This is a genomic window from Pseudomonas sp. GW822-FHT02E03 (assembly GCF_058802325.1).
Genome location: NZ_JBXAOA010000007.1, coordinates 167,052 through 214,699 on the forward strand (window position 1 = coordinate 167,052; position 47,648 = coordinate 214,699).

General features: G+C 58.5%; 42 protein-coding genes and 1 pseudogene (1 of these 43 only partly in view). 24 read left to right on the forward strand and 19 right to left on the reverse strand.

Going from position 1 to position 47,648, the window contains the following annotated elements:
- Both tesB and AC1RQB_RS08265 read left to right on the forward strand, forming a co-directional pair.
- Window positions 1-533, forward strand: the 3' portion of a protein-coding gene (gene tesB, locus AC1RQB_RS08260; protein WP_063342445.1) for an acyl-CoA thioesterase II. 337 nt of this gene lie to the left of the window's left edge; 533 of the gene's 870 nt are visible here — the last part of the coding sequence; its start codon lies off the left edge, out of view; it ends in the stop codon at window positions 531-533.
- Entirely contained in the window at window positions 530-1,123 is a 594-nt protein-coding gene (locus tag AC1RQB_RS08265) for an HAD family hydrolase (protein WP_008070036.1), read from the forward strand. Before tesB ends, AC1RQB_RS08265 begins: the two co-directional genes overlap by 4 nt.
- A 141-nt stretch (window positions 1,124-1,264) precedes the next feature.
- Here the strand turns inward: AC1RQB_RS08265 and AC1RQB_RS08270 are convergent, their stop codons facing one another.
- Entirely contained in the window at window positions 1,265-2,224 is a 960-nt protein-coding gene (locus AC1RQB_RS08270; RefSeq protein ID WP_063342446.1) for an alpha/beta hydrolase, read from the reverse strand.
- On the reverse strand, window positions 2,224-3,117 hold the full coding sequence (ypfJ, locus tag AC1RQB_RS08275) for a KPN_02809 family neutral zinc metallopeptidase (protein ID WP_063342447.1): 894 nt from the start codon (window positions 3,115-3,117) through the stop codon (window positions 2,224-2,226). The genes AC1RQB_RS08270 and ypfJ overlap by 1 nt, the downstream gene beginning before the upstream one ends.
- A gap of 235 nt (window positions 3,118-3,352) precedes the next feature.
- On the opposite strand from ypfJ, the gene AC1RQB_RS08280 reads away from it, so the two are divergent.
- Window positions 3,353-4,129 carry an IclR family transcriptional regulator gene (locus tag AC1RQB_RS08280; RefSeq protein WP_008070030.1) on the forward strand — a complete coding sequence of 259 codons (777 nt, stop codon included), beginning with the start codon at window positions 3,353-3,355 and terminating at the stop codon, window positions 4,127-4,129.
- 135 nt (window positions 4,130-4,264) lie between these two features.
- A pseudogene (locus AC1RQB_RS08285) lies at window positions 4,265-5,146 on the forward strand (DMT family transporter); the annotation flags it as partial.
- A gap of 49 nt (window positions 5,147-5,195) precedes the next feature.
- Here the strand turns inward: AC1RQB_RS08285 and AC1RQB_RS08290 are convergent.
- Window positions 5,196-6,533: an MFS transporter gene (locus tag AC1RQB_RS08290; RefSeq protein ID WP_063342449.1), complete on the reverse strand. Its 1,338-nt coding sequence runs from the start codon at window positions 6,531-6,533 to the stop codon at window positions 5,196-5,198.
- 487 nt (window positions 6,534-7,020) lie between these two features.
- Here AC1RQB_RS08290 and quiC point away from each other — a divergent pair, with 487 nt between their 5' ends.
- Together quiC and AC1RQB_RS08300 are read left to right on the forward strand one after the other, a co-directional pair.
- Window positions 7,021-8,922: a 3-dehydroshikimate dehydratase QuiC gene (gene quiC / locus AC1RQB_RS08295; protein ID WP_063342450.1), complete on the forward strand. Its 1,902-nt coding sequence runs from the start codon at window positions 7,021-7,023 to the stop codon at window positions 8,920-8,922.
- A 103-nt stretch (window positions 8,923-9,025) separates the two neighbouring features.
- The gene (locus AC1RQB_RS08300; protein WP_007895309.1) at window positions 9,026-9,703 is read left to right on the forward strand and encodes a TetR/AcrR family transcriptional regulator; all 678 of its coding nucleotides are present in this window, start codon (window positions 9,026-9,028) and stop codon (window positions 9,701-9,703) included.
- Window positions 9,704-9,778: 75 nt separating this feature from the next.
- Here AC1RQB_RS08300 and AC1RQB_RS08305 read toward each other — a convergent pair whose 3' ends face one another.
- The 3 genes from AC1RQB_RS08305 to AC1RQB_RS08315 form a co-directional block, all read right to left on the reverse strand.
- Complete coding sequence (locus tag AC1RQB_RS08305) at window positions 9,779-10,633, reverse strand: shikimate dehydrogenase (protein WP_063342451.1); 855 nt, start codon at window positions 10,631-10,633, stop codon at window positions 9,779-9,781.
- 5 nt (window positions 10,634-10,638) lie between these two features.
- Window positions 10,639-11,079, reverse strand: coding sequence for a type II 3-dehydroquinate dehydratase (aroQ, locus tag AC1RQB_RS08310; RefSeq protein ID WP_063342452.1), 441 nt, complete (start codon window positions 11,077-11,079; stop codon window positions 10,639-10,641).
- A 178-nt stretch (window positions 11,080-11,257) separates the two neighbouring features.
- Complete coding sequence (locus AC1RQB_RS08315) at window positions 11,258-12,169, reverse strand: LysR family transcriptional regulator (protein WP_063342453.1); 912 nt, start codon at window positions 12,167-12,169, stop codon at window positions 11,258-11,260.
- A gap of 262 nt (window positions 12,170-12,431) precedes the next feature.
- Between AC1RQB_RS08315 and AC1RQB_RS08320 the strand changes: the two genes are divergently transcribed.
- Complete coding sequence (locus tag AC1RQB_RS08320) at window positions 12,432-12,860, forward strand: hypothetical protein (protein WP_063342454.1); 429 nt, start codon at window positions 12,432-12,434, stop codon at window positions 12,858-12,860.
- On the forward strand, window positions 12,857-13,303 hold the full coding sequence (locus AC1RQB_RS08325) for a DUF2442 domain-containing protein (RefSeq protein WP_063342455.1): 447 nt from the start codon (window positions 12,857-12,859) through the stop codon (window positions 13,301-13,303). Before AC1RQB_RS08320 ends, AC1RQB_RS08325 begins: the two co-directional genes overlap by 4 nt.
- A 54-nt stretch (window positions 13,304-13,357) precedes the next feature.
- Here AC1RQB_RS08325 and trmA read toward each other — a convergent pair whose 3' ends face one another.
- Window positions 13,358-14,437, reverse strand: coding sequence for a tRNA (uridine(54)-C5)-methyltransferase TrmA (trmA, locus tag AC1RQB_RS08330; protein ID WP_063342456.1), 1,080 nt, complete (start codon window positions 14,435-14,437; stop codon window positions 13,358-13,360).
- Complete coding sequence (locus AC1RQB_RS08335; protein ID WP_007895297.1) at window positions 14,434-15,729, reverse strand: NCS2 family permease; 1,296 nt, start codon at window positions 15,727-15,729, stop codon at window positions 14,434-14,436. The genes trmA and AC1RQB_RS08335 overlap by 4 nt, the downstream gene beginning before the upstream one ends.
- A gap of 227 nt (window positions 15,730-15,956) precedes the next feature.
- On the opposite strand from AC1RQB_RS08335, the gene AC1RQB_RS08340 reads away from it, so the two are divergent.
- Together AC1RQB_RS08340 and AC1RQB_RS08345 are read left to right on the forward strand one after the other, a co-directional pair.
- A complete protein-coding gene (locus tag AC1RQB_RS08340) occupies window positions 15,957-16,412 on the forward strand; it encodes a DUF4879 domain-containing protein (RefSeq protein WP_063342457.1) in 456 nt (151 codons plus the stop codon).
- Window positions 16,413-16,479: 67 nt separating this feature from the next.
- Complete coding sequence (locus AC1RQB_RS08345) at window positions 16,480-17,031, forward strand: DJ-1 family glyoxalase III (RefSeq protein ID WP_008070008.1); 552 nt, start codon at window positions 16,480-16,482, stop codon at window positions 17,029-17,031.
- A gap of 6 nt (window positions 17,032-17,037) precedes the next feature.
- Here AC1RQB_RS08345 and AC1RQB_RS08350 read toward each other — a convergent pair whose 3' ends face one another.
- Window positions 17,038-17,325: a HigA family addiction module antitoxin gene (locus tag AC1RQB_RS08350; RefSeq protein ID WP_063342458.1), complete on the reverse strand. Its 288-nt coding sequence runs from the start codon at window positions 17,323-17,325 to the stop codon at window positions 17,038-17,040.
- Between the two features lie 79 nt (window positions 17,326-17,404).
- The gene (locus AC1RQB_RS08355; RefSeq protein ID WP_063342459.1) at window positions 17,405-18,643 is read right to left on the reverse strand and encodes an MFS transporter; all 1,239 of its coding nucleotides are present in this window, start codon (window positions 18,641-18,643) and stop codon (window positions 17,405-17,407) included.
- 505 nt (window positions 18,644-19,148) lie between these two features.
- Between AC1RQB_RS08355 and AC1RQB_RS08360 the strand changes: the two genes are divergently transcribed.
- Genes AC1RQB_RS08360 through AC1RQB_RS08370 form a run of 3 tightly spaced genes read left to right on the forward strand, consistent with a single transcriptional unit; the run spans window position 19,149 to window position 21,821 of the window.
- Entirely contained in the window at window positions 19,149-20,591 is a 1,443-nt protein-coding gene (locus AC1RQB_RS08360; protein WP_063342460.1) for a cytochrome ubiquinol oxidase subunit I, read from the forward strand.
- Between the two features lie 3 nt (window positions 20,592-20,594).
- On the forward strand, window positions 20,595-21,602 hold the full coding sequence (gene cydB / locus AC1RQB_RS08365) for a cytochrome d ubiquinol oxidase subunit II (protein WP_007895284.1): 1,008 nt from the start codon (window positions 20,595-20,597) through the stop codon (window positions 21,600-21,602).
- Window positions 21,603-21,653: 51 nt separating this feature from the next.
- Window positions 21,654-21,821 carry a DUF2474 domain-containing protein gene (locus AC1RQB_RS08370; protein ID WP_162830918.1) on the forward strand — a complete coding sequence of 56 codons (168 nt, stop codon included), beginning with the start codon at window positions 21,654-21,656 and terminating at the stop codon, window positions 21,819-21,821.
- A gap of 71 nt (window positions 21,822-21,892) precedes the next feature.
- Here the strand turns inward: AC1RQB_RS08370 and AC1RQB_RS08375 are convergent, their stop codons facing one another.
- Both AC1RQB_RS08375 and AC1RQB_RS08380 read right to left on the reverse strand, forming a co-directional pair.
- Complete coding sequence (locus AC1RQB_RS08375; RefSeq protein WP_063342461.1) at window positions 21,893-23,017, reverse strand: methyltransferase; 1,125 nt, start codon at window positions 23,015-23,017, stop codon at window positions 21,893-21,895.
- A gap of 191 nt (window positions 23,018-23,208) precedes the next feature.
- The gene (locus tag AC1RQB_RS08380) at window positions 23,209-23,916 is read right to left on the reverse strand and encodes an autoinducer binding domain-containing protein (protein ID WP_008069989.1); all 708 of its coding nucleotides are present in this window, start codon (window positions 23,914-23,916) and stop codon (window positions 23,209-23,211) included.
- 291 nt (window positions 23,917-24,207) lie between these two features.
- On the opposite strand from AC1RQB_RS08380, the gene AC1RQB_RS08385 reads away from it, so the two are divergent.
- Window positions 24,208-24,984 (forward strand): ferredoxin--NADP reductase, encoded by a 777-nt coding sequence (locus AC1RQB_RS08385; protein ID WP_063342462.1) that lies wholly within the window; start codon window positions 24,208-24,210, stop codon window positions 24,982-24,984.
- Window positions 24,985-25,026: 42 nt separating this feature from the next.
- Here the strand turns inward: AC1RQB_RS08385 and mscL are convergent, their stop codons facing one another.
- Window positions 25,027-25,440: a large-conductance mechanosensitive channel protein MscL gene (mscL, locus tag AC1RQB_RS08390; RefSeq protein WP_063342463.1), complete on the reverse strand. Its 414-nt coding sequence runs from the start codon at window positions 25,438-25,440 to the stop codon at window positions 25,027-25,029.
- A gap of 285 nt (window positions 25,441-25,725) precedes the next feature.
- Here mscL and katB point away from each other — a divergent pair, with 285 nt between their 5' ends.
- The 3 genes from katB to radA are packed head-to-tail and all read left to right on the forward strand — an operon-like array spanning window position 25,726 to window position 29,292.
- Window positions 25,726-27,267 (forward strand): catalase KatB, encoded by a 1,542-nt coding sequence (gene katB / locus AC1RQB_RS08395; RefSeq protein ID WP_008069984.1) that lies wholly within the window; start codon window positions 25,726-25,728, stop codon window positions 27,265-27,267.
- 57 nt (window positions 27,268-27,324) lie between these two features.
- A complete protein-coding gene (locus AC1RQB_RS08400) occupies window positions 27,325-27,879 on the forward strand; it encodes an ankyrin repeat domain-containing protein (protein WP_063342464.1) in 555 nt (184 codons plus the stop codon).
- 45 nt (window positions 27,880-27,924) lie between these two features.
- Window positions 27,925-29,292: a DNA repair protein RadA gene (radA, locus tag AC1RQB_RS08405; protein WP_007937264.1), complete on the forward strand. Its 1,368-nt coding sequence runs from the start codon at window positions 27,925-27,927 to the stop codon at window positions 29,290-29,292.
- 130 nt (window positions 29,293-29,422) lie between these two features.
- Here the strand turns inward: radA and AC1RQB_RS08410 are convergent, their stop codons facing one another.
- Window positions 29,423-29,791: a PilZ domain-containing protein gene (locus tag AC1RQB_RS08410; RefSeq protein ID WP_063342465.1), complete on the reverse strand. Its 369-nt coding sequence runs from the start codon at window positions 29,789-29,791 to the stop codon at window positions 29,423-29,425.
- Between the two features lie 158 nt (window positions 29,792-29,949).
- Between AC1RQB_RS08410 and AC1RQB_RS08415 the strand changes: the two genes are divergently transcribed.
- From AC1RQB_RS08415 to lanM, 5 genes are all read left to right on the forward strand, one after another.
- Window positions 29,950-32,016, forward strand: coding sequence for a carbon starvation CstA family protein (locus tag AC1RQB_RS08415; protein WP_063342466.1), 2,067 nt, complete (start codon window positions 29,950-29,952; stop codon window positions 32,014-32,016).
- Between the two features lie 14 nt (window positions 32,017-32,030).
- On the forward strand, window positions 32,031-32,228 hold the full coding sequence (locus tag AC1RQB_RS08420; RefSeq protein WP_007895266.1) for a YbdD/YjiX family protein: 198 nt from the start codon (window positions 32,031-32,033) through the stop codon (window positions 32,226-32,228).
- Window positions 32,229-32,389: 161 nt separating this feature from the next.
- A complete protein-coding gene (gene yjiA, locus AC1RQB_RS08425) occupies window positions 32,390-33,361 on the forward strand; it encodes a GTPase (protein WP_063342467.1) in 972 nt (323 codons plus the stop codon).
- A 305-nt stretch (window positions 33,362-33,666) separates the two neighbouring features.
- Window positions 33,667-33,816 carry a hypothetical protein gene (locus tag AC1RQB_RS08430; RefSeq protein ID WP_198537204.1) on the forward strand — a complete coding sequence of 50 codons (150 nt, stop codon included), beginning with the start codon at window positions 33,667-33,669 and terminating at the stop codon, window positions 33,814-33,816.
- A 58-nt stretch (window positions 33,817-33,874) separates the two neighbouring features.
- Window positions 33,875-37,012, forward strand: coding sequence for a type 2 lanthipeptide synthetase LanM (gene lanM, locus AC1RQB_RS08435; protein WP_063342468.1), 3,138 nt, complete (start codon window positions 33,875-33,877; stop codon window positions 37,010-37,012).
- Here lanM and AC1RQB_RS08440 read toward each other — a convergent pair.
- From AC1RQB_RS08440 to AC1RQB_RS08450, 3 genes are read right to left on the reverse strand one after another with little or no spacing between them, the layout of a single operon-like run.
- Window positions 36,918-37,640, reverse strand: coding sequence for a GntR family transcriptional regulator (locus AC1RQB_RS08440; protein WP_081235271.1), 723 nt, complete (start codon window positions 37,638-37,640; stop codon window positions 36,918-36,920). The genes lanM and AC1RQB_RS08440 overlap by 95 nt on opposite strands.
- Before the next feature lie 26 nt (window positions 37,641-37,666).
- Window positions 37,667-38,371 carry a FadR/GntR family transcriptional regulator gene (locus AC1RQB_RS08445; protein ID WP_008072332.1) on the reverse strand — a complete coding sequence of 235 codons (705 nt, stop codon included), beginning with the start codon at window positions 38,369-38,371 and terminating at the stop codon, window positions 37,667-37,669.
- A gap of 53 nt (window positions 38,372-38,424) precedes the next feature.
- The gene (locus AC1RQB_RS08450) at window positions 38,425-39,738 is read right to left on the reverse strand and encodes a C4-dicarboxylate transporter DctA (protein WP_063342470.1); all 1,314 of its coding nucleotides are present in this window, start codon (window positions 39,736-39,738) and stop codon (window positions 38,425-38,427) included.
- Between AC1RQB_RS08450 and AC1RQB_RS08455 the strand changes: the two genes are divergently transcribed.
- Window positions 39,737-39,988 carry a hypothetical protein gene (locus AC1RQB_RS08455; protein ID WP_063342471.1) on the forward strand — a complete coding sequence of 84 codons (252 nt, stop codon included), beginning with the start codon at window positions 39,737-39,739 and terminating at the stop codon, window positions 39,986-39,988. The genes AC1RQB_RS08450 and AC1RQB_RS08455 overlap by 2 nt on opposite strands.
- Before the next feature lie 133 nt (window positions 39,989-40,121).
- Here the strand turns inward: AC1RQB_RS08455 and glyA are convergent, their stop codons facing one another.
- Both glyA and AC1RQB_RS08465 read right to left on the reverse strand, forming a co-directional pair.
- Window positions 40,122-41,375, reverse strand: a complete 1,254-nt coding sequence (glyA, locus tag AC1RQB_RS08460) for a serine hydroxymethyltransferase (protein WP_007895259.1) — start codon at window positions 41,373-41,375, stop codon at window positions 40,122-40,124.
- 253 nt (window positions 41,376-41,628) lie between these two features.
- Window positions 41,629-45,477 carry a bifunctional diguanylate cyclase/phosphodiesterase gene (locus AC1RQB_RS08465; protein WP_063342472.1) on the reverse strand — a complete coding sequence of 1,283 codons (3,849 nt, stop codon included), beginning with the start codon at window positions 45,475-45,477 and terminating at the stop codon, window positions 41,629-41,631.
- Window positions 45,478-45,759: 282 nt separating this feature from the next.
- On the opposite strand from AC1RQB_RS08465, the gene ettA reads away from it, so the two are divergent.
- Window positions 45,760-47,424, forward strand: coding sequence for an energy-dependent translational throttle protein EttA (gene ettA, locus AC1RQB_RS08470; RefSeq protein ID WP_008072328.1), 1,665 nt, complete (start codon window positions 45,760-45,762; stop codon window positions 47,422-47,424).
- Window positions 47,425-47,648 lie beyond the last annotated feature (224 nt).

The window sequence follows — 47,648 nt, forward strand, 5'->3', positions numbered from 1 at the left end:
AAGGCTTCCAGCACCAGACCGAGATGCCGCAAGTAGTCGGCCCGGAAAACCTGCCGTCGGAGCTGGAACTCACCCAACAGCGCGCGCACCTGATCCCTGAACACATGCGCGAAAAACTGCTGTGCCCGAAACCGATCGAAGTCCGGCCAGTGACCGAAAAAGACCCCTACAACCCGCAGCCCGCCGATCCTGTCAAATACGTCTGGTTCCGCGCCGACGGTGCGTTGGCTGACACCCCGGCGCTGCACAAATACCTGCTGGCCTACGCGTCGGACTTCGGTCTGCTGACCACCTCGATGTTGCCCCACGGCAAATCGGTCTGGCAGAAAGACATGCAGGTCGCCAGCCTCGATCACGCCTTGTGGTTCCATGCCGACCTGCGCGCCGATGACTGGTTGCTGTACGCCATGGACAGTCCGTGGGCCGGCAACTCACGCGGATTCTCCCGTGGCAGCGTGTTCAACCGTGCCGGGCAACTGGTAGCTTCGGTCACTCAGGAAGGCTTGATTCGTCATCGCAAGGATTGGGCGTGAGCCTGGCCGAGGTGCGGCACTGGGTGTTCGACATGGACGGCACCCTGACGGTGGCGGTGCACGACTTCGCGGCGATTCGCGTGGCGTTGGCGATTCCCGCCGAACACGACATCCTGACCCACCTCGCTGCGCTGCCGGCCGATGAAGCCGCGGCCAAACACGCGTGGCTGCTGGAGCACGAGCGGGATCTGGCGCTGGGTTCGAAACCGGCGCCGGGCGCGGTGGAACTGGTGCGTGAGTTGGCCGGGCGCGGTTATCGCCTGGGCATTCTCACGCGCAATGCTCGTGAGCTGGCGCATGTCACGCTAGAGGCTATCGGCCTGGCCGACTGCTTTGCGGAAGAGGATGTACTGGGCCGCGATGAAGCACCGCCCAAGCCGCATCCTGGTGGATTGCTGAAACTGGCCGAAGCCTGGAAGGTGCCGGCGAGCGAAATGGTGATGGTTGGTGATTACCGCTTTGATCTGGATTGCGGCCGGGCGGCGGGAACGCGGACGGTGCTGGTGAATCTGCCGGATAATCCGTGGCCGGAATTGGCGGATTGGCATGCGCGCGATTGCGTCGAGTTGCGGCAATTGCTGTCGGCTTGAGGGATATGTTGTCGGGTTAACCGCTTTCGCGAGCAAGCCCGCTCCCACATTTGATCGGTGTGAACACAGATTTTGTGTACACCAAAATCTACTGTGGGAGCGGGCTTGCTCGCGAAGGGGCACTGGCCGGCACCACAACCCTCACTGCCCGAACAACACCTTCTGCCCCTCAGGCGAGGTAAACATCCCATCCCCATTGTGCCCGACCCCAGGCACTTCAATGAGCTGCTGACTCAATCCTTGAGAATGGCGCCGTTTCAGATAATTGAAATAGTGGCGTCCACGAATCAATCGAGAAGCACCCTGGGCTTTGGCCTCGCAACTTTTATCCAGCGCCGGATGATTCGGGTCGATGTCCTGCTGCCCGAGTAAATAAACGATGTCACGTTTGACGTAGTTTTCTTCGAGTTGCGCAGGTGTCTGCCCATCGGCATAGGCGGGCAGATCCGCCAGCCCGTATTTCCAGCGATTGAAATTCGGACATTTCGCGTGACTGAACGCCACTGGCCGTTGCTCATTGAAGTAGGCATACGACGAAGGATTGGCGATCACATAGCGCACTTTCACGCCCTCCGCGTCGAGGGCTGGCTGAGGGTGGCTCAGCAAGGCATAACGTTGAACCACCTGAGCGCCGCCGGAGTGACCGGCGATGACGATTTGCTTCACGTCTGGAAACTGTCGCCGATCACCCAGGCGCGCGATGATTTCGTCGAGCGCCGCATAGGCGCTCAGCGTAAACGGCGCGGTGGATAAACCGCCGGCCATCCAGTCATTGCCTTGCCAGCGTAAAACACTGTCAGGCACCGGATGGCTCGCGACGTCGGTTTCGTTGAGAAACTGCGGGGCGAGTACCAAGGTGTTCGCGCTTTGCCCGGCCTGCTCGGTAGCGCGTTCGGCGCTTTGGCGATAGGTTTCAGCATCGCGTAATCGACCATGGACGATGATCACCACACGTTCGATTTTTTCCGGTGTCGGGCCCATGCTCACCGCGATTTCCCCGGCGCTCAACAGCAAGCGCCCGGAACTGATCGCCTTGACCCCTTGCTCGGCAGCCTGGGTGCTTGCGCAGGTGATTAACAGAACCAGCAGCCACTTACGCATCACAGATTCTTCGCGGCAAAGGTGTCGCACTGGCTCACCTGGCCCTGTGCGAATCCGGCCTTGAACCAGCGCACTCGCTGGGCCGAAGTGCCGTGGGTGAAGGAATCCGGCACCACGCGGCCCTGACCTTGCTGTTGCAAGCGGTCGTCGCCGATGGCGTTGGCGGCGTTCAAGGCTTCTTCGATGTCACCGGGTTCCAGCCAGTTCAGACGTTTTTGCGCATTGTTGGCCCAGACGCCGGCCAGACAATCGGCCTGCAGTTCCTGGCGCACCAGCAAACCATTGTCGCCTTCCATCTGCCGGCCCTGTTGGCGAGCGGTCTGGATTTTCGCTGAAACGCCGAGCAGGGTCTGCACGTGGTGTCCGATTTCGTGAGCGATTACGTAGGCCTGGGCGAAGTCGCCAGCGGCGGAAAAGCGCTGGGACATCTCCTGAAAGAAACTCATGTCCAAGTAGACCTTCTGGTCAGCCGGGCAATAGAAGGGACCGGTTGCTGAAGTCGCCAGGCCGCAGGCCGAGTTGACGCGGTTGCTGAACAGCACCAGGGTCGGGTCTTTATATTGCCGATCGGCCTGCTGGAAAATCTGGCGCCAGGTGTCTTCGGTATCGCCGAGGATCGAGCGCACGAATTCGGCCCCTTCATCATTGGCCGGTGGCGCCTTGCGTGTTTGGGTGGGGGCCGGGGCTGACTGCTCACTCATTTGCCCGGTCAGTTGGCCGAGGATCTGCAGCGGGTCCTGGCCGGTGATCCAGCCGATCCCGACGATCAACAGGATCGCCGTCAGGCTCAGGCCCTTGCCTCCACCAAAACGCATTCCACCGCCCCCACCACCGACATCATCGCCACGGGCATCGACCACGTTGTCGCTGCGTCGGCCTTTTTTCCAAAGCATGGGGGATCCTCTTTTTTGCCTGATGAAGGCGCATGGTGATGAGTGTTGCCGGTGAGTAGGTATGGCGCCAGTCCGGTCGTCTGACAGCCCTCGACGTCAGGGGTTCTCCTAAGTGGCGACATTAGCGGTTTCATGGACGGACGGGTGCTGCAGGTTCGGCTGCCGGACAGGTTCCAGATTTTGCTTCCTTCGAGTTGTCTTTTAGAATCAGTCAAATTTCGTTTTGGAATCCCCCATGGCAGGCAGTCAGATCGAACGTGTTTTCAGCGTGCTGGAAAGCCTTACCGGTGAACCTCAAGGTTTACCGATGCAGACCCTGGCCGAGCAACTGGACATTCCCAAGAGCGCGACCCACCGTCTGCTCGCCGAGCTGATTCGTCTGGGGTATGTGCGGCAGAATCCGCAAAACCTGCGTTATCACTTATCGACCAAACTGGTCGCCATGGGCTTTCGTTACTTGTCCGGCAGTGGTGCGGACATTGTCCAGCCAGTGCTGGATCGGCTGGCCCGGGAGACCGGCGAGCTGGTGCGTCTGGGGGTGATCGAAGGCGAGCGCCAGACCTGGATCGCCAAATCCCAGGGCGCCCGTTCCGGCCTGCGTTACGACCCGGACATGGGGCGCGATGCGCCGCTGTTCTATACCGCTTCCGGGCATGCGTGGCTGGCCAGCATGAGCGATGCCGAAGCGTTGTCGCTGGTTGAGCGCCAGGCCATCGAGAAGCCCGAGGGCCTTGGGCCCAATGCGCCACGCTCCAACATCGAACTGCTGGAGCGGCTGCGCCTGGCGCGGGAGCAGGGCTATGCCTGGGTCGAGGAAAGTTCGGCGGTAGGCACGTCGGCGATTGCTGCGGTTATCCGTCATCCACTGCAGGGGCGAGTGATCGGCGTGCTCAGCATTGCCGGGCCGAGCGCGCGGATGCCGGGAGCGCGACTGCATGAATTGGCACCGACGTTGTTGGCGTTCGCCCAAGAACTGTCGGCAGCGAGTCAGGCGTCGGAGCTCTTTAGCTGATAGCGCTTGCCCCCATCGATCCGGAAGTCGATAAAAAACCGTGCGCTGTTCGCACACTTTCAGACGCTGCAACTATAAGAATCTGGAACCGGGTTCTAAATTGTTGGAATTATCCCGCCAGAAGAGAACCTCGCCTTGACGTCGTCTATCAGCACCCCGCTCTGCGGCGTCAATCATCCTTTCAAAGGCATCCTGCTGGTGGTGGTCGCCACCTTTCTGTTTTCCAGCCATGACGCCTTGTCGAAATACCTCTGCGGGTTTTATCCGGTCGTTATGGTGGTCTGGGCTCGCTACGTGATTCACACCTTGTTGATGGCCGGGATTTTTCTCCCGCAATCCGGGTTGCGTGTCCTGCGCACCAAGCGGCCATTACTGCAGTTGATGCGGGCGTTGTGCTTATTGGGAACCAGCCTGCTGTTTACCGGTGCGCTGTTGTTCATCCCGTTGGCCGAAGCCACGGCGGTCAATTTTCTCGCACCGGTATTGGTCACGGCGCTGTCGGTGCCACTGCTCGGTGAACAGGTGACGCGCGGGCAATGGCTGGCGGTGATTTGCGGGTTCATCGGGGTGTTGATCATCGTCCATCCCGGCGGCGAACTGTTCACGCCTGCGGTGTTGCTGCCGTTCTGCTCAGCGCTGTTTTTCTGCTTCTATCAATTGCTCACCCGCAAGCTCAGCGAAATCGATAGCCCGACCACCAGCAATTTTTTCGCCGGGCTCTGCAATACGTTGGTGATGAGTGCGCTGGTGCCGTTCTTCTGGCAAGTCCCAAGCGTGGGTCATGGAGTTTTGATGGTGGCGCTGGGGGCGTGCGGAATGACGGCGCATCTGTTGTTGACCCAGGCCTTCCGTTACGCCGCGCCCGCGTTGTTGGCGCCGTTCGGCTATTGCCAGATTGTCTTTGCAGGTTTGCTGGGCTGGTGGCTGTTTTCCCACACGCCGACCCTGACTACGGTGATCGGGATCGTGGTGATTTGCTGCAGCGGGTTGGCGGCAGCCTGGCAACAGCGTCGTCGACAAGAGGATAGAGGCAGGCCTGGAATCAGGCCTGCCGGGGGAAGGGAGTTTACGCGGTGACGGTAGGAATCTTGCGCGGTGCCATGAAGTACATCCAGATCAGTGCGATGAAGTACATCGCCGGAATTATGGTGAACAGTACGGTGTAGTTGTTGTTGGTGACCGTCAGAATGTGGCCGACCAATTGGGTCATGAACATCCCGCCGATTGCCGCGCACATCCCGCCGAAGCCGAACACCGTGCTCATCATGTGCTTGGGCGTGTAGTCCATCACCAGGCTCCAGATGTTCGCGGTCCAGGCCTGGTGCGCACCGATGGCCAGGGAGATGGCGAACACCGCGAGCCACAGGTTGCTCGAGCCGGCAGCCATGACCACGCCGATGATGCAGCAGGCGAACAGGAACATGGACATCAATCGCGCCTTGATCGGGTTGATCCCGCGACCGATCAGGAACGAGGACAGGATCCCGCCGCCGACACTGCCGAAGTCAGCCGTGAGGTAGATGATGATCAGCGGAATACCCATCTGGGTCACGTTGATCCCCAGGTTGTATTGCTGATTGAGGAACGGCGGCAGCCAGTACAGGTAGAACCAGAACACCGGCGCGGTGATCGAGTAGGCGAGGGCGAAGGCCCAGGTGCCACGCATGCGCAGGATTCGCGAGAACGGTACGCGGGATTGTTCCGGCTCGACTTCCTTCTGGATGTAGTCCAGTTCCGATTGTTTGACGCTCGGGTGATCTTCCGGGTTGAAGTACTTCAGACCCCAGAACAGCAACCAGATGCCGCCCAGTGCCGCCATGCACAGAAACGCGGCTTGCCAGCCCCAGGCGTGGAGGATCAGCGGCAGCAGCATCGGCGTGAACATCGCACCGACGTTGGTCCCGGCGTTGAAGATGCCGGTGGCCACGGCGCGCTCGCCGGCAGGGAACCACAACCGGGTGGTTTTCACGCAGGCCGGGTAGTTGGCGGCTTCGGTCAGGCCGAGAATGAACCGGCAGACCATAAAGCCCACCGCCGAAGTGGCCAGGCCGTGAGCGCCGGTGGCCAGGCTCCAGAGCAGCACCGCGCAGAAGAACACGCGTTTCACGCCGACCCGGTCGATCAGCCGGCCCTGCAGCACGAAGCCGATGGCGTAGCCGACCTGAAACCAGAAGTTGATGTTGGCGTAGTCCATCGCCGTCCAGCTCATTTCCTTGGCCAGGATCGGTTGCATCACGCCCAGGGCGGCGCGGTCGATGTAGTTCAGGGTGGTGGCGAAAAACACCAGCGCCAGCATTCCCCAACGGGTTTTGCCGACGGCCATGGCGCCGCGGATTTTGTCGCCGATGCCGCCAGTGGCGACGCTTTGGGCCGAAGCCACGCGAGAGCTTTGAGAAGGAAACATGTATGCCATCCGTTCAATGACTGACAAGCGAGGCTTGTCGGGACTTCAAGGGCGCGTGATCAATCGATGGCGACGGGCGCGGGTGAGATTGATCGGCTGAGGTGTTCTCGTCAGGTGACGACAACGTTTTATTCAGCGAGCGGCACGGTTCGGCCGAGGGGGCGCAAGCTTCGGATGGATGCCAGGCGAGGTGCGAGGGCGGTGGAGCAAGCAAACAAGGCGTTGAATGAGCGCATGAGCGTGTACCCGTTTTTTGAAATTTTTATGTGGTGTTCAGGGTCTTTGGTAACCGAGTCCATGGGTCGTGACCGGACTCAATGTGTAGTCGATGTTGCGCAGTGGACGAAAAATCGTCAATTCGCCAACCGCCATTGTGTTCGATAATCGCCCGCAAAACTAACTGGGTAGTACACTTTGAATTGCTGTGTGGATTCGTCAAGACAATAATTTACCCAACAAGAATGTCCCCACCACCGGGAGTCGACACATGCAGCGTTCCATTGCCACCGTTTCCTTGAGCGGTACCCTGCCGGAAAAACTCGAAGCCATCGCCGCCGCCGGTTTTGACGGGGTGGAAATTTTCGAAAACGACCTTCTCTACTACGACGGCAGCCCTCGGGAAATCAGGCAGATGTGCGCCGATCTCGGAATCGCCATCACACTGTTTCAACCCTTCCGGGATTTCGAAGGTTGCCGCCGCGATCGCCTGCCGCGCAATCTGGAACGGGCCGAGCGCAAGTTCGATTTGATGCAGGAACTGGGCACCGACCTGGTGCTGGTGTGCAGCAACGCCTCGGCCGACTCCATCGGTGATGAGCAGATCCTGGTCGATGACTTGCGCCTGCTCGCCGAACGGGCCGGCGCTCGTGGTTTGCGGATCGGCTACGAAGCGCTGGCGTGGGGTCGACACGTGAACACGTATCAGCAGGTGTGGAACATCGTGCGCCAGGCCGATCATCCGAGCCTCGGCGTATTGCTGGACAGTTTTCATACGTTGTCGCTCAAGGGCGATCCGAGCGCCATCGCCGAGATTCCCGGTGACAAAATCTTCTTCGTGCAAATGGCCGACGCCCCGATCCTGGCCATGGACGTGCTGGAGTGGAGCCGACATTTCCGTTGCTTCCCGGGCCAGGGCGAATTCGATCTGCCGGGCTTTCTCGCGCCCATCATCAAGAGTGGCTACACCGGGCCGCTGTCGCTGGAGATCTTCAACGACGGCTTCCGTGCCGCACCGCCACGGGCCAACGCCGCCGACGGTTTGCGTTCGCTGCTGTATCTGGAAGAGAAAACCCGCCAACGTCTGGAACAGGAAGCCACGCCAGCGGCCAATCGCGACATTCTGTTCGACACCCCAGGCGCCAGCGAATACAACGGCATCGAGTTTCTTGAATTCGCAGTGGATGAAAGCCTTGGCGCCAAGCTGTCCCATTGGCTGGAGCGGCTGGGTTTCGTCAAGGCCGGGCAGCACCGTTCCAAGAGTGTCAGCCTGTTGCGTCAGGGCGATATCAACCTGATCCTCAACTCCGAGCCTTATTCTTTCGCTCACAGTTTTTTCGAGTCCCACGGCCCATCGCTGTGCGCCACCGCCGTGCGGGTCAAGGACAGCGCCAGTGCGCTGGCCCGTGCCGTGGCTTACAAAGGCCAGCCCTATCGCGGACTCGTTGGCCCCAATGAGCTTGAACTGGCAGCGGTGCGTGCGCCGGATGGCAGTCTGATTTACCTGGTGGATCAGAACGCCGACGTCTATGGCACCGACTTCAATCTGCAACCGACGGCCGTGGCCAGCGGTGGCCTCAAGCGTATCGATCACATGGCGATGGCGCTGCCCGCCGACAGCCTCGACAGTTGGGTGCTGTTCTATAAAAGCCTGCTGGATTTCGAAGCCGACGATGAAGTGGTGCTGCCTGATCCGTATGGTTTGGTGAAGAGCCGCGCATTGCGCAGCCGTTGCAGTTCGATCCGCCTGCCGCTGAACATTTCCGAGAACCGCAACACCGCCATCTCACACGCGCTGTCGAGTTATCGCGGTTCCGGCGTGCATCACATCGCTTTCGATTGCGACGACATCTTTGCCGAAGTCAGCCGCGCCAAGGAGGCGGGCGTGCCGCTGCTGGATATCCCGCTCAACTACTACGATGACCTCGCCGCGCGGTTCGATTTCAACGATGAGTTCCTCAGCGAACTGGCCTATTTCAACGTGCTTTACGACCGCGATGCTCAGGGCGGCGAGCTGTTTCATGTGTACACCGAGCCATTCGAAGGGCGCTTCTTCTTTGAAATCATCCAGCGCAAAAACGGCTACGCGGGTTACGGCGCGGCCAACGTCGCGGTGCGACTGGCGGCCATGGCCAAATCGCGAAGTGGTGGCGTACGTCAGGCAAAGTTGTAGGAAAATCGTAAACACGGGTACATAACTGCTGCCTCGCGGCTTCCTTCACTGTGCGCGGCAGCCCATAATCGCCAGCTTGTGCAGTGATGGCCGTGAGCCCGCAATGACAATAATTACAGAACTCTCCGTAGCGCCCGAAAAGCCAATTGCCGAGCCTCGCAAGAGTCGCAAGAACAACCCGGAAAAGACCCGCGAGAACATTCTTCAAGAGGCCATTGTCGAGTTCGTTCAGCAGGGACTTTCCGGTGCGCGCGTCGATGCAATTGCCGAACGCATCCACACCTCAAAACGCATGATCTATTACTACTTCGGCAGTAAGGAACAGCTCTACGTCGAGGTGCTGGAGAAACTCTACGGGGATATCCGCAGCACCGAGAACCGTCTGCACCTGGCCGAACTGGCGCCGGTGGAAGCGATTCGACGGTTGGTGGAATTCACCTTCGATCACCATGATCGCAACGTCGATTTCGTGCGTATCGTCTGCATCGAGAACATTCACAACGCCGAGTACGTGAAGCGTTCCGATGCGATCAAGGCGATGAACAACACCATCCTCGATTCACTGGGCGAGATTTTGCGTCGCGGCTGCGAAGAAGGTGTATTCCGCACCGACCTCGATCCATTGGATGTGCATCTGCTGATCAGCTCGTTTTGCTTCTATCGGGTGTCGAACCGCCATACCTTCGGTGAGATCTTTCAGATCGACTTGCCGGACGAAAGCATCAAGCAGCGTCATCGGGAGATGATTTGCGAGTCGGTTTTGCGATATCTGCAGGCCTGACGTCTTCGCGGGCAAGCCTCGCTCCTACAGGGCCAGCGGTTATCCCGTAGGAGCGAGGCTTGCCCGCGAAGCTTTTCAACCATTCATGCTCTGAAAATGCGCCAGCATCCGCTGAGCATCCGGCACCACGCCGCTGAACAGTTCAAACGCCTTCACCGCCTGAAACACCGCCATGTTGCCGCCATCCAGAGTTCGGCAACCCAGCGCGCGAGCGTTGCGCAGCAGTTCGGTTTCCAGTGGGAAGTAGACGATCTCCGCAACCCACAACTGCGCCCGAAGCAGCTCTAGCGGCACTGGCATGCCCGGCAGCTTTTTCATGCCCATTGGCGTGGTATTCACCAGCCCGTCTGCCTGGCCCAACGTGCCTGGCAAATCATGTCCGGCCACGGCGCGACCGAAACCGAAATGCTGATTGAGGTTGTTCGCCAGCGACTGAGCGCGACTTTGATCCACATCGAAAATGCTCAGCAGCTGTACGCCTTCGCTCAATAGCGCGTGGGCCACTGCCGCGCCTGCGCCACCAGCGCCCATTTGTACGACACGCTCGAGAGCAACGCCTTGCAAGCCACGGCGAAAGCCTTCGGCAAAACCCAGGCAATCGGTGTTGTGGCCGATGCGTTTACCGTCCTTTAGGACCACCGTGTTCACCGCGCCAATACCGCGGGCTTCCGGCGACAATTCGTCCAGCAACGGGATGATCGTCTGCTTGCACGGGAAGGTGATGTTCAGCCCGGTGAAATTCATCCGTTCGGCGGCCATCAGCAGGTCGGGCAGGGCACTGCTGTCGAGCTTCAATTGATCCAGATCGATCAACCGATAGAGGTAACGCAAGCCCTGCGCATCGCCTTCATGCTCGTGCAGCGCGGGAGTGCGGGAAGCCTGAATGCCGGCACCGATCAGCCCGGCCAATACCACGGTGTTCTGTGTCATGACGCTTAACCTTCCAAACGATGGCTGAAATGCTCCAGCGCCAAACGATAGCCGTGGCTGCCGAAACCGCACATGACCGCAGCGGCGATGGACGAAACAAAGGAGTGATGCCGGAAGGGTTCACGGGCATGGACGTTGGACAGATGCACTTCGATCACCGGCAGTTCGCTGGCGACCAGGGCGTCACGAATGGCGACCGAGGTGTGAGTCCAGGCGGCCGGGTTGATGACGATCCCGGCGCAGCGGCCACGGGCGGCGTGAATCCAGTCGAGCAGTTCGCCTTCATGGTTGGTCTGGCGAAACTCCACCGTCAGGCCGAACTCTTCGGCAGCGCGACCGCACAGCGCTGAAATGTCCGCCAGGGTTTCATGGCCGTAAGTCGCCGGTTCACGGGTGCCCAGCAGGTTCAGGTTCGGGCCGTTGAGCACCAGAACGATAGGGGACATCGGGTCTCTCCACATATTATTTTTGGCATTGGCCGAGGGTTTCAGCCTGTGGGGAGAAATTGTACTAACTGGTTAATAAGGTCAATTGAAGAGGACGTCGGATCTGGATTATTTGTGCGGTGATCGGACATGCGCAAAAAGATCGCAGCCTTCGGCAGCTCCTACAGGTGCGATCTTTTCAGCGAGGCAGATGCTCAACCAGAAAATCGATAAACGCTCTTAGCCGCAACGGCACATGGCGGCTTTGCGGATACAGCAGAGTGAAAGGGCGGGAGCGTCCGCCATAGGGCTTGAGCACTTCCACCAGCGAACCGTCCGCCAGTTCCTTTTCGACGATGAAGCGATAGGTTTGAAAGATTCCGGCACCGCTTTTTGCCAGCGTCACGCCGCCCAATACGTCATCGGAACAGCAGTAGTTGCCCTCGGCAAGAATCTCCAGCGACACATCGTTGTCGTTGAACAGCCAGGCAATCCGCCGCCCACTGCTGGGCAGTTCGTACTGGATGCATTCGTGCTGAGCCAAGTCATCCAGGGTCTGCGGGGTGCCGGCGCGCTTCAGGTAATCAGGGCTGGCAATCATCACCAGCGCGGCGTCCTCCAACGGCCGTGCAATCAACCCGGAGTCGGGAATGGCCCGCACACGGATTGCCATGTCATAGCCTTCGCCGACGAAATCGATGTTGCGATTGCTGATGTGTGCCTCGACTTTCACGGCGGGAAAGCGCGCCCGAAACGCAGGCAGTAAGGGCAGGATTCGATGATGGGCATAGGTCGTGGGAATGCTGATGCGCAACGTGCCAGAAGGTTCTTGCTGCTGCCCCATCACCTCGCGCTGGGCCTCGACCAGTTGTGCGAGAGCCTCACGACACTCCTCGAAATAACGCCGGCCACTGTCGGTCAGCTTGACGCTGCGGGTGGTACGCGCAAACAGCCGCACACCCAAACGTTCTTCCATGCGCGACACCGAGCGGCTGACGGCGGCCGGGGTCACGCCTGCCACCTGGGCTGCGGCGGTAAAGCTGCCGGCTTCGGCGGCCAGGCAAAACAGTTCGATGCTGCCTAATTGAAGATCGTCGAAATGTCGCTGCATGATTGATTACACCGGGAATCAAATGAAGTGTTTGAAGGCTGTGTTTATCAAATGAGGGCACATAAATACAGTGCCGGGGTCAGCACCGGCCAGGTTGGCGATGAAAGGATTGCTTACTCTTTTTTGCCTTGATTGGCGGAGTCCGATCGACTTGGAACGCTAGGCTCAAACGTGGCCGGTTGACCAATCGATCAGTGCCAGTTATCGGATTCTTCAAGGAATGGCGAATCTTCGAACTCTATAACCTAACGGATGGGTTAGCATGAATGTATGCCGCTACAAAGGGTTTTCACTGGTGGTCATGTTGCGTGATGAGCATTGCCCGCCACACGTTCACGTCGACGCAGGCACATGGAGCGCGCGCTTCAGGTTCAGCTTCTGGCACAACGGCGTCGAGCTCTGGGATGTCGTCCCTCATTCGCATCGACCTCCTCTGGCTGTGCTGGAGGGATTGCGTCAGGCGCTGAGGCAACCTGCCCATTTACGGCGAGCCCGCAGCATCTGGTGGAGCAAATTGCAGACGGCCTGCCTCGACAATCAGTTATGGGATTGGCAGGGCAATGAAGTGGTCGTGATGAAGTGGATTGGCAGCACGACTTACATAATTGGTTCGGCTCGCTATGAGCCGGAGAGCAACAAGACCCTGCTGAGCCTGATGGGAGCACCAGAAGGCGTGGAGATCGAATTATGAAAACGATAAGCGCAAACATGCAGGTCGATCACCCCGTGACCGAAGGCGCTCTGGACGAAGCGATCGAGCGTGGTGGGGCACGCCGTCGTGCCGGATTGAGTGCAACCACGGTGATCTTTCTTGATCCATGTCTCGCCGTCGGCTTTGAGGATGGCAGCGGTGTGTTGTTGCCAGTAAAAAACTATCCGGAGTTCGATGGTTTTGAGACCGAGGATTTCGCCGGTCTGAAAGTCGGTTTCGCCGGAGCCGCACTTTGTCATGAAGACAAGGATCTGCAGGTGTCCATCGCCGGCTTGATCTCGGCGAGCAAACCGCTGATGGATATGGCCGCCTCGGTGATCGCATCGCGCAATGGTCGTCAGAGCAGCGCAGCCAAGGCCGAGGCTGCGCGGGCCAATGGCAAGAAGGGTGGTCGCCCGCGCAAGACCGATGCGGCGCTTTGATCGCCCACAAAAAAGCCGTCCAGTGGACGGCTGATTTGTGGGTGGAGGCTGCGATCAACGACGGGTCAACAACACCCCGGATTCCATGTGATGGGTCCACGGAAACTGGTCGAACATCGCGCATTGGGTAATGCGGTGCGTGTCGTGCAGTTGGGCGATGTTTGCCGCAAGGGTTTCCGGGTTGCAGGAAATGTAGAGGATGTTGTCGAAGCGTCGGGTCAGTTCGCAAGTGTCCGGGTCCATGCCGGCGCGGGGCGGGTCGACGAACACGCTACCGAACTCGTAGCTCTTGAGGTCGATGCCGTGCAGGCGGCGGAACGGGCGAACTTCGTTCAGGGCTTCGGTCAGTTCTTCGGCAGACAAACGCACCAGCGTGACGTTATCCACTGCGTTTTCGCTCAGGTTGCTGAGCGCCGCATTGACCGAGGTCTTGCTGATTTCGGTGGCCAGCACTTTGCGCACGCGGGTCGCAAGCGGCAGGGTGAAGTTGCCGTTGCCGCAATACAGCTCCAGCAAATCGTCGGAGCGATCGCCGAGGGCGTCATACGCCCAGTTGAGCATCTTCTGGTTCACCGTGCCGTTGGGTTGGGTGAACGCGCCTTCCGGCTGGCGATAGCTGAAGGTGCGGCCGCCTACTTCGAGTTTCTCGACCACGTAATCGTGACCGATCACTTCGCGTTTGCCTTTCGAGCGACCGATGATGCTGACATTCAGGTCGGCGGCCAGTTTCGACGCGGCCGCGTGCCAGTGCTCGTCCAGCGGGCGGTGATAGCACAGGGTAATCATCGCATCGCCAGCCAGGGTGGTGAGGAACTCCACCTGAAACAGCTTGTGGCTCAGGGCCGCACTCGCTTGCCACGCCGCCTTGAGTTGCGGCATCAACTGGTTGATGCGCAGGCTTGCGATCGGGAATTCTTCGATCAGGATCGGCGTGCGTTTGTCTTCCAGGGAAAACATTGCGTAGTGGCGCTCGCCGGCTTCACGCCACAGGCGGAATTCGGCACGCAGGCGAAAGTTTTTCAGCGGCGAATCGAACACTGCAGGTTCGGGTGCATCGAACGGGGCCAGCAGGTCACGCAGGCGCGTGACCTTTTCTTCGAGCTGAACGGCGTAAGCCTGGGAGTCAAAAGTCATGCGTTGAACCAACCCAATTTGATCACGAACAGAATCGACAGAATCACTAGCGCCGAATTCAATTCACGGCCGCGACCGGACAACAACTTGATGGCCGTCCAGGAGATGAAACCGAAGGCGATGCCGTTGGCGATGGAATAAGTGAATGGCATGGCCAGGGCGGTGACCACGACCGGTGCGGCGACGGTGATGTCGTCCCAGTCTATTTCCGCCAGGCCGGATGTCATCAGTACGGCGACGAACAGCAACGCAGGCGCGGTGGCGAAGGCTGGAACGCTGGCTGCCAATGGCGAGAAGAACAGCGCCAGCAGGAACAGAATAGCGACCACGATGGCGGTCAGGCCGGTGCGGCCACCGGCACTCACGCCGGCTGCGGATTCGATGTAACTGGTGGTGGTCGACGTACCCAGCAAGGAGCCGGCCATGGCCGCGGTGCTGTCGGCGATCAGGGCGCGGCCCATTTTCGGCATGTGGCCGTCCTTGCCCATCAGGCCGGCGCGCTTGGCGACGCCGATCAGGGTGCCGGAGTTGTCGAACAGGTCGACGAACAGGAAGGCGAAGATCACGCTGACCAGACCGATGTCCAGTGCGCCTTTGATGTCCAGTTGCAGGAAAGTCGGTGCCAGCGACGGCGGCATCGACATCACGCCACCGAACGGGGTGAAGCCCAACAGGATGGAGACAATGGTCACCGACAGAATGCCGATCAGCACAGCACCGCGCACTTTCAGGGCTTCGAGGGCAACGATCAGGGCAAAACCAAGGGTCGCGAGAATCGGTGCCGGTTGCTTCAGATCGCCGAGGCCGACCATGGTCGCCGGGTTACTGACCACGATGCCGGCGTTGTGCAGGGCGATCAGGGCCAGGAACAGGCCGATACCGGCGGCAATCGCCGAGCGTAGCGCCAGCGGGATGCTGTTGATGATCCATTCACGGATGCGGAAGATCGACAGCAGGAAAAACATCACCGCCGAGATGAACACCGCGCCCAACGCCACTTGCCAGGTGTGGCCCATGTGCAGGACCACGGTGTAGGTGAAGAAGGCATTCAGGCCCATGCCCGGCGCGAGGGCGATCGGGTAGTTGGCGATCAGGCCCATTGTTGCCGAGCCGATGGCCGCTGCCAGACAGGTGGCGACAAACACCGCACCTTTGTCCATGCCAGTCTCGCCGAGGATGCTCGGGTTGACGAACAGAATGTAGGCCATGGCCAAAAAAGTCGTAACGCCCGCCAGAATCTCGGTCCGCACGTTGGTGTTGTGTGCCTTGAGTTGAAACAGCCTTTCCAGCATGTCTGCTCCCCGTGGCGCGCCCGGCGCCGTGAATGTATCGACCTCAACAGCAAAGCACAGGCCGCAGCAGGCGCCTGGGAATTTTCTGTGGGGTCGGAAAAAGCCGCGCATCATACCAGCAGCGTGGGGCTATGGCTGCTTATGGCTGTGATCGTCGTCGATGTTTTGCATAAAAGGGAACTGCGCCATACTGCGCGCTGTTTTTTTGGGGGAGGGAGGGGGTAGATATGTATTGCATTAATAAGCGTGTGATTGCGGTATTGGGATTGCTGCTCAGCTGTTTCATCGGCGCGCAAACAGCCTCTGCGGCCATGGCTCAACCGTTGAGCCAGGTGAAGGTGCTCAAGGTCGAATCGCCAGGCTGTGGCTTTGAAAATATCGCGGACGGCCAGGCGCAAACCCGTTGCGACCACAAAGGGCCAAACATCAAGGTGTATGTGCTGGAGGTCGGCTACGGCCGTGCAGCCCATGTCGCACTGGACGGTTTCGAGGTGAACGGCACCCGCACCCCTGTCTGTGCTTTTGATACCGGCAACCTGACCGAGTGCTCCGCCGGGAAAAAAACCGTCGGCTATCTGTACATCTTCAACCTGGCGGGCAAGCAGGACGGCACCTTCACGTTCAGCAATACCTCGATCAACGCCCCCGGCAACACGCTGTCGACGCAGCTTTACATCAAGTAACGGCTGGCCTCGAACAAGGGGCGGGAAAGCTGACTACGCTTTAAAGATCATCCTGTGGACCGCGCCCATGACCTTTAGAGCCCTGATTACCCTCGCCGAGGGCATCGACGATCTGCAAACCGTGACCCTGATCGATGTGCTGCGCCGCGCCAAGGTTGAAGTGGTGGTGGCCAGCATCGAGGCACGGCGTATGCTCACCTGCGCTCGCGGCACCCGCTTGACCGCCGATGCGATGTTGGTGGATTTACTGGCCCAACCCTTCGACCTGATCGTGCTGCCTGGCGGTGCCGTAGGGGCGCAGCATTTGGCGGCCCACCAACCCTTGCAACAATTGATCAAGGACCAGGCCGCCGCCGGGCGCCTGTTCGCCGGTATTGCCGAATCTCCGGCTCTGGCGCTGCAAACCTTTGGCGTTTTGCGCCAGCGGCGCATGACTTGCCTGCCCACGGTCAGCAATCAACTGTCGGGTTGCAACTTCATCGATCAACCGGTGGTGGTCGATGGCAACTGCATCACCGCTCAGGGTTCGGGCGCCGCGTTGGAGTTTGCGCTGACACTGGTGGAGCAACTCTGCGGCAAAGCCACGCGGTCGACGGTGGCGGGAGAGTTGGTGGTTTAGTGAATGTCAGGCGTGGATAGCAATCGGTTCGATGAAGGGTTGCTCACGCTGCTCCGCTTGCCAGAGATCATAGTCGGTCTGAACCCCTAACCACATCCGGGCCTTACCGATTCCAGCCCGCTCCAGACGTACCGCCAGGTCCGGACTGATGGGCGCATGGCCGTGCAGCACTCGCGAAAGATGCGGGCGGGCGAATCCAAGGTGCCTGGCCAGTTCGGTGACGCTGACACCAAGCTCGGGCAATACATCCATCAAGAGTGTTTCGCCAGGGTGTGGCGGGTTGTGCATGGGCATTGGTCCTGCCTCCTGTCAGTGGTAATCCAGATAGTCGACCAGTTCGATATCCGAACCAACTTCCGTATCCTGAGCTACATCAGACCCTGACCTCTTCCACCGGCACATGCATTCGGTCGCGGTTGGCCAGGGTCGGGAACAGTTTGATCCAGGCCCCGGTCACCATCAGCGTGCCGATGCCGCCCATGACCACTGCTGGCACGGTGCCGAACCAGTGGGCTGTCAGGCCTGATTCGAACTCGCCGAGCTGATTCGAAGCGCCGATGAACAAGCCATTCACAGCGCTGACCCGGCCGCGCATCTCGTCCGGGGTTTCCAGTTGCACGAATGAGGCGCGGATCACCATGCTGATCATGTCCGCTGCGCCCAATACCACCAGCACGGCGAGAGAGAACCAGAAGGAAGTCGACAGGCCGAAAGCGATGGTCGCCACGCCGAATACACCCACGGCCGTGAACATCACCCGCCCGACGTTTCGCTCTACGGCAAATCGCGCCAGAAACAGCGACATCAGCAGCGCACCGACTGCAGGGGCCGAACGCAGCAGGCCCAGACCCCACGGGCCGGTCAGCAGAATATCTTTGGCGAACACCGGAAGCAGCGCGGTTGCGCCACCCAGCAGAACGGCAAACAGGTCCAGGGAAATCGCCCCGAGAATGTCCGGGCGACTGCGAATGAAGCGGATGCCCGCCAGCAGCGAATCCAGGGTGGCCTTGCCCTTGTTCAGCGGTGTCTGCCGGGCCGGAAGGTTGAGCATCAGCGCACAGGCGATGAGGTAAAGGATCACCGTCGGGCCATACACCCAGACGCTGCCGAAGGCGTAGAGCAAACCGCCCAGCGCCGGGGCGACAATGGTTGCCGATTGTTGTGCCGATTGCGCGGCGGCAACGGCACGGGGAAATAACGCGCTGGGCACGATGCTCGGCAGCAAGGCCTGGGTCGTCGGCATTTCAAAGGAGCGGGCGGCGCCGAGCAGGAACGCGAGGATGAAGATCATCTCTCGGGTGACATGGTCGGTCGCGCTGCCGATGGCCAGTGACAGGGCGATCAGCGCTTGCAGTGACTGACAGATCGCCGCGACCTTGCGCCGGTCATAGCGGTCCGCGACATGCCCGGTGTGCAGCATGAACAACACTCGAGGGGCAAATTCCACCAGCCCCACCAGGCCCAGATCGAGCACATTGCCCGTCAGTTGATACAGATTCCAGCCAATGGCCACGGTCAACATCTGAAAACCGCTGGTGGTGAACACCCGAGCCAGCCAGAACGCGATAAACGGGCGGTGATGACGTAACAGCAGGGGCGCTTGGCTGGGCATCTGAAGGCAGGTCTGGGCGGGGGAAGGGCGAGATTATCACCAACCTGTAACCAGAAGTTGCAGGGCTGAGAAATTTAGTTAGCTAGACACCGATCTACAGAGCATACGAAATCCCTGTGGCGAGGGGGCTTGCCCCCGTTGGGCCGCGAAGCGACCCCAGACCTTTACGACTGCTGCGCAGCCGAACGGGGGCAAGCCCCCTCGCCACAGTTAGTTCACCCATCTAAAAATGTATTGCAACGCATGACAAACCCCCATGAGGCAACCTGTCACGCGGCAATAGACCACACCGTCCATCGGCAAAAATGCGACTACTCTTTCAACGTTGCTTGATCCAGATCAAGACCCTTCGTGGAATTGATCCGGCGGCCAGATGGCCAGACTCCCTACGTTTGTGATGATGGTACAAAAAGAACGAATTCGAATTCGCCACACTCCATATCCGTGGGGGCAGTGGGTGTAGGCCGCAAGCCTTCAGCCGGTATTACCTGACAGAGGAAGACTTATGTTCGGTTTGGAGGCACTTGATCTCGCCCGGATTCAGTTCGCATTCACCATTTCGTTTCACATCCTGTTCCCGGCCATCACCATTGGCCTGGCGAGTTACCTGGCGGTGCTCGAAGGCTTGTGGCTGAAAACGCACAACGACACTTACCGCGATCTGTATCATTTCTGGTCGAAGATCTTTGCCGTCAACTTCGGCATGGGCGTGGTGTCCGGTTTGGTCATGGCCTATCAGTTCGGCACCAACTGGAGCCGTTTTTCGGACTTCGCCGGTTCGGTGACCGGGCCGTTGCTGACCTATGAAGTGCTCACCGCCTTCTTCCTCGAAGCCGGTTTCCTCGGCGTTATGCTGTTCGGCTGGAACAAGGTCGGGCGCAAGCTGCACTTCTTCGCTACCGTCATGGTGGCCATCGGCACCCTTATTTCTACTTTCTGGATTCTGGCCTCCAACAGCTGGATGCAGACCCCGCAAGGCTACGAGATCGTCAACGGCCAGGTCATTCCAGTGGACTGGCTGGCGATTATCTTCAACCCGTCGTTCCCCTACCGCCTGATGCACATGGCCACGGCGGCATTCGTTGCGACCGCGTTCTTCGTAGGCTCGTCGGCGGCCTGGCACTTGCTACGTGGCAAGGACAACCCGGCCATCCGCACCATGCTCTCGATGGCGATGTGGATGGCGCTGATCGTTGCCCCGATTCAGGCGGTTATCGGCGACTTTCATGGCCTCAATACCCTCAAGCATCAGCCGGCGAAAATCGCTGCGATAGAAGGCCACTGGGAAAATCACGGCGACGAACCGACGCCGCTGATTCTGTTCGGCTGGCCGGACATGAAAGCTGAGAAGACCAAATTCGCGGTAGAAATTCCGTACCTCGGCAGCCTGATCCTGACCCACACCCTGGACAAACAGGTCCCTGCGCTCAAGGAATTCCCGCCTGAAGACCGGCCGAATTCGACCATCGTGTTCTGGTCGTTCCGGATCATGGTCGGTCTGGGCATGCTGATGATCTTCACCGGTTTGTGGAGCCTGTGGCTGCGCAAGCGCGACAAGCTGTATACCTCGCGGCCGTTCTTGTACCTGGCGCTGTGGATGGGGCCGTCTGGCCTGATCGCGATCCTCGCCGGCTGGTTCACCACTGAAATCGGCCGTCAGCCGTGGGTGGTTTATGGGCTGATGCGCACGGCGGATGCGTCCTCCGGGCACAGCTTCGTGCAGATGAGCATCACCTTGATCATGTTCGTTGTGGTGTATTTCGCGCTGTTCGGTGCCGGTCTTGGTTACATGATGCGTCTGGTGCGCAAAGGGCCGAAAATCGACGAAGGCAAGGAAACCAACGAAGGTGGCCCTGGCCAGAAGCGCACACCGGCCCGTCCGCTGTCTGCAGCCGATGGCGATGGCACCGAAGCTGATAACAGCCCCAGCCTGACCAAGGAGATTTGAATCATGGGTATTGATCTTCCGCTGATCTGGGCCGTGATCATCATCTTCGGCATCATGATGTACGTGGTCATGGACGGCTTTGATCTTGGAATCGGCATTCTCTTCCCGTTCATCAAGGGCAAGAGTGATCGTGACGTCATGATGAACACCGTCGCCCCGGTCTGGGACGGCAACGAAACCTGGCTAGTATTGGGCGGCGCGGCATTGTTCGGCGCTTTCCCGCTGGCCTATTCGGTGGTGCTCTCGGCGCTGTACCTGCCGCTGATTTTCATGCTGATCGGGCTGATTTTTCGCGGTGTGGCCTTCGAGTTTCGCTTCAAGGCCAAGGACGACAAGCGCCACCTCTGGGACAAGGCATTCATCGGTGGCTCGATCGCCGCAACCTTCTTCCAGGGCGTGGCATTGGGTGCGTTCATCGATGGGCTGCCGGTGGTCAACCGTCAGTTCGCCGGCGGTTCACTCGACTGGCTGACACCGTTCACGATGTTCTGCGGTGCGGCGCTGGTGGTGGCTTACGCGCTGCTCGGTTGCACCTGGCTGATCATGAAAACCGAAGGCAAGTTGCAGGAACAGATGCATGACCTGGCGCGCCCGTTGGCCTTCGTGTTGCTGGCGGTGATTGGCATTGTCAGCATCTGGACGCCATTGGCCCATGCCGAGATCGCCGCGCGCTGGTTCACCCTGCCGAACCTGTTCTGGTTCTTGCCGGTGCCAATTCTGGTGCTGGTGACCCTGTACGGTCTGATTCGCGCGGTGGCCCGCAATGCGCATTACACGCCATTCCTGCTGACCCTGGTGCTGATCTTCCTCGGCTACAGCGGTCTGGGTATCAGCCTGTGGCCGAACATCGTGCCGCCGTCGATCTCGATCTGGGACGCCGCCGCACCGCCGCAAAGCCAGGGCTTCATGCTGGTGGGCACGCTGTTCATCATCCCGTTCATCCTGGGCTACACCTTCTGGAGCTACTACGTGTTCCGCGGCAAGGTCACCCACGAAGATGGTTACCACTAGTGACTACGGCGCAGAATTGAATCCTGCGCCGTTGCAGAGGAGAAAACGATGATGGCTGGCAAACCTGATTTGCAGGAAATCGAAGCCGCCGAGAAAAAGCCGCTTTGGCAGCGACTCGGCTGGCTGGCGATGATCTGGGCCGGCAGCGTCGTGGCACTGTTCATCGTGGCCACGCTAATGCGGATGTTCATGAATGCCGCGGGCCTGAGTACCCACTGAACTTCCCATCCCGTTGCCTTGCGGCACGGATTTATAACCCTCCTTCGATGGAGGGTTTTTTTTGTCCGTGATTATTTGCGTGCTTTGAGAATGACGAACTTGGGGGTGGCCGCGACTTGCTCGACGCCGCGGAACAACCGCGCCAGCTTGCTGTGATAACCCAAGTGACGATTGCCGACGATATACAGCGCGCCGCCCACTACCAACGATTCACGCGCCTGCTGGAACATCCGCCAAGCCAGGAAATCGCCGACCACCTGCTGTTGGTGAAACGGCGGATTGCACAGCACCACGTCCAGGGATTGAGGTTCCTGCTCAGCCAAACCATCGCCGGCCCGCACGATCACGTCGCGATCGCCCAGCGCCGCGCGCCAGTTTTCAGCGGCCGATTGCACCGCCATGAACGATTCGTCCACCAGCGTGTAGTGCGCCTCAGGGTTTTGCAGGGCACTGGCAATCGCCAACACACCGTTGCCACACCCCAGATCGGCAACCCGTGCTGCGCCGAGGTTCTTCGGCAAGTGCGGCAAAAAGGCCCGCGTGCCGATATCCAGCCCTTCGCGGCAGAACACATTGGCGTGATTGAGCAGTTCGATCGCAGGGTCGTCGAGTCGATAGCGGGTCGGGTAGGGGGAGGTCGCGGGCGCTTTGTCTTGGGGCGTGGCGATCAGCAGTCGAGCCTTCTTGACGGCAAGCGAGGCTTGCACCGGGCCGATGTAACGCTCCAGCAGATCGCCCGCAGCGCGTGGCAAATGCTTCACCATCGCGGCCGCAATCACTTGAGCGCCGGGAGCCAATTGCCCTTGTAGCCGGATCAGTTGCTCTTCCAGCAGGGCCAGGGTTTTTGGTACCCGGATCAATACCCGGTCGAACGGCCCGATGAACGCTTCGCTGGCAGGCACCTTCGGCACTGCATCAAACGTCTGGCCATTGCGTATCAGGTTCTTTTCCAGTCCCTGAAATGCCAGAAACGAATCGCCGCTGCTGGTCACCCGAACCTTGCCCGCCAGGCTGGCGGCCAAAGCACCGAAGCTGTCGTTGAGCACCAGCACGCGGGTATCGGCTGCCGATTGTTGCCCGGCCAGATGATTGAGCAGGTATTCGTCTGCGGCATCAAAGGCTTGCAATGGTTCGTTCTGCTGTTCTGGCTGGCGGATCAGATCGAGTTGAGCGAAGGGGGTTTCGAGCAGAGGCATGAGACGAGGGGCTCTGGGTAATCAACGGAGGATAATCAACGAGTGGCCCGCCGCGCAGAGGCTTATAACGGGCGAGCCATTCCGAGTGGACTACGTCGTGGAATTTCACACGGCATCACTCAGGACTGGATCGCAGATGGTACGGTTTTTTCGCTTGGATTACTCGCGGGGATTAGAGGATTCAAACAGATTCAGATGACGCCCACTCTCGCGGCTCTGATCACTGCCGCAATTTTGTTGTTTACGCCAAATTTTCGGATGGCGCCGCGTATATGGAACTGTACCGTGCTTGGACTCAGGTTGAGGATGATCGCGACCTCGTCTGCCGTCTTGCCATCGGCTGAGTATTTCAACACCTCGATTTCCCGGGATGATAAATGCACTGTGCCTGGTTTTGAGGGCACAGGCAGTTCTTTCGCCACAAGCCCATGCAAGTGACGGCTAATGAACATCGCGTAGCCCAGATTTTTATACAGATCATGCGTCGTAATCGGACAGTGGCTTCTGGCCAGGCTCAGCATGCTGCAAAGCCCGTTCTCATCATGAACGGATTGGGACCAGCCATAGCGCAACCCTTGCTGTTTTTGTGCTTGCCGCAGTGTTGGTGTCTTGCAGAAGATTTCTTCCTGCCAAAGAATCGGTAATTCGGAATGATTGCAATGGGCTAGTATCGGGTCGACTTCACTGAAGTGCTCTTGTTCATATTTTGTGTTCCATTCGGTGGGATAATTATTCAGATTGATCGTATGGCGGCGTATCCCCCTTACTTGGGATGTTATTGAAAACGCACAGAAATTAAAGCCAAGATTTTTAACGAGATTGAGAGAAATCTCGTACGCGGTCTCTATTTTCTGAGCGTAAGAAAGCTGCGTTAACTGTGATTCCTTCCACACTTTCATTGGGTAACTCCATTGCGGACTTACTGTCGTTGGTGCTGATTGGATCCGATATCCGGCACGCCACGATTGTAGGAGAATTCTTACATACGTGGTGGATTTTTTTGTTCTTAAAAAAAAATTGCAATTGTATAAACCAGTTCTTAGCCTGCTAACGAAGCAACAGTCGTCAACTGCATATCATATTTGTGTTTCTACTGTTTGGTGAGGTAAGGCAAAAGCCATTACAAATCACCGGTGTTTATGCCCTCTGCTTTGCGGGACACTGGCATTATCTGTTGAATGGAGCGACCCATGACTGCCAGTGCAGAGAAATTCACACGTCAGACACTGCTCGACGTCCAACCGTTGACTCCAAACCTGTTTACCCTGCGAACCACACGGGATTCGGGCTTTCGTTTTCGCGCAGGGCAATTCGCCCGGCTGGGCGTGACCAAGGCCGACGGCAGTACAGTGTGGCGGGCTTATTCCATGGTCTCGTCCCCCTATGACGAGTTCCTGGAGTTCTTCTCCATTGTTGTGCCGGGGGGGGAGTTCACCAGTGAACTGAGCCGGCTGGAAGTCGGCGATACGCTGCTCGTCGACCGGCAGGCCTTTGGTTATCTGACGCTGGATCGCTTCGTCGATGGCCGTGACCTCTGGTTGTTATCCACAGGCACCGGGTTGGCGCCGTTTCTGTCGATCCTGCAGGACTTCGAGGTGTGGGAGAAATTCGAACGAATCCTCCTGGTCTACAGCGTGCGCGAAGCGCGGGAACTGGCGTATCAGGAGCTGATTGCAGGGCTGGCCCAGCGCGATTATCTGGCTGAGTACGCGCACAAGCTGCAGTTCATTGCCACCGTCACCCGCGAGCAGCATCCTGGGGCCCTGAATGGACGGATCACGACACTGATGGAAAGTGGCGAGCTAGAGCGCACCGCAGGTGTAGCGCTGACAGCCGAGCATTCGCGGGTGATGCTCTGCGGTAATCCACAGATGATCGATGACACGCGCAAGTTGCTCAAACAACGGGACATGCACCTGAGCCTCAGTCGACGACCCGGCCAGGTGGCAGTGGAAAACTACTGGTAAACAAACGGCGCCCAAAGGCGCCGTTTCTTGGGCAATCAGTCATCAGGGCTGATTGTTCTGAGCCTTGAGCAGATCGCGAATCTCTTCCAGCAGCTCTTCTTCCTTAGTCGGAACCGGCGGCAGGGTTGGCGCCACGGCCTCTTCGCGTTTCAGACGGTTGATGGCCTTGACGCCCATGAAGATCGCGAAGGCGACGATGATGAAGTCGATCAGGCTCTGGATGAACTTACCGTAGGCCAGCACTACCGCTGGCACGTCACCGTTGGCAGCCTTGAGCGTAACGGCCAGATCACTGAAGTCCACCCCACCGATCAGCAAACCTATGGGTGGCATCACCACGTCGCCGACAAACGACGAAACGATTTTGCCGAAGGCGGCGCCGATGATGATACCCACGGCCATGTCGACCACATTACCTTTGACCGCGAAGGCCTTGAACTCACTTATCACGCCCATAGGTTATTTCCTTGTTACAGATGAGGTTGGTGAGCGCAGTGTAAATCAGCAAAACGGCTCCTGCTCGAAACGCCGCCTCACAATGCTCGCTCTTATCGACACATCTTCCGGCAATTAGTTTACAAAGTGCCACCATTCGCGCGCGACTAACCGCTCTAGACCGGGTATTCCAGAACCTTTTCGCTATCGGTTCGGTGCGGGATTTCTATTTATGTTTTGGCCTTTGGGTCACTAGCCTCTGTGGGGCGCACCTGGATGCGCCTTATAAAATCAGAGGAAACTTCCATGACAACTCCCCTTGGCCTCGGGGCTTTTCCCTTCCCTCGTACCCTTGGCGTTCTGACCGCCAGCCTGCTGTCCTTCTCCGTCAATGCCGCGACCTTGACCCGCGATAACGGTGCCGCCGTCGGCGACAACCAGAACTCGCAAACCGCCGGCGCGACCGGGCCGGTGCTGCTGCAAGACGTGCAACTGATCCAGAAACTCCAGCGTTTTGACCGTGAACGCATTCCCGAACGCGTGGTGCATGCCCGTGGCACTGGCGCCCATGGCACGTTCACCGTAACCGACGACCTCAGTGACCTGACCAAGGCCAAGGTATTCGCCGGCGGCCAGAGCACGCCGGTATTTGTGCGTTTCTCCGCTGTGGTCCATGGCAACCATTCGCCGGAAACCTTGCGTGATCCGCGGGGGTTCGCCACCAAGTTCTACACCGCAGACGGCAACTGGGACCTGGTCGGCAACAATTTTCCGACCTTCTTCATCCGTGACGCGATCAAGTTTCCAGACATGGTCCACGCCTTCAAGCCGGATCCGCGCACCAACCTTGACGACGATTCCCGTCGTTTCGACTTTTTCTCCCATGTTCCAGAAGCCACTCGTACCCTGACCGAGTTGTATTCCAACTCCGGTACGCCGGCCAGTTATCGGGAGATGGACGGTAACGGTGTACATGCCTACAAGTTAGTGAACGCCAAAGGCGATGTGCACTATGTAAAATTCCACTGGAAAAGTTTGCAGGGGTTAAAGAATCTCGACCCTAAAGAAGTGACAGGTGTTCAAGGTCAAGACTACAGTCATATGACTAACGACTTGGTCGCCAATATTAACAAGGGCAACTTTCCTAAATGGGACTTGTACATCCAGGTTCTAAATCCGCAAGACTTGTCCAAGTTTGATTTCGATCCATTGGACGCGACCAAGATCTGGCCTGGTGTGCCGGAACGAAAAGTTGGACAAATGGTGTTGAACCGTAATCCAGCGAATGTTTTCCAGGAAACTGAACAAGTGGCCATGGCCCCGGCCAATTTAGTTCCGGGTATCGAACCTTCGGAAGATCGCTTATTGCAAGGGCGAGTGTTCTCGTATGCCGATACTCAACTGTATCGCCTGGGGGCCAACGCTCTGCAGTTGCCGATCAATGCACCCAAAGTCGCCGTGAACAACGGTAATCAGGATGGCGCAATGAACATCGGCGCCAGCAGCACCGGCGTAAATTACCAGCCAAGTCGCCTGCTGTCTCGTGAAGAGCCGCCAACCGCGCGTTACAGCCAGTCGGTTCTGTCGGGCAGCACGCAACAGGTGAAGATTCAGCGCGAACAGAACTTCAAGCAGGCCGGCGATCTGTATCGCTCGTTCAACCAGAAGGAACGTCAGGACCTGATCGACAGCTTCGGTGGCTCACTGGCCACTACCGATGACGAGAGCAAGCACATCATCCTGTCCTTCCTGTACAAGGCCGACCCGGAATACGGGACCGGGGTGGCCAAAGTAGCCAAGGGTGATCTGGCTCGGGTCAAGGCGCTGGCGGCCAAACTGGTCGACTGATCCATCTGCCTGAAGCGGGGCCTCATGCGAGGTCCCGTCTGATCAAGGAGCGTTGCCATGCGTTTTTATCTGTCGGTGTTTCTGGTGTGCGTGTCGTTCGGTGTGCTCGCCGGGCCCGAGACGCAAGTCTCGAAGAGCCCCGAGGCGCTGAAAGCCCAATTACAGGATTACTATTTCGATGCCGCTCGACGGGGGGATCTGCCCAAGCTGGATACTTTCATCGAAGCCGGCTATTCCCTCGATACCCGCGACAGCAAAGGGTACACGGCACTGATTCTGGCCGCGTATCACGGCCAGAGTGCTGCGGTGGAACGTTTGCTCGCTGCCGGGGCGGACGCCTGCGCCCAGGATCAACGCGGTAACACGGCGTTGATGGGCGCGATTTTCAAAGGCGAAGTGCAGATCGCTCGAACCCTGCTGGCTGCCAATTGCAACCCCGACCAACGCAACGGCGCGGGACAGACTGCCGCGATGTACGCCGGGTTGTTCAAGCGCGTCGAGTTGCTGGACGCCCTCAAGGCCAAAGGGGCGGACATGAACGCCGAAGATCCGCTGGGCAACAGCGCCGCGCGTCTGGCCAGCGGTGAAATCCGTACGGCGGCGCCGCGCTGATCCGCGTGAGCTGAGCTATCATCGCGGTTTTTGCCGGGAGTTCAGATGGCCAAGGCCAAGCGCATGTACGGCTGCACCGAGTGTGGCTCAACCTTCCCCAAGTGGGCCGGCCAGTGCGGCGAATGCGGGGCCTGGAACACGCTGACCGAAACCATGGTCGAGAGTGGTGGCGCCGCAGCCCCCAGCGGGCGCACCGGTTGGACCGGCCAGCAGGCGCAGATCAAAACCCTGGCCGAAGTCAGCGTCGAAGAGATTCCGCGTTTCTCCACGGCGTCCAGCGAGCTGGATCGCGTTTTGGGCGGCGGCCTGGTGGATGGCTCGGTGGTGTTGATCGGTGGTGATCCGGGTATCGGCAAGTCGACCATTTTGTTGCAAACCTTGTGCAACCTCGCCAAGAGCATGCCGGCACTGTATGTCACCGGCGAAGAGTCCCAGCAACAAGTGGCCATGCGCGCCAGGCGACTGGGCTTGCCTCAGGATCAGCTGCGGGTGATGACCGAAACCTGCATCGAAACCATCATCGCCACGGCCCGGCAGGAAAAGCCCAAGGTGATGGTGATCGACTCGATCCAGACGATTTTCACCGAGCAACTGCAATCGGCGCCGGGGGGCGTTTCCCAGGTGCGCGAAAGTGCGGCGTTGCTGGTGCGTTACGCCAAACAAAGCGGCACGGCGATTTTCCTCGTGGGCCATGTCACCAAAGAAGGCGCGCTGGCCGGTCCCCGAGTGCTGGAGCACATGGTCGACACCGTTCTGTATTTCGAAGGCGAATCCGATGGGCGCTTGCGTCTGCTGCGGGCGGTGAAAAACCGTTTCGGCGCGGTCAACGAATTGGGCGTGTTCGGCATGACCGACAAAGGCCTGAAGGAAGTCTCCAACCCCTCGGCGATTTTTCTGACCCGGGCCCAGGAAGAAGTCCCGGGTAGCGTGGTCATGGCAACGTGGGAAGGCACCCGGCCGATGCTGGTGGAAGTCCAGGCGTTGGTGGACGACAGCCATCTGGCCAACCCCCGTCGGGTGACGCTCGGTCTGGATCAGAATCGCTTGGCCATGTTGTTGGCGGTTTTGCACCGCCACGGCGGCATCCCGACTCACGATCAGGACGTGTTCCTCAACGTGGTCGGCGGGGTGAAGGTGCTGGAAACAGCATCTGACTTGGCCCTGATGGCAGCGGTCATGTCCAGTTTGCGCAACCGGCCGCTACCCCATGATCTGCTGGTGTTCGGCGAAGTCGGGTTGTCGGGTGAAGTGCGCCCGGTGCCAAGTGGTCAGGAACGCTTGAAAGAGGCCGCCAAGCACGGCTTCAAGCGCGCCATCGTGCCCAAGGGCAACGCGCCGAAAGAGGCGCCGCCGGGATTGCAGATTATTGCCGTGACGCGCCTGGAGCAGGCCCTCGACGCGTTGTTCGAGTAACTTTCAGATCGATACAAAACCTGTGGGAGCGGGCTTGCTCGCGAAGAGGCCATCACAGCCAACATCAATGTTGGCTGTTACACCGCCTTCGCGAGCAAGCCCGCTCCCACATTGGATCAGCGTCGGGCCGTCAAACTTCGATCAGAGCGCCCAGCTCACGCTCAAGCTCTTGCGGATCTCCCAGATTGAACTCAATCAACCGCCGCAGTCGTTCAATCGATTCCAGGCTGATGTGTTTGCAGACGAAGCCGAGCTGACCATGGTCATCGTGGGTCAACATCAAATCCATCTTGATCTCTACGTCTTCGTTAAGATGAATATCAACCAGGAAATGCCAGTCTGGATTCCCCAGCCAAGGCTCGGGTTTCTCGATCAATAACCCCTTGAGCGACAGGTCGATCAACTTCACCGGCCAGATGAATTCCCCTTGGCTCAGCTCGGTTCGGGCATCGAACGCAAAACGTTTGAAGCGGCGGCGATCAGCAGGGTGGTCACTCATGGCGCAATCCTCTGAATGTCCGCTGACTATAGACCCGCATTGTTAAAGCCTGCCAGCAAAGACAGGCTCTGGATCAATGTCGGGGTATGGCCTTTGCCGTCAGTAGCGCTAAACTCCGGATGGCTGTCTTTCTTGTCCACTCTGGCTGGAATCATAAAATGAAAAATAATAATAGCCTGCTACGCCACTTACCCTGGCTGCTGCTGGCAATCCTGGGAGCGTGCGCCCTGGGCGTAGTGGCATTGCGCCGAGGCGAGGCGATCAACGCCTTGTGGATTGTGGTCGCCGCCGTGGCCATTTATCTGGTCGCGTACCGCTACTACAGCCTGTTCATCGCTAACAATGTGATGCAACTCGATCCGCGTCGGGCTACACCTGCCGTGCTCAACAATGACGGTCTGGACTATGTGCCGACCAACAAACACATCCTTTTCGGTCACCACTTTGCAGCCATCGCTGGCGCAGGGCCGCTGGTCGGTCCGGTCTTGGCGGCGCAGATGGGCTACCTGCCCGGTACGCTGTGGCTGATTGCCGGCGTGGTGCTGGCGGGTGCGGTTCAGGACTTCATGGTCTTGTTCATGTCCACCCGCCGCAACGGCCGTTCCCTGGGCGACATGGTCCGTGAAGAAATGGGCCGCATCCCCGGGACCATCGCGCTGTTTGGCTGCTTCCTGATCATGATCATCATCCTAGCGGTGCTGGCGCTGATCGTGGTCAAGGCCCTGGCCGAAAGCCCATGGGGTATTTTCACCGTGATGGCGACCATCCCGATCGCGATGTTCATGGGCATTTACATGCGCTACATCCGCCCGGGTCGCATCGGTGAAATCTCGGTGATCGGCGTGGCGTTGCTGTTGGGTTCGATCTGGCTGGGCGGGCAGATTGCCGCTGACCCGGTCTGGGCCAAGGCATTCAGCTTTACCGGAGTCCAGATCACCTGGATGCTGATCGGTTATGGTTTTGTGGCGGCAGTGTTGCCGGTATGGCTGATCCTGGCGCCGCGTGACTACCTGTCGACCTTCCTCAAAATCGGCACCATCGTCGCGTTGGCGATCGGCATTCTGATCACCATGCCCGAGCTGAAAATGCCGGCATTGACCCAGTTCATCGACGGCACCGGGCCGGTGTGGAAGGGCGGTCTGTTCCCGTTCCTGTTCATCACCATTGCCTGTGGCGCGGTGTCCGGTTTCCACGCGTTGATCTCCTCCGGCACCACGCCGAAACTGCTGGATAATGAGGTTAACGCCCGTTACATCGGTTACGGCGGCATGCTGATGGAGTCCTTCGTGGCCATCATGGCGATGGTGGCCGCTTCGGTGATCGAGCCAGGCGTGTACTTCGCGATGAACAGCCCAGCGGCCGTGGTCGGCGGTGATGTGGTGGCGGTGGCGCAAGCGGTCAGCAACTGGGGCTTTGCGATCACTCCGGAAGCCCTGCAAGCGGTGGCCAAGGACATCGGTGAAACCACTATCCTGGCGCGTGCCGGTGGTGCGCCGACCCTGGCGGTCGGTATCGCGCAGATCCTGCACAGTGTACTGCCCGGTGAAAACACCATGGCGTTCTGGTACCACTTCGCGATCCTGTTCGAAGCGTTGTTCATCCTGACTGCGGTGGATGCCGGCACTCGTGCCGGGCGCTTCATGTTGCAGGATTTGCTCGGCTCCTTCGTGCCTGCGCTCAAACGCACCGAGTCCTGGACTGCCAACCTGATCGCAACCGCCGGTTGCGTGGCGATGTGGGGTTACCTGCTGTATCAAGGCGTGATCGACCCGCTGGGCGGGATCAACACCTTGTGGCCACTGTTCGGCATCTCCAACCAGATGCTGGCGGGTATCGCGCTGATGCTGGCGACCGTTGTGCTGATCAAAATGAAGCGCCAACGCTACATCTGGGTCACCATGTTGCCCGCCGTGTGGTTGCTGATCTGCACCACCACCGCAGGCTTCATCAAGCTGTTCGACGCCAACCCGGCAATCGGCTTCCTGGCGTTGGCGAAAAAATACAGCGATGCGTTGGCTAACGGCCAGATTCTGGCCCCGGCCAAGAGCATCGAGCAGATGCAGCATGTAATCTATAACGCCTATACCAACGCAACGCTGACCGTGCTGTTTTTGCTCGTGGTGTTCAGCATCCTGTTCTTTGCACTCAAGGTCGGCATTGCTGCCTGGGGTAAAAAAGAACGTTCGGATAAAGAATCACCGTTCCAGGCTCAGCCGGACGCGTAATCGAGGATTGCACCATGTTCAATGACCTGAGTCGCCTCGGTAAATACCTCGGTCAGGCTGCGCGCCTGATGGTCGGCATGCCCGACTACGACAACTACGTCGAGCATATGCAAACCAAACACCCGGACAAACCGGTGATGAGCTACGAGATGTTCTTTCGCGAACGTCAGGAAGCCCGTTACGGTGGCAAGGGTGGGCCGAAGTGCTGTTGATGCAACAGCCTGGCTGATGCAATCCCTGTGGGAGCGGGCTTGCTCGCGAACGCGGTGTGTCATTCAACATTAATGTCGACTGACACGACCTCTTCGCGAGCAAGCCCGCTCCCACATTTGTTTTGTGTTGTTTCTTAACTTTGTGAAACAGGAGAACCCGTTTGTCCTCTCCCATTCCAGTAACAATCCTCAGTGGCTTTCTCGGCGCGGGAAAAACCACGCTCTTGCGCCATCTGCTCAAAGCCGAGCACGGCCTGAAAATCGCCGTGATCGAAAACGAATTCAGTGACGCCGGTATCGACACCCAACTGTTGGGAGACGAGCCGGTGCAAGTGATGACGCTGTCCAACGGCTGCGTCTGCTGCACCATCCACACCGATTTGACCAAAGCGCTGTACCTGCTGCTCGAACGCCTGGACAGCGGCGAAATCGCCTTCGATCGTCTGGTAATCGAATGCACCGGTCTGGCCGACCCAGCCCCGGTGGCGCAAACCTTCTTCATTGACGAAGAACTGCGTGAGCGCTACATCCTCGACGGCATCATAACCCTGGTGGACGCGGCCCACGCCGACCTGCACCTGACCCAGACCATTGCCCAGGCACAGATCGGCTTTGCCGACCGCTTGCTGGTGAGCAAACGGGATCTGGTGGACGAGCCGACCTTCACCGCCCTCAGCGAGCGTCTGACCCGCATCAACCGTCGCGCGCCAATCCGCGTGGTCGACCACGGCAAGATTGATCTGGCCGAACTGCTCGACGTGCGCGGCTTCAACCTCAATGCCGATCTCGGCGGTGGAATGAGTCTGCGTCCAGTGAGCAAGGCGCCCTCCATCGATCGCATTTCCAGCCTGGTGCTGCGCACCGACAAGCCGCTGGATATCGACAAACTCAGTGAGTTCATGAACGAACTGCTGGAAGACCACGGCAAGCAATTGCTGCGCTACAAAGGTGTTTTGAACATTCTTGGCGAACCGCGGCGCATGGTGTTTCAGGGTGTCTTGAAGCTGTACGGATTCGACTGGGATACGGAATGGGCCGAGGACGAAACACGCGAAAGCGTGATCGTATTCATTGCCGATGATTTGCCGGAAGAGAAAATCCGTGAGGGTTTTGCGCGGGTGGCGGCGGAATAAAAGTTAAGTGCCCATTGCATTGGGCACTCTTTTGCGTCGTCGCAATGACGACTAAAGATTTCTTGTTAAAACTCAGAATTAATGTTTTTGCGTGTCCTGCGGGATAAGTACTGCTGTGTTGGGTTTATTGTTTGCTGTGTGTGTTAAAGCATCGGATGGTTGTTTGTGATTTGGTTTTTAGTGGCGGGGTTGGAAGAGGGTGAAAGTTACATTTGGTTGGATTTCTAATCTTTCCTTGTTTCATTTTGGTGATACAGTTTTTAGGCGCCAATACTGGCGTTAACTTGTTGAGAATGGAGCGTTAAATGAAAGAGCAAATCATGGATCTGTCGGGTGAGTTCGATGCAGAATTTGAAGCCTACGTAAAAGCAGGCGACAACCAGATCGCGGGCGCAGAGGTCATGGCGACCACTGTATCGTGCGGCACCTTGGGCTGCACCGTTCTGGACTGCTAAGCAGGCAGTCACCTATGGCGAGTCGATGGCTCGCCATATCCGTTATAGGTGTCATCAAATGTTGGCTGACGTACTGACGTTTCAAGAACGTGAAATAACGGGCGCAGGTGTGTCGATAGATGTTGCCCTGTTGCATAAGACCATTGCGCAACTGCATGCAAATGATAACGCTCTTCTACATTATTTTGGTCTGGGTCGGCAGCAATTGATTCAGCGAATTGAAAGTAGTAACAGGTCTGTCGAGCGTGGCCAAGAGTCGCCGGTGCTCGTGTCTTTGAAACACGAAATTGATATTATAGAGTCGCTGGTACTGGACGAGCACGTAGGCGATGCTGGTCAAGAATGTTTTTACTGGTTTTATTATGGTTTTTACTGCTACTTCAAGAGATGCTTCGAAAAAGATTCGCGATTTATTGAGTTGTGTAACTTTGCGGATGTTGAAAGTTTGCTGGCGAGTGTCAAGTCTTACGTCATCGCAGGCGTCAAACGATTATCGGAAAAGTCTCTTGTCCATGCGCTGAATACGCGGATATTCGAAAATGCCGATCTGGACCTTCAGACCTTCAATCAGCGATTGAAAACCGGGTTAACAGGCGCGGTTTTGAAATCGTACCCGGTTCTGACACGTCTCTTGATCGAGCAGATCAACAGCACGGTGGCGTACCTGTACAAGGTCGTTTTTCATTTTGCCGACGACGCTGACCTACTCCAACGTACATTCAGCCTGCCTGGCAAACGGATAGACGCAATCAACCTCGGGTTGGGCGATCCGCATGCGGACGGAGAAACGGTCTGCTCTGTACAGGTCGGCAGTCAATCGCTGGTGTACAAGCCGCGGAGCAATCATGAGGCGTCGTTCTACAATGCACTGCTAAAGCGCCTTCATGAGCTGACCGGCGATGACGGCTTTGCCATCTATGCACCGATAACGGTAGCCAGAGAGGGACGCTGCTGGATCGAAAAAATCGAGAATCTGGCGTGCGCGACAGAGACCGACCTGTCGTTATTCTACCGGCGGATGGGGGCACAGATTGCGGTCGTTCACGCCTTGAACGGCATCGACTTCCACTACGAAAACATCATTGCCTGCGGCAGCAGCCCGGTTATGATCGACCTGGAGTGTCTGTTCACGGCGGCCATGGTTGATCTGAAGATCAACCTTCCACACACCCGTGCATTATTCAAAACCCTCAAACGCAACAGTCAGTCCGTCTTCTCGAGCGGTTTTGTCGCTTATTCGCCAGACGCCGACAATGACACCGGCGGGCTGACTCGGCAGAGAACGTTCATTTCGAAAAAGAAGCAGCTGATTCGTGAGCAAGGTTTCTATCGTTTGAAAACGGTCAAGGTCGACAAGGTTCCTGTGATCAGACACCTGCCGATTTTCAAGGGTGAGCCGCGTTCTGTGGATGATTACCAGCACGTGTTCTTCCAAGGGTTTGAAGATGCCTACGACCACGTCATGAACCATATCGACGCGGTACAGGACCTGATCACCGTGCGCATCAGTAAGCTGAAAACCCGTGTCCTGATAAAAAATACGCAGCGTTACGCCGACTTCATCGAACTGTCCCTTCATCCGCGCTTCATGCAATGCATGATTCAGCGTGAGGTGCTGCTGGCAACGTTGTGGGCAGAGTTGAACGAGACGCTCACTGGACATCATCTTCCACGGTACGAGTTGAACGATTTGCAGAAGGCCAACATCCCTTGTTTCACCATGTCTATCGGTTCAAGCCGGATAGTCGGTGCTGCAGGTGTGGAGTTGACGCAACTTGCGATCGAAACCCCTTTTGACAGTTGCCGACGCAAGTTGAGATCACTCTCGCCAAGCGATAAAGCCTTCCAGAAGTACATCCTTCTGGAGTGTCTGTTTCCCGTTTCCAACGACGCCTTGCCCCTGAACCGTAAACATCGATATCACGGAACGCCGGGGATGAGCTCGCCGCAGTACCTTGAAGGTGCCATGAGCATCGCCGGGGCAATCGAGCGCTTACGTATCAAGGGGGAGGAGGGAGATGTCGGGTGGACGTTCTTGAATACTCATCCTCGAACGCGGCGCAAATACATTTCTGCAATGGGCAATAGTTTGTACAACGGCATGGGCGGGCTTGCGATCTTTTACATGAGTCTATTCAGAGTCAGCGGCCAGGAACATTACTGGGACAAGGCTGATGAGATCCTGCATTCGATGGCAAAGTCCCATGGCCATTTTGACAGTGACATGACGGTCAGCGCCTATTTCGGATTGGCATCCTATGTGTACGTGCTGGTCAATTACCAACGTGTGACAGGGCAGCAGAGTCACCAGCAAACCATTGACGGGTTACTGCTCAAGCTCGCCGACTTTCCTCGCCCGGATGACGAGTACGACTTCCTCAATGGCTGGTGCGGCACGGTGACAATGTTGGCGAATCTCTACCTGTTGGAGAAGCGTGCGATGTTACTGCCCCTCATAAAAACGTTTACCGAAGCGATCAAGTCCCGACTGAGCTACGAAGACGGCAAATTTGTGCTCGATGACACTCGGGTGCCGCTGCTGACGGGGTTCTCTCATGGGATGTCCGGCATCCTCCATGCGCTGGCCAAGGTGTACGAGGTCACTCGGGATTCATCGCTCGTGCCGTTGATTACGCAGTTGCTGGAGGCCGAAAATCGTCTCACCGTCCAGGGCTTCTGGCTCGATCTGCGTGATTGCTCCAGACAAAGCTATATGAACAAATGGTGTCATGGCGGCGCGGGTATTTTGATCTCCCGGTTGCAACTGAGCAGAGCGCTGGCAAATGTCTTGAGCCTCGACGCAAGGACGGCAGTCGAAGCGGATATCAAAACCTGTGAAAACAATCTCTGGGGGCATGGCCTGGGAAGCGGTTACAGCCTTTGTCACGGTGATTTCGGGAATCTTGTGTGCTTGCTGGATCTGTACCGTCGGGACGCAAACGACCGGGGCGTCGCCCGCGTGTTGCAGGCGTTTTCCGAGGCTGTGCACAACTTTTTCAATGAAGACTTTATCGGTAAAGACAGCATTCCCGATCTGGGGATGATGCTGGGCATTGCCGGGGTCGGGCAAGCCTTGCTGCATGCCCTGGATGCGCAGTTACCTAATGTTCTATCGCTCGAGTTTCAGGGCGCGGCATCAGTAGCGCCTGTTCAAGATGATCCAGTTGCCGGGTCATCAGTCGAACCGCTGCTGTGACGTCTGCGCGCTCCAGAGCCTGCACCAGCAGTGTGCTTTCATGCCATTCGCTATAACCGGGCGTGGGTACTTCATGTCGAGCAATGGCCAGCAATGTCACGGGGACCAGGCTGCCGAGGAAATGCGCCAGCGGTGCATTGCCGGCCATCTCGGCCAGTTGTAGATGGAATTCTCCAGACAGTCGAATTGCCGGGCCGCGCTCACCGCGCTCCATGCATCGGCGCTGCTGTGCGATCAGCTCACGCAGGCGTTTCAGATCTTCTGCTTGAGGCCGCTGACAGGCCAGTTGCACCAGCGTGATCTCGGTCAGGCGCCGGGCATGAAGGGTTTGGCGGGTTTGCTCGATGTCTGGCGCGGCTACCCGGGGCCGATGATTGGGGCGCAGGACAATGACCTGCTGCTGAGACAACTTCGCCAGCACTTGGCGAATGATGCTGCGGCTCACACCCAGCATTTGCCCCAGGCTTTCTTCGGTGAAGCGGCTGGCCGGGACGATGCGCTGCTCAAGAATGGCATCGAAGACTCGCGGGTAGACGTCATCCACCGAGGGCTTCTCGCAACGGGAGCGGGCGAAGGGCAGGGCCGTGAGTGTCTCGCGGTTGTGCGGCGGTGAGGCGAAGCTGTTCATGGCCTGTCTCCAGTTCGAAGAGGGGGTCAACTGCCGAGGTGGTCATCCGGAATGTTCAATTCGATGCCCATCCGCTGGCCTTCGCGCAGGATGTGCCGACGCATCTCGGCGCTGGCTTGGGCGCTGTTTTTGCTGCGAATGGCCCGCACCACGGCTTCGTTTTCTTCAAGGCGTTCAGCCAGATGCTCTGGCGAATTGCGTAGCACCTCGGCGCTTTGCTTGAGGGCGTTGCTGGTCTGCTGCACAACGCTCTGGAAGATCGGGTTCGAGGTCAGGGTGAACAGTTCTTCGTGGAACGCGATGTAGGCGCTGACCCCGGCTTCGCTGTCGTTGGCCTCCAGGGCTTCGCGCATGTCCATCAGGGTCAGGCGCAGTTGGCCGACTTCCTTGCTGCTGATGGATTGTGCAACCAGGCCGACGATGAAGGGTTCGAGGGTGTAGCGCAGTTGCAGCACGTCTTCCAGGCTGGCCCCGGCCACCGCGCTGTCGTGGCTTTGGCTGTCGCTGAGATTGGCTTCCAGCACCACCACGCCTTTGCCCGGCATGGAGCGCACCAGCCCGAGGGTTTCCAGCACGATGACCGCTTCGCGCAGGCTCGGGCGGCTAATGCCCAGTTGTTCGGCCAGTTCACGCTGGCCCGGCAGCATCTCGCCGGAGCGCCACTGACCGCGGGCCAGGGCGGCCCGAAGTTTTTCTACCACCGAATTTACAACGGTTGACGAGGTAATCACTGTTCGCTCCAAGTCGTGATAAATGTGCCTGACCTTGGGCAGGCACACGTAGTTTAAAATTCCTGCTGATGCGCCGGGACCACCGGTTTCCTGGGCTGGAAGGTATAACCCACCTGACCGGAAAGCACTTTGTTCGCTCGCTGGATATCGATGTCCTTTTCCCAACGGGCGATGGCCACCGTGGCGACGCAGTTGCCGATCAGGTTGGTCAGCGCCCGGCCGATGCCCATGAACCAGTCCACTGCCAATACCAGCACTAGCCCGACCACTGGAATCGCCGGAATGGCCGTCAGTGTCGCGGCGAGAATCACCAGCGCCGAGCCGGGAATCCCGTGGGCACCTTTGGAGGTGATCAGCGACACCAGCAGAATCGTCAGCAGGTCAGTCATGGCCAGCGGCGTGCCGGTGGCATTGGCGATGAACACAATGGCCAGGGTCAGGTAGATCGAAAAACCATCCAGGTTGAACGAGTACCCGGTCGGAATCACCAGCCCGACCGTGGAGCTGCCGATGCCCAGATGCTCAAGCTTGCGCATGATTTGTGGCAGCACGGCGTCGGAAGAAGCGGTGCCCATGACGATCAGCAATTCTTCACGCAGGTATTTGAGCAACGGCCACATCTTCAGGCCCGAAAGGCGCATCACCAGGCCGAGAATCAATGCCACGAACGCTACACAGGTCATGTAGAAAAGACCGACCAGGCTGCCCAGGTGCTGCAGCGAATCCAGGCCATATTTACTGGTGGTGAAAGCGATGGCGCCGAACACGCCGATCGGCGCCAGACGCACGATCATGCCCATGATGCGGAAGATCACGTGGCTCAGCTCATTAATCAGCCGGGAAATACCCGACGCTGCTTCGCCCACCAGGTTCAGCGCGCTGCCGAACAGCACCGAAAACAGCAGGACTTGCAGAATGTTGTTTTCCGCGAAGGCGCCGATTACCGAGGTCGGGATCAGGTTCATCAGGAACTGGGAGGTGGTTTGCATGTGCTGACCGCGCTGGGCGATGTCGCCCATGTCGGCGGCGGAGAGTTGCTCCAGATGAATGTTCGCACCGCTACCGATGCCAGTCGTGAAGGCGAACACCAGGCCGATCACCAAGGCGATGGTGGTCAGTATTTCGAAGTAGATCACCGATTTGAGGCCGATGCGTCCGACCTTCTTCAGGTCACCGGCACCGCTGATGCCGCTGACCACCACGCAGAACACGATCAGACCAATGAGCATCTTGATCAGTTTGATGAAACCGTCGCCGAGAGGTTTGAGTTGGGCGGAGTATTCGGGAAGGGTCAGCCCGCAGACGATGCCGAGCACCAGTCCGAGAACCACTTGAAGGAAGATTGAGCGCGAGCACCATCTGAGCATGAGAGGAATCCTGGTCGGTGTCCTGGCTGCCGTGCGCGATGCGCATCAGATTCAGGACTTAATTATTGTGGTCTTACCGGTATGTCCAGTGCAGGCGCAGTCTACGCTGGATTTTTTCAGGATTACAAGTGGGAATCGAAAAATTGGCATGACCGGTCTGACCAGTGGCCAAAGCCGCGTAGGAGATGCCGATCAAGATCAAAAGATCGCAGCCTTCGGCAGCTCCTACCAAAACCGCGTACACCCATGATTTCACGAATGTACACAACCTCTGTAGGAGCTGCCGAAGGCTGCGATCCTTTGATCTTTTGATCTTTATGGCAGACGAAAAAAAACCGGCCATCACTGGCCGGTTTTTTCATTGCTGCAGTTCAGCGGGGCAATTAAGCGCCGTACACCGGCAGCTTTTTGCAGATAGCCTTGACCTTCTCACGAACGGCGTCGATCACCGCTTCGTTGGAAAGATCTGCCAGGATGTCGCAGATCCAGCCGGCCAGCTCTTTGCACTCTGCTTCCTTGAAGCCGCGAGTGGTCACTGCCGGTGTACCGAAACGCAGACCGGAGGTGACGAACGGGGAGCGTGGATCGTTCGGTACCGAGTTCTTGTTCACGGTGATGAACGCTTTGCCCAGTGCGGCGTCGGCGTCTTTACCGGAGATTTCCTGCTTGATCAGCGACAGCAGGAACAGGTGGTTCTGAGTACCGCCCGACACCACGTCGAAACCGCGCTCGATGAACACGCCGGCCATGGCCTGGGCGTTTTTCACCACTTGTTGCTGGTAGGCCTTGAACTCAGGTTGCAGCGCTTCCTTGAAGCAGATCGCCTTGGCAGCGATCACGTGCTCCAGCGGGCCACCCTGGGCGCCCGGGAATACGGCGGAGTTCAGTTTCTTCTCGATGTCGGCGTTGGCGCGAGCCAGGATCAGGCCGCCACGTGGACCGCGCAGGGTCTTGTGGGTGGTGGTGGTCACGACGTCAGCGAATGGAACCGGGTTCGGGTAGACGCCAGCGGCGACCAGACCGGCCACGTGAGCCATGTCGACGAACAGGTAGGCACCGACCTTGTCAGCGATTTCGCGGAAGCGCGGGAAGTCGAGGATCTGCGAGTAGGCAGAGAAACCGGCCACGATCATTTTTGGCTTGTGCTCAACCGCCAGACGCTCGACTTCGTCGTAGTCGATCAGGCCGTTGGCATCGATACCGTACTGAACAGCGTTGTACAGTTTGCCGGAGGACGAAACGCTGGCACCGTGGGTCAGGTGACCGCCGTGGGCCAGGCTCATGCCCAGGATGGTGTCGCCCGCTTGCAGCAGGGCCAGGTAAACGGCGCTGTTGGCTTGGGAACCGGCGTGTGGCTGAACGTTGGCGTAATCGGCGCCGAACAGTTCTTTGGCGCGGTCGATGGCCAGTTGCTCAACGACGTCGACGAACTCGCAACCACCGTAGTAGCGCTTGCCCGGATAACCTTCGGCGTACTTGTTGGTCAGTACCGAGCCTTGAGCTTCCATCACCGCAGGGCTGGTGTAGTTTTCCGAAGCGATCAGCTCGATGTGTTCTTCCTGGCGCTGAGCTTCTTGCTCCATGGCGGCAAAAAGGTCGGCGTCGTACTTGGCAATAGTCAAATCACGGCTGAACATGGCGGTCCTCAAGGATCGGGGCAGAAAAGGGGGGCATTCTAACCCAACCGCTTTTAGATGGCATATGAAAGGACATCATGTCGCAGACAAGTGGTGTTCATGCGCAGGATTTGCGGTGTCTGGGCTGGCCAGAGTCAGGTGATCGTTCCCACGCTCTGCGTGGGAATGCCTCATTGGACGCTCTGCGTCCGCTTCGGCATGTGACGCGGAGCGTCACGGGCTGCATTCCCACGCTGAGCGTGGGAACGATCAGTCAGTCAAACATGAACAACGCATCGTTACTGAACTGCGCCTCAAACCGACTCGCCGGCATCGGCCGCCCAAACAGATACCCCTGAACCTCATCGCAACCATGCTCACGCAGGAAGTCGAGCTGCTCGTGGGTTTCCACGCCTTCGGCGATCACCGCCAGATTGAGGCTGTGGGCCATGGCGATGATCGCCCGGGCAATTTGCGCGTCCTGTTCACCCGAGGGCAGGCCATCGACGAAGGTGCGGTCGATTTTCAGCACGTCGATCGGGAATTGCTTGAGGTAGTTGAGCGATGAATAACCGGTGCCGAAGTCGTCGACTGCAATGCTCAGGCCAAGGTTTTTCAACCCGGCGAGGATGTGCATCGCTTCGCTGACTTCGCGCATCAGAATACTTTCAGTCAACTCCAGCTCCAGGCACGCCGGCGGCAGGCCGGTTTCCTTGAGGATGGTGGCGATCCGGGTGCCGAGCTGCCCGTCGGAGAACTGCCGGGCCGAAATGTTCACCGAAACCTTCGGCACCCGCACCTTGGTTTGATGCCAGGTCTTGAGTTGACGGCAGGCTTCGCTGATCACCCAGTCGCCGACGTCCACCACCAGCCCGAGCTCTTCGAGCACCGGAATGAAATCCCCCGGCGGTACCAGGCCACGTCGTGGGTGACGCCAGCGCAGCAGGGCTTCGGCACCGGTCAGGCGTTTGCCGTCGCCGCTGAATTGCGGCTGGTAGTACAGCACGAATTCATTTTGCTCCAGGGCATGGCGCAAGTCGCTTTCCAGCTCCAGACGCTCCAGGGCGCTGGCGTTCATGTCGGCCTGATAGAACTGGAAGTTGTTCTTGCCGCGCTCCTTGGCGTGGTACATCGCCGTGTCGGCGTTCTTCATCAACTGACTGAGTTCGCTGCCGTCCTGAGGGCTCAGGGCGATGCCGATACTGGCGGTGACAAAGAACTCGCGGCCTTCCAGCACGAACGGTTTCACCAGGCTGGCGAGGATCTGTTCGGCCACGTGAATCGCCCGGTTCAGCGCGATCTCCCGGTTCACCCGGGGTTGCAGCAGCAAAGTGAACTCATCACCACCCATGCGTGCCACGGTGTCGTCATCGTCGACGCAACCAAGCAGGCGCGTGGCCATTTCCTTGAGCATACGGTCGCCGGCGGCGTGGCCGAGGGAGTCGTTGATCGGCTTGAAACGGTCCAGGTCGAGGAACATCAGCACTACCCAGGACTTCTGCCGTTCAGCCGATTGCAGCGCGGTGTGCAGGCGATCCTGGAACAGCGTGCGGTTGGGCAGGTGAGTCAGGGCGTCGTAATAAGCGAGGCGGTGAATCCGTTGTTCACTGGCTTTGCGCTCGCTGATGTCGCTGAAGAAACACACGTAGCTGGCCAGATCGCCTTCATCGTCGAGTACCGCGGTAATCCCGACCCAGGCTGGGTAATGCTCGCCATTGCGTCGTTTGAGCCAGACTTCGCCTTCCCAGGTGCTGTGCTGATGCAATTGCTTGAGCACATAGCGCAGATGGGCTTCCTGCTGCTCATCGACGGTGAGCATATTCGGCAACTGGTCGAGGACCTGGGCCACCGCATAGCCGCTGACGCGACTGAAAGCCTCGTTGGCCTGGACGATGTAGCCCGCCGGGTCGGTGATCAAAATCGCCGAGGTCGAGTGCTCGAATACCGTGGCCGCCATGCGCAGGTCCTTCTCGGCCCGACGTTGCTGGCTGATGTCGCGGCCGACCCCGAGCACACCTTCAAAGGCGCCATGTTCGTCCCAGACCAGCACCAGACGCAGCTCGATGGGAATCTTGCGTCCGTCGGCCCGCAGGCAGTCGAACAGAAACAGCTGGGTCTGTACCTGACTGCGCAGCAGCGCCAATTGTTCGGGCTTATCCAGCGCTTTGCTGACCCGGTCCATCAGGCTGTAGATGCCGGTCAGTTGTTGCGGGTTGGCGATGGTCGATTGCCAGCCGTTCTGGAATATCCAGTCGGCGTCGAAGCCCAGCACGGCTTGCACCGAGGGGCTGACGTAATTGAGCGCCATCTTGCTGTCGGTGGAGAAAATCACGTCGCTGATGCTTTCGGCGAGCATCCGGTAACGCTGCTCGCTGTCGCGCAGGGACTCACTGGCTTCGATCTGCTCGGTGATGTCCTTGGCCACGCCGATGATGCGCGTGACCTGATTGTGTTTGTCCCGCGCCAGGGCCTGTTCGCGAATGTCGAAACGCCGCCATTTGCCATCGCGATGGCGGAAACGCAGCTGGCATTGCATCAGTTGGGTGTAACCCGCGTGACGTTGGGACTGGCGTGATCGGTGGTAGTAATCGGCATCTTCGGGGTGCAACAGGATTTCCCAGAAGTACTCGCCCATCTGGTGCAGTTCGGTGCGGTTGTAACCCAGCGTTTGCCCCAGGTGATGGTTGCTGAAGATCATCCGCTGGCTGATTACATCCTGTACATACAGATGATCCGGCACGGTGCGCACCACGTCGGACCAGAACCCTTCACGCTCCAGCAGCGACAATTCGATGAGCTTGCGACTGGTGATGTCGCTGATGCTCAGGATCACCGCTTTGTAGTCGGCCTGATCTTCCGGCAGACGCAGTACCAGCCACAAATGCTGGTCGCGGCCATTGGCGTCCTGAAGTTTGATTTCCAGTTCAAGCTGTTTCTGCTGCTGGAGCACCGCTTCGAGCACTTGATTGCCGATGGCCGTGCAGTCCAATGGGCAGCCGTTGATCAGCAGTTTCCAGGCTTGATCGCAGGAATTGACGTTGAGCAATTGCAGGGCAACCTGGTTGACCTCGGTGATGCGCAGTTCCTGCAGCAGTTGCTGGCGTTGCTCCGGTGTCTGGAGCCAGGCCTTCAACTGTTCGCTGCTGTTGAGTTGAGCCCTGTCGAAGATACTTTTGAGCCCGGACAGGTCGAGCACGCACAGCGCAACGCCGGTACCTTCGAAAATGTCCTGATAGCGTCGGCGGCCTTCATGCAACAGGCGTTGACGGCGACGAATGCTCAGCAGAGCGATGAACGGTAACAGCGAAAAGGCCAGGCCCAGCAGGCATTTGCCGATGAACGCCGGCAGCAGTTGTTCGAGCACCCGTTGGCGGTCGAACAGCCCGCGCAATTGCCAGTCGCTGCTGCTCAGAGGGACTGTCAACACGCTGTTGGCCAGTTCGTCGGCTGTCAGCACGGCCGGCTTGGCCGAGGGTTGGGTGTCATCGCGGCTGATGATCTGATGATTGATACGGTTTTCCACCAGCCACAGGGGGCGGATGCCGGCGTCGCCCTGTTTGGTCAATGAGGAGAAAAACGTCGGTGTCAGACGCAGGGCCCAATAACCGCGGCTGCTGCCGCTGGCCTGATGCAGGAGCAGATGCACCACTGAGCCGTCGTCGGCATTACTGAAATAGTGGGCCTGGGCGCGGCTGCGTTGAACCAGTTCGCTCAGGTAATGGGCGTCCGGGCTGTCGGCGGCACTGTCGCTGAGGATTTTGCCGGAGGGACTGAGCAGAGCCAGGCTGCGCAGGTCGGGCAGCGATTTCTGCAGTTTGCGCAGCAATGCCTGCTGTTCGTCGGGACTTTGTGGTTGTTCGATGATCGGTAGCAGGTTGAGGGCGATCTGGGCATTGAGCGCCATGTTGAGGCTGACTTGCGCAGCCAGATCGGCGGAGTAGTCGATGGTGTATTGGCGCTGGTTTTTCTGGGTTTCACGAAGCTGATCCAGCAGCTGCCAGAACAGCAGTGCGAGCAGCAACAGCACGAGGGTTGCCAGCGCGCCCTTCAAGGTTCCGCGCAGGGGCGAGCCGGTCGCAGGATTGAGTGCGCTCACGGACGATGGCGGAGAGACATTAGACAAACTGTAATCCTGCGGTTTGGCTGGACTGGCGCGACGTGCACTATAAGCCGGACGCCCGAAGGGCGGCTAGCATGCCTTGAGTTGTGGCGAAGTGCCAGCCCCCGCTCGGCTGGACTGCCTTCTATCAATAAGGTAGCTTTGCCGGTTACGCGGGAGCGTTCCAGCTCCTAGAGGTTTTTTCAGCGCGCACGCTTTGATACCCATCAAACGAACGACGCGCATGGCCTGGCCGGGCATCGCCTGCGCTCCAATCATTCATCAGTCACTGACCCAAGGTTCTCCATGGCTCAATACGTCTTCACCATGCATCGGCTGGGCAAAGTTGTTCCGCCGAAGCGGGAAATCCTGAAAAACATTTCGCTGTCGTTCTTCCCTGGCGCCAAGATCGGCGTACTCGGTCTCAACGGTTCGGGTAAGTCCACGCTGCTGAAAATCATGGCGGGCGTCGATAAAGAGTTCGACGGTGAAGCCCGTCCGATGCCGGACCTGAATATTGGCTACCTGCCGCAAGAACCGATTCTGGACCCGACCAAAACCGTGCGTGAAGTGGTCGAGGAAGCGGTCAGCGTGATCAAGGACGCTCAGGCGCGCCTGGACGAGGTTTACGCGGCCTACGCTGAACCGGATGCAGATTTCGACAAACTGGCGGCAGAACAGGCCAAGCTTGAAGCCATCCTGCAAGCCAGCGACGGTCACAACCTGGATCGCCAACTGGAAGTCGCCGCCGATGCGCTGCGTCTGCCGGCGTGGGATGCCAAGGTCGAAGTCCTGTCCGGTGGTGAAAAGCGTCGTGTGGCCCTGTGCCGCCTGCTGCTGTCCGCCCCCGACATGCTGCTGCTCGATGAACCGACCAACCACCTGGACGCCGATTCCGTCGCCTGGCTGGAGCACTTCCTGCACGATTTCCCGGGCACCGTGGTTGCGATCACGCACGACCGTTACTTCCTGGACAACGTCGCCGGCTGGATCCTCGAGCTCGACCGCGGCGCCGGTATCCCGTACGAGGGCAACTATTCGGGTTGGCTCGAAGCCAAGTCCGATCGTCTGGCGGCCGAATCCAAGCAGCAATCGGCTCACGAAAAGGCCATGAAGGAAGAACTGGAGTGGGTGCGCAAAGGCGCCAAGGCCCGCCAGTCCAAATCCAAGGCTCGTCTGCAACGCTTCGAAGAAATGCAATCGCAGGAATTCCAGAAGCGCAGCGAAACCAACGAGATCTACATTCCGGCCGGTCCGCGCCTGGGCGACAAGGTTATCGAGTTCAAGAACGTCAGCAAGGGCTACGGCGATCGCGTGTTGATCGACAACCTGTCGTTCTCCATGCCTAAAGGCGCCATCGTTGGCGTGATCGGCGGTAACGGTGCCGGTAAATCGACCCTGTTCCGCATGCTGATGGGCAAGGAAACACCGGATTCGGGCAGCATCGAAGTCGGCGAAACCGTGCAATTGGCGTGCGTCGATCAGAGCCGTGAAGACCTGGATGGCAGCAAGACTGTGTTCCAGCAGATCTCCGATGGTTCCGATCAGATTCGCATCGGCAACTACGAAATCCCGTCGCGCACCTACGTTGGTCGCTTCAACTTCAAGGGCGGCGATCAGCAGAAGTTCGTCAAGGACCTGTCCGGTGGTGAGCGTGGTCGCTTGCACCTGGCCCTGACCCTGAAAGAGGGTGGCAACGTCCTGCTGCTCGACGAACCGTCCAACGACCTCGACGTTGAAACCCTGCGTTCCCTGGAAGAGGCCTTGCTGGACTTCCCGGGCGCCGCCATTGTGATCTCTCACGATCGGTGGTTCCTTGACCGCGTCGCGACTCACATCCTGGCGTACGAAGACGACTCGCAAGCGGTGTTCTTCGAAGGCAACTACACCGAGTACGAAGCCGATCGCAAGAAACGCCTCGGCGAAGCGGCTTCCCAGCCTCACCGCGTACGGCACAAGAAACTGGCCTGATTTCAGGTTGGTTGGATAAAAAAAACGGAGCCTTCGGGGCTCCGTTTTTTTATGGGTATTCAGCAAGACCGAGTCGCGTCCATCGCGGGCAAGCCTCGCTCCCACAGGGATCTGCTTCAGGTTCGGATTTTGAGAACGCTCGAGATCCCCTGTGGGAGCGGGCTTGCTCGGGTAGAAACCGGAGACATCCTTTACGTTTTAAACCGGAGACATCGTTTACAGGT

Coding starts and splice junctions, on each gene's coding strand:
- AC1RQB_RS08270 (WP_063342446.1), bottom strand. CDS start 2,224: ATGCGTAAGTGGCTGCTGGTTCTGTTAATCACCTGCGCAAGCACCCAG.
- ypfJ (WP_063342447.1), bottom strand. CDS start 3,117: ATGCTTTGGAAAAAAGGCCGACGCAGCGACAACGTGGTCGATGCCCGT.
- AC1RQB_RS08280 (WP_008070030.1), top strand. CDS start 3,353: ATGGCAGGCAGTCAGATCGAACGTGTTTTCAGCGTGCTGGAAAGCCTT.
- AC1RQB_RS08290 (WP_063342449.1), bottom strand. CDS start 6,533: ATGTTTCCTTCTCAAAGCTCTCGCGTGGCTTCGGCCCAAAGCGTCGCC.
- quiC (WP_063342450.1), top strand. CDS start 7,021: ATGCAGCGTTCCATTGCCACCGTTTCCTTGAGCGGTACCCTGCCGGAA.
- AC1RQB_RS08300 (WP_007895309.1), top strand. CDS start 9,026: ATGACAATAATTACAGAACTCTCCGTAGCGCCCGAAAAGCCAATTGCC.
- AC1RQB_RS08305 (WP_063342451.1), bottom strand. CDS start 10,633: ATGACACAGAACACCGTGGTATTGGCCGGGCTGATCGGTGCCGGCATT.
- aroQ (WP_063342452.1), bottom strand. CDS start 11,079: ATGTCCCCTATCGTTCTGGTGCTCAACGGCCCGAACCTGAACCTGCTG.
- AC1RQB_RS08315 (WP_063342453.1), bottom strand. CDS start 12,169: ATGCAGCGACATTTCGACGATCTTCAATTAGGCAGCATCGAACTGTTT.
- AC1RQB_RS08320 (WP_063342454.1), top strand. CDS start 12,432: ATGAATGTATGCCGCTACAAAGGGTTTTCACTGGTGGTCATGTTGCGT.
- AC1RQB_RS08325 (WP_063342455.1), top strand. CDS start 12,857: ATGAAAACGATAAGCGCAAACATGCAGGTCGATCACCCCGTGACCGAA.
- trmA (WP_063342456.1), bottom strand. CDS start 14,437: ATGACTTTTGACTCCCAGGCTTACGCCGTTCAGCTCGAAGAAAAGGTC.
- AC1RQB_RS08335 (WP_007895297.1), bottom strand. CDS start 15,729: ATGCTGGAAAGGCTGTTTCAACTCAAGGCACACAACACCAACGTGCGG.
- AC1RQB_RS08340 (WP_063342457.1), top strand. CDS start 15,957: ATGTATTGCATTAATAAGCGTGTGATTGCGGTATTGGGATTGCTGCTC.
- AC1RQB_RS08345 (WP_008070008.1), top strand. CDS start 16,480: ATGACCTTTAGAGCCCTGATTACCCTCGCCGAGGGCATCGACGATCTG.
- AC1RQB_RS08350 (WP_063342458.1), bottom strand. CDS start 17,325: ATGCCCATGCACAACCCGCCACACCCTGGCGAAACACTCTTGATGGAT.
- AC1RQB_RS08355 (WP_063342459.1), bottom strand. CDS start 18,643: ATGCCCAGCCAAGCGCCCCTGCTGTTACGTCATCACCGCCCGTTTATC.
- AC1RQB_RS08360 (WP_063342460.1), top strand. CDS start 19,149: ATGTTCGGTTTGGAGGCACTTGATCTCGCCCGGATTCAGTTCGCATTC.
- cydB (WP_007895284.1), top strand. CDS start 20,595: ATGGGTATTGATCTTCCGCTGATCTGGGCCGTGATCATCATCTTCGGC.
- AC1RQB_RS08370 (WP_162830918.1), top strand. CDS start 21,654: ATGGCTGGCAAACCTGATTTGCAGGAAATCGAAGCCGCCGAGAAAAAG.
- AC1RQB_RS08375 (WP_063342461.1), bottom strand. CDS start 23,017: ATGCCTCTGCTCGAAACCCCCTTCGCTCAACTCGATCTGATCCGCCAG.
- AC1RQB_RS08380 (WP_008069989.1), bottom strand. CDS start 23,916: ATGAAAGTGTGGAAGGAATCACAGTTAACGCAGCTTTCTTACGCTCAG.
- AC1RQB_RS08385 (WP_063342462.1), top strand. CDS start 24,208: ATGACTGCCAGTGCAGAGAAATTCACACGTCAGACACTGCTCGACGTC.
- mscL (WP_063342463.1), bottom strand. CDS start 25,440: ATGGGCGTGATAAGTGAGTTCAAGGCCTTCGCGGTCAAAGGTAATGTG.
- katB (WP_008069984.1), top strand. CDS start 25,726: ATGACAACTCCCCTTGGCCTCGGGGCTTTTCCCTTCCCTCGTACCCTT.
- AC1RQB_RS08400 (WP_063342464.1), top strand. CDS start 27,325: ATGCGTTTTTATCTGTCGGTGTTTCTGGTGTGCGTGTCGTTCGGTGTG.
- radA (WP_007937264.1), top strand. CDS start 27,925: ATGGCCAAGGCCAAGCGCATGTACGGCTGCACCGAGTGTGGCTCAACC.
- AC1RQB_RS08410 (WP_063342465.1), bottom strand. CDS start 29,791: ATGAGTGACCACCCTGCTGATCGCCGCCGCTTCAAACGTTTTGCGTTC.
- AC1RQB_RS08415 (WP_063342466.1), top strand. CDS start 29,950: ATGAAAAATAATAATAGCCTGCTACGCCACTTACCCTGGCTGCTGCTG.
- AC1RQB_RS08420 (WP_007895266.1), top strand. CDS start 32,031: ATGTTCAATGACCTGAGTCGCCTCGGTAAATACCTCGGTCAGGCTGCG.
- AC1RQB_RS08430 (WP_198537204.1), top strand. CDS start 33,667: ATGAAAGAGCAAATCATGGATCTGTCGGGTGAGTTCGATGCAGAATTT.
- lanM (WP_063342468.1), top strand. CDS start 33,875: ATGTTGGCTGACGTACTGACGTTTCAAGAACGTGAAATAACGGGCGCA.
- AC1RQB_RS08440 (WP_081235271.1), bottom strand. CDS start 37,640: ATGAACAGCTTCGCCTCACCGCCGCACAACCGCGAGACACTCACGGCC.
- AC1RQB_RS08455 (WP_063342471.1), top strand. CDS start 39,737: ATGAGAGGAATCCTGGTCGGTGTCCTGGCTGCCGTGCGCGATGCGCAT.
- AC1RQB_RS08450 (WP_063342470.1), bottom strand. CDS start 39,738: ATGCTCAGATGGTGCTCGCGCTCAATCTTCCTTCAAGTGGTTCTCGGA.
- glyA (WP_007895259.1), bottom strand. CDS start 41,375: ATGTTCAGCCGTGATTTGACTATTGCCAAGTACGACGCCGACCTTTTT.
- ettA (WP_008072328.1), top strand. CDS start 45,760: ATGGCTCAATACGTCTTCACCATGCATCGGCTGGGCAAAGTTGTTCCG.